The sequence below is a fragment of the Methylomonas defluvii genome (assembly GCF_033949435.1).
Lineage (GTDB): Bacteria > Pseudomonadota > Gammaproteobacteria > Methylococcales > Methylomonadaceae > Methylomonas > Methylomonas defluvii.
On record NZ_JAXARY010000009.1, the window covers coordinates 1 to 57,215 of the forward strand.

At 52.1% G+C, this 57,215-nt stretch carries 54 protein-coding genes (1 of these 54 running past the window's edge); 31 read left to right on the plus strand and 23 right to left on the minus strand.

Annotation, left to right across the window (positions count from 1 at the left end):
• Nucleotides 1–737 precede the first annotated feature (737 nt).
• Nucleotides 738–1,532, plus strand: a complete 795-nt coding sequence (locus QLH52_RS10895; protein ID WP_319961556.1) for a chemotaxis protein CheW — start codon at nt 738–740, stop codon at nt 1,530–1,532.
• 153 nt (nt 1,533–1,685) lie between these two features.
• On the plus strand, nt 1,686–3,206 hold the full coding sequence (locus QLH52_RS10900) for a fumarate hydratase (protein WP_319961558.1): 1,521 nt from the start codon (nt 1,686–1,688) through the stop codon (nt 3,204–3,206).
• 26 nt (nt 3,207–3,232) lie between these two features.
• On the opposite strand, the gene QLH52_RS10905 is transcribed toward QLH52_RS10900, so the two are convergent.
• Nucleotides 3,233–3,802: a Uma2 family endonuclease gene (locus QLH52_RS10905; protein ID WP_319961560.1), complete on the minus strand. Its 570-nt coding sequence runs from the start codon at nt 3,800–3,802 to the stop codon at nt 3,233–3,235.
• 129 nt (nt 3,803–3,931) lie between these two features.
• On the opposite strand from QLH52_RS10905, the gene QLH52_RS10910 reads away from it, so the two are divergent.
• From QLH52_RS10910 to QLH52_RS10925, 4 genes are all read left to right on the plus strand, one after another.
• The gene (locus QLH52_RS10910) at nt 3,932–4,936 is read left to right on the plus strand and encodes a helix-turn-helix domain-containing protein (RefSeq protein ID WP_319961561.1); all 1,005 of its coding nucleotides are present in this window, start codon (nt 3,932–3,934) and stop codon (nt 4,934–4,936) included.
• Between the two features lie 162 nt (nt 4,937–5,098).
• Nucleotides 5,099–6,388, plus strand: a complete 1,290-nt coding sequence (locus tag QLH52_RS10915) for an NAD(P)H-binding protein (RefSeq protein WP_319961562.1) — start codon at nt 5,099–5,101, stop codon at nt 6,386–6,388.
• Nucleotides 6,385–6,858, plus strand: a complete 474-nt coding sequence (locus QLH52_RS10920; RefSeq protein WP_319961563.1) for a DUF2269 family protein — start codon at nt 6,385–6,387, stop codon at nt 6,856–6,858. The genes QLH52_RS10915 and QLH52_RS10920 overlap by 4 nt, the downstream gene beginning before the upstream one ends.
• Nucleotides 6,859–6,861: 3 nt before the next feature.
• Nucleotides 6,862–7,443, plus strand: a complete 582-nt coding sequence (locus QLH52_RS10925) for a DUF4166 domain-containing protein (protein ID WP_319961564.1) — start codon at nt 6,862–6,864, stop codon at nt 7,441–7,443.
• 443 nt (nt 7,444–7,886) lie between these two features.
• On the opposite strand, the gene QLH52_RS10930 is transcribed toward QLH52_RS10925, so the two are convergent.
• From QLH52_RS10930 to QLH52_RS10955, 6 genes are all read right to left on the minus strand, one after another.
• A complete protein-coding gene (locus QLH52_RS10930) occupies nt 7,887–8,963 on the minus strand; it encodes an alkene reductase (protein ID WP_205452514.1) in 1,077 nt (358 codons plus the stop codon).
• 951 nt (nt 8,964–9,914) lie between these two features.
• The gene (locus tag QLH52_RS10935) at nt 9,915–10,133 is read right to left on the minus strand and encodes a DUF3820 family protein (RefSeq protein WP_205452518.1); all 219 of its coding nucleotides are present in this window, start codon (nt 10,131–10,133) and stop codon (nt 9,915–9,917) included.
• Between the two features lie 58 nt (nt 10,134–10,191).
• A complete protein-coding gene (locus tag QLH52_RS10940; RefSeq protein WP_205452519.1) occupies nt 10,192–11,238 on the minus strand; it encodes an NUDIX domain-containing protein in 1,047 nt (348 codons plus the stop codon).
• Between the two features lie 10 nt (nt 11,239–11,248).
• Nucleotides 11,249–12,946, minus strand: a complete 1,698-nt coding sequence (locus QLH52_RS10945) for an NAD+ synthase (RefSeq protein ID WP_205452520.1) — start codon at nt 12,944–12,946, stop codon at nt 11,249–11,251.
• Between the two features lie 19 nt (nt 12,947–12,965).
• Nucleotides 12,966–14,156, minus strand: coding sequence for a nicotinate phosphoribosyltransferase (gene pncB, locus QLH52_RS10950; RefSeq protein WP_205452521.1), 1,191 nt, complete (start codon nt 14,154–14,156; stop codon nt 12,966–12,968).
• A gap of 9 nt (nt 14,157–14,165) precedes the next feature.
• Nucleotides 14,166–15,014 (minus strand): cysteine hydrolase family protein, encoded by an 849-nt coding sequence (locus QLH52_RS10955; RefSeq protein ID WP_205452522.1) that lies wholly within the window; start codon nt 15,012–15,014, stop codon nt 14,166–14,168.
• Nucleotides 15,015–15,172: 158 nt separating this feature from the next.
• On the opposite strand from QLH52_RS10955, the gene QLH52_RS10960 reads away from it, so the two are divergent.
• Complete coding sequence (locus tag QLH52_RS10960; RefSeq protein WP_240348156.1) at nt 15,173–15,841, plus strand: NUDIX hydrolase; 669 nt, start codon at nt 15,173–15,175, stop codon at nt 15,839–15,841.
• Here the strand turns inward: QLH52_RS10960 and yfbR are convergent.
• The 4 genes from yfbR to QLH52_RS10980 all read right to left on the minus strand — a co-directional run bounded on the left by yfbR (nt 15,836) and on the right by QLH52_RS10980 (nt 18,722).
• Nucleotides 15,836–16,459, minus strand: a complete 624-nt coding sequence (gene yfbR / locus QLH52_RS10965) for a 5'-deoxynucleotidase (RefSeq protein ID WP_205452524.1) — start codon at nt 16,457–16,459, stop codon at nt 15,836–15,838. The genes QLH52_RS10960 and yfbR overlap by 6 nt on opposite strands.
• Nucleotides 16,459–17,244 carry a retropepsin-like aspartic protease family protein gene (locus QLH52_RS10970; protein ID WP_319961565.1) on the minus strand — a complete coding sequence of 262 codons (786 nt, stop codon included), beginning with the start codon at nt 17,242–17,244 and terminating at the stop codon, nt 16,459–16,461. The genes yfbR and QLH52_RS10970 overlap by 1 nt, the downstream gene beginning before the upstream one ends.
• Before the next feature lie 194 nt (nt 17,245–17,438).
• A complete protein-coding gene (locus tag QLH52_RS10975) occupies nt 17,439–17,894 on the minus strand; it encodes a hypothetical protein (protein ID WP_319961566.1) in 456 nt (151 codons plus the stop codon).
• Between the two features lie 420 nt (nt 17,895–18,314).
• Nucleotides 18,315–18,722, minus strand: coding sequence for a hypothetical protein (locus tag QLH52_RS10980; protein ID WP_319961567.1), 408 nt, complete (start codon nt 18,720–18,722; stop codon nt 18,315–18,317).
• Nucleotides 18,723–18,937: 215 nt separating this feature from the next.
• On the opposite strand from QLH52_RS10980, the gene QLH52_RS10985 reads away from it, so the two are divergent.
• On the plus strand, nt 18,938–19,750 hold the full coding sequence (locus QLH52_RS10985) for a sulfite exporter TauE/SafE family protein (protein WP_319961568.1): 813 nt from the start codon (nt 18,938–18,940) through the stop codon (nt 19,748–19,750).
• Nucleotides 19,751–19,819: 69 nt separating this feature from the next.
• Here the strand turns inward: QLH52_RS10985 and typA are convergent, their stop codons facing one another.
• The 4 genes from typA to QLH52_RS11005 form a co-directional block, all read right to left on the minus strand.
• On the minus strand, nt 19,820–21,628 hold the full coding sequence (gene typA / locus QLH52_RS10990) for a translational GTPase TypA (RefSeq protein ID WP_171697184.1): 1,809 nt from the start codon (nt 21,626–21,628) through the stop codon (nt 19,820–19,822).
• Nucleotides 21,629–21,737: 109 nt separating this feature from the next.
• Entirely contained in the window at nt 21,738–22,130 is a 393-nt protein-coding gene (locus tag QLH52_RS10995) for a rhodanese-like domain-containing protein (protein WP_319961570.1), read from the minus strand.
• Between the two features lie 12 nt (nt 22,131–22,142).
• The gene (locus tag QLH52_RS11000; protein ID WP_205452534.1) at nt 22,143–22,712 is read right to left on the minus strand and encodes a class I SAM-dependent methyltransferase; all 570 of its coding nucleotides are present in this window, start codon (nt 22,710–22,712) and stop codon (nt 22,143–22,145) included.
• Nucleotides 22,709–23,611 (minus strand): LysR family transcriptional regulator, encoded by a 903-nt coding sequence (locus QLH52_RS11005; protein WP_020484211.1) that lies wholly within the window; start codon nt 23,609–23,611, stop codon nt 22,709–22,711. Before QLH52_RS11005 ends, QLH52_RS11000 begins: the two co-directional genes overlap by 4 nt.
• Nucleotides 23,612–23,753: 142 nt before the next feature.
• Here QLH52_RS11005 and QLH52_RS11010 point away from each other — a divergent pair, with 142 nt between their 5' ends.
• The 9 genes from QLH52_RS11010 (at nt 23,754) to QLH52_RS11050 (ending at nt 29,597) form a co-directional block, all read left to right on the plus strand.
• Nucleotides 23,754–23,954, plus strand: coding sequence for a hypothetical protein (locus tag QLH52_RS11010; RefSeq protein WP_319961571.1), 201 nt, complete (start codon nt 23,754–23,756; stop codon nt 23,952–23,954).
• Between the two features lie 183 nt (nt 23,955–24,137).
• Nucleotides 24,138–24,458 carry a phosphoribosyl-ATP diphosphatase gene (locus tag QLH52_RS11015; protein ID WP_171697187.1) on the plus strand — a complete coding sequence of 107 codons (321 nt, stop codon included), beginning with the start codon at nt 24,138–24,140 and terminating at the stop codon, nt 24,456–24,458.
• Nucleotides 24,459–24,481: 23 nt separating this feature from the next.
• Entirely contained in the window at nt 24,482–24,697 is a 216-nt protein-coding gene (gene tatA, locus QLH52_RS11020) for a Sec-independent protein translocase subunit TatA (RefSeq protein WP_033156884.1), read from the plus strand.
• 8 nt (nt 24,698–24,705) lie between these two features.
• A complete protein-coding gene (gene tatB, locus QLH52_RS11025; RefSeq protein ID WP_020484215.1) occupies nt 24,706–25,029 on the plus strand; it encodes a Sec-independent protein translocase protein TatB in 324 nt (107 codons plus the stop codon).
• Complete coding sequence (gene tatC / locus QLH52_RS11030) at nt 25,004–25,759, plus strand: twin-arginine translocase subunit TatC (protein ID WP_319961572.1); 756 nt, start codon at nt 25,004–25,006, stop codon at nt 25,757–25,759. The genes tatB and tatC overlap by 26 nt, the downstream gene beginning before the upstream one ends.
• Nucleotides 25,752–26,435 (plus strand): YggS family pyridoxal phosphate-dependent enzyme, encoded by a 684-nt coding sequence (locus tag QLH52_RS11035; RefSeq protein ID WP_319961573.1) that lies wholly within the window; start codon nt 25,752–25,754, stop codon nt 26,433–26,435. Before tatC ends, QLH52_RS11035 begins: the two co-directional genes overlap by 8 nt.
• A gap of 57 nt (nt 26,436–26,492) precedes the next feature.
• Entirely contained in the window at nt 26,493–28,250 is a 1,758-nt protein-coding gene (gene argS / locus QLH52_RS11040; RefSeq protein WP_319961574.1) for an arginine--tRNA ligase, read from the plus strand.
• Nucleotides 28,250–28,891, plus strand: a complete 642-nt coding sequence (locus QLH52_RS11045) for an SPOR domain-containing protein (protein ID WP_319961575.1) — start codon at nt 28,250–28,252, stop codon at nt 28,889–28,891. The genes argS and QLH52_RS11045 overlap by 1 nt, the downstream gene beginning before the upstream one ends.
• Before the next feature lie 145 nt (nt 28,892–29,036).
• Nucleotides 29,037–29,597: a FlgO family outer membrane protein gene (locus QLH52_RS11050; RefSeq protein ID WP_319961576.1), complete on the plus strand. Its 561-nt coding sequence runs from the start codon at nt 29,037–29,039 to the stop codon at nt 29,595–29,597.
• An 85-nt stretch (nt 29,598–29,682) separates the two neighbouring features.
• Here the strand turns inward: QLH52_RS11050 and QLH52_RS11055 are convergent, their stop codons facing one another.
• On the minus strand, nt 29,683–30,705 hold the full coding sequence (locus QLH52_RS11055) for an asparaginase (RefSeq protein ID WP_319961577.1): 1,023 nt from the start codon (nt 30,703–30,705) through the stop codon (nt 29,683–29,685).
• Between the two features lie 56 nt (nt 30,706–30,761).
• Between QLH52_RS11055 and QLH52_RS11060 the strand changes: the two genes are divergently transcribed.
• The 6 genes from QLH52_RS11060 to phoU all read left to right on the plus strand — a co-directional run bounded on the left by QLH52_RS11060 (nt 30,762) and on the right by phoU (nt 38,125).
• Nucleotides 30,762–31,307, plus strand: coding sequence for a dihydrofolate reductase (locus tag QLH52_RS11060; RefSeq protein WP_319961578.1), 546 nt, complete (start codon nt 30,762–30,764; stop codon nt 31,305–31,307).
• 80 nt (nt 31,308–31,387) lie between these two features.
• A complete protein-coding gene (locus tag QLH52_RS11065) occupies nt 31,388–32,377 on the plus strand; it encodes a PstS family phosphate ABC transporter substrate-binding protein (RefSeq protein WP_319961579.1) in 990 nt (329 codons plus the stop codon).
• A 216-nt stretch (nt 32,378–32,593) separates the two neighbouring features.
• A complete protein-coding gene (locus tag QLH52_RS11070; RefSeq protein ID WP_319961580.1) occupies nt 32,594–34,873 on the plus strand; it encodes an ABC transporter permease subunit in 2,280 nt (759 codons plus the stop codon).
• Nucleotides 34,870–36,525, plus strand: a complete 1,656-nt coding sequence (pstA, locus tag QLH52_RS11075; protein WP_319961581.1) for a phosphate ABC transporter permease PstA — start codon at nt 34,870–34,872, stop codon at nt 36,523–36,525. The genes QLH52_RS11070 and pstA overlap by 4 nt, the downstream gene beginning before the upstream one ends.
• Before the next feature lie 36 nt (nt 36,526–36,561).
• Nucleotides 36,562–37,395 carry a phosphate ABC transporter ATP-binding protein PstB gene (pstB, locus tag QLH52_RS11080; protein WP_033156874.1) on the plus strand — a complete coding sequence of 278 codons (834 nt, stop codon included), beginning with the start codon at nt 36,562–36,564 and terminating at the stop codon, nt 37,393–37,395.
• A gap of 10 nt (nt 37,396–37,405) precedes the next feature.
• The gene (phoU, locus tag QLH52_RS11085) at nt 37,406–38,125 is read left to right on the plus strand and encodes a phosphate signaling complex protein PhoU (RefSeq protein ID WP_319961583.1); all 720 of its coding nucleotides are present in this window, start codon (nt 37,406–37,408) and stop codon (nt 38,123–38,125) included.
• A gap of 186 nt (nt 38,126–38,311) precedes the next feature.
• On the opposite strand, the gene QLH52_RS11090 is transcribed toward phoU, so the two are convergent.
• The 4 genes from QLH52_RS11090 to QLH52_RS11105 all read right to left on the minus strand — a co-directional run bounded on the left by QLH52_RS11090 (nt 38,312) and on the right by QLH52_RS11105 (nt 42,565).
• Nucleotides 38,312–38,854, minus strand: coding sequence for a YfiR family protein (locus tag QLH52_RS11090; protein ID WP_319961584.1), 543 nt, complete (start codon nt 38,852–38,854; stop codon nt 38,312–38,314).
• Between the two features lie 27 nt (nt 38,855–38,881).
• On the minus strand, nt 38,882–40,870 hold the full coding sequence (locus QLH52_RS11095) for a TOL_0244 family TonB-dependent receptor (RefSeq protein WP_319961585.1): 1,989 nt from the start codon (nt 40,868–40,870) through the stop codon (nt 38,882–38,884).
• Nucleotides 40,871–40,969: 99 nt separating this feature from the next.
• Entirely contained in the window at nt 40,970–41,587 is a 618-nt protein-coding gene (locus QLH52_RS11100; protein WP_319961586.1) for a class I SAM-dependent methyltransferase, read from the minus strand.
• Nucleotides 41,588–41,593: 6 nt separating this feature from the next.
• Nucleotides 41,594–42,565 (minus strand): Tim44 domain-containing protein, encoded by a 972-nt coding sequence (locus QLH52_RS11105; protein ID WP_319961587.1) that lies wholly within the window; start codon nt 42,563–42,565, stop codon nt 41,594–41,596.
• Nucleotides 42,566–42,705: 140 nt separating this feature from the next.
• On the opposite strand from QLH52_RS11105, the gene QLH52_RS11110 reads away from it, so the two are divergent.
• From QLH52_RS11110 to QLH52_RS11145, 8 genes are all read left to right on the plus strand, one after another.
• Nucleotides 42,706–43,101, plus strand: coding sequence for a hypothetical protein (locus QLH52_RS11110; protein WP_319961588.1), 396 nt, complete (start codon nt 42,706–42,708; stop codon nt 43,099–43,101).
• 127 nt (nt 43,102–43,228) lie between these two features.
• On the plus strand, nt 43,229–44,539 hold the full coding sequence (locus tag QLH52_RS11115) for a TolC family protein (protein WP_319961589.1): 1,311 nt from the start codon (nt 43,229–43,231) through the stop codon (nt 44,537–44,539).
• Entirely contained in the window at nt 44,536–45,627 is a 1,092-nt protein-coding gene (locus QLH52_RS11120; RefSeq protein WP_319961590.1) for an efflux RND transporter periplasmic adaptor subunit, read from the plus strand. Before QLH52_RS11115 ends, QLH52_RS11120 begins: the two co-directional genes overlap by 4 nt.
• Nucleotides 45,627–48,686, plus strand: a complete 3,060-nt coding sequence (locus QLH52_RS11125) for an efflux RND transporter permease subunit (protein ID WP_319961591.1) — start codon at nt 45,627–45,629, stop codon at nt 48,684–48,686. The genes QLH52_RS11120 and QLH52_RS11125 overlap by 1 nt, the downstream gene beginning before the upstream one ends.
• Nucleotides 48,686–48,991, plus strand: a complete 306-nt coding sequence (locus QLH52_RS11130) for a DUF3240 family protein (protein ID WP_101052728.1) — start codon at nt 48,686–48,688, stop codon at nt 48,989–48,991. The genes QLH52_RS11125 and QLH52_RS11130 overlap by 1 nt, the downstream gene beginning before the upstream one ends.
• A gap of 98 nt (nt 48,992–49,089) precedes the next feature.
• Complete coding sequence (locus QLH52_RS11135) at nt 49,090–49,803, plus strand: DUF3240 family protein (RefSeq protein WP_319961592.1); 714 nt, start codon at nt 49,090–49,092, stop codon at nt 49,801–49,803.
• A 71-nt stretch (nt 49,804–49,874) separates the two neighbouring features.
• Nucleotides 49,875–50,228, plus strand: coding sequence for a Rho-binding antiterminator (locus QLH52_RS11140; protein WP_319961593.1), 354 nt, complete (start codon nt 49,875–49,877; stop codon nt 50,226–50,228).
• Between the two features lie 232 nt (nt 50,229–50,460).
• Nucleotides 50,461–50,595: a PIN domain-containing protein gene (locus tag QLH52_RS11145; protein WP_319961594.1), complete on the plus strand. Its 135-nt coding sequence runs from the start codon at nt 50,461–50,463 to the stop codon at nt 50,593–50,595.
• Nucleotides 50,596–50,915: 320 nt separating this feature from the next.
• Here the strand turns inward: QLH52_RS11145 and QLH52_RS11150 are convergent, their stop codons facing one another.
• The 3 genes from QLH52_RS11150 to QLH52_RS11160 form a co-directional block, all read right to left on the minus strand.
• A complete protein-coding gene (locus QLH52_RS11150; RefSeq protein WP_319961595.1) occupies nt 50,916–51,368 on the minus strand; it encodes a hypothetical protein in 453 nt (150 codons plus the stop codon).
• A 165-nt stretch (nt 51,369–51,533) separates the two neighbouring features.
• Nucleotides 51,534–56,690, minus strand: coding sequence for an MG2 domain-containing protein (locus QLH52_RS11155; RefSeq protein ID WP_319961596.1), 5,157 nt, complete (start codon nt 56,688–56,690; stop codon nt 51,534–51,536).
• Between the two features lie 241 nt (nt 56,691–56,931).
• Nucleotides 56,932–57,215 carry the 3' portion of a hypothetical protein gene (locus tag QLH52_RS11160; RefSeq protein WP_319961597.1) on the minus strand. Its footprint extends 154 nt past the window's final position, so 284 of the gene's 438 nt are visible here — the last part of the coding sequence; the start codon falls outside the window, past its right edge — the gene reads right to left on this strand; it ends in the stop codon at nt 56,932–56,934.

The window sequence follows — 57,215 nt, forward strand, 5'->3', positions numbered from 1 at the left end:
CTTCCAAATCAGCGGTTTGTACTTCTTCTTCGGCCCAATTGCTCATCGCTGTTCTCCATCATCTATATGCCTCATGCCTCCTGGTAGTTTAGTCGTTGGGAGACTTGTGTATAACGATGAGCGCGCCGCGTGGGAATGCAAACCAACCGCGCTGCGGTGAGCTAAAACCAATCCCGATGGCCCGGCAATAGTCCATCCTGCTCGGCATAATTCCAGGCACTTGAATAACTCCAATGCTCCGGTAAATCAACATAACCGCATTTAACCGGATTCTGGTGGATATAATCCAAGGCCGAGGCGCAATTGGTAGGGCGTCAATAGGCGTAGCCGTGTTGGGCCGTATGTTGGCCTTAAATCATTCGGCGCATGAATGTTGGAGCTATTGCCTTGCAGCAGCCATGCTTTATCCTGCATGCGTAGCGGTCTAAACATTGCTCTCCGCTACGCAATGATCGCCACAAAATATTAGAGCGTGCTAATCTATACTTGCTTTGGATGTTAGACTATGGCGAATTAGGTTAGACTCTGGTTGCATTTGCTTATGCTGACGGTTAAGCAACGCCAAAAAGACGCATCCGCTATCTAGCTGTGCCAAGGCGATGGGTCGGCCCGTCTCACCGACAGGGAGACTCAGCATCTATATAGGCCTTCGCCGCAACGTCGTTCGAAAGCAGAGGATCTGCAAATTATTGGGAAATTAACGAAGCCCACCGGTTCATCGGGTGGGAGGAGCAAGCATGGAACTGTTACTGTTTCTAATTGGCGAAAAATATTTTTGCCTACCGCTATCCAGCGTCAAAAGGATTGTGCCCATTTCCCCGGTTTATCCCTACAGCGGGCAGAACTCCGATCCCTTCTACGGTATCGATGGCGAGGTTTTTCCTTATGTGTCGCTTTGGGATTTATTGGATATCAAGTCGAAATACTTTGAATATGAGGAATTAAAGTCCTTTTTGGAAATTCGCAGAAAAGATCACCTGGAATGGATTGCCGAACTGGAATATTCGGTCCGCAACCACGGCACCTTCAGCAAGGCCAGAAACCCGAGGGAATGCGCGTTCGGTAAGTGGTATTACGCTTACACGCCCCGACACAAAAGACTGCATTTGCTATTGTCTTGTTTCGAAAGGCCGCACGCCGCCATACATGAACTAGCCGATAAATTGCTGAATATGGCGGAAACCGGCCGTGTCGATGAAGCGTTGTCGGCTTTGAATCAGGCTAAACACTCCACGTTAATGGAGCTTTTGAATATTTTCGACTCAACGATTGAATTGGTTGTCGACCTGCAAAGACGCCTAGTCCTGCTTGCCAAACATGATGCCAATTACCTGGCTATCGGCATTGATGAGGTGTCTGACATCGTTAAAGTGAAGGCGTCGATGCGCCGTGACAACCCTATTGCAAGGTCCGAGCATTTTTCCGAGTTCGTATCCTTTGAGAATGGCCAGGCTGTGCCGATTATTAATCTTGCATCCTTAGCCAACAATGCGCCGGGGTTGACGGGTAAATCAGATAATCCGGTAATTTAGCGCCCGCGGTGCGGGGTGGATGATGAAATCATCCTGACTTCCAAGTTGTGGTTCTATATTTCAATACCGATGGCTTGGGCGACCAGTTTTTGATTCAGGACGGCAGCGGTTCGTGATAAATTTCCAATTCTCCTTCATAGCCCGACGACCACCATGACCACCATTCGCCAAGCCGATTTCATCCAAAGCATCGCCGATGCCTTGCAGTTCATTTCCTATTACCATCCCAAGGATTTCATCGATGCCTTGTATGTGGCTTACCAAAAGGAGGAAAGCCCGGCGGCGAAGGATGCGATGGCGCAGATTTTGATAAATTCGCGGATGTGCGCCGAGGGCCGCCGGCCGATTTGCCAGGACACCGGCATTGTTACGGTTTTTTTAAAAATTGGTATGGACGTGCGCTGGGATGCGGCATTGAGCGTGACCGAGATGGTTAACGAAGGTGTGCGCCAGGCTTATCTGCATCCGGACAACGTCTTGCGCGCCTCGATTCTGTCTGATCCGGCCGGCAAGCGTATCAATACCAAAGACAACACACCGGCGGTGGTGCATATGGAACTGGTGCCGGGTGACAAGGTGGACGTGGAAGTAGCGGCCAAGGGCGGCGGCTCGGAAGCCAAATCCAAATTCGTTATGCTTAATCCGGCCGACAGCATTGTCGATTGGGTGATGAAAACCGTGCCGACCATGGGCGCCGGCTGGTGCCCGCCCGGTATTTTGGGTATCGGCATCGGCGGCACTGCCGAAAAAGCGATGTTGTTGGCCAAACAGGCGTGTATGGGTTCTATCGACATTCAGGAGTTGATCGCTCGCGGGCCATCGAATGCTATTGAAGAGTTGCGCCTGGAGCTATACGACAAGGTCAACGCGCTGGGCATAGGCGCGCAAGGCTTGGGCGGCCTGACCACGGTGCTGGATGTGAAAATCCTGGATTACCCGACTCACGCCGCCAATAAACCGGTGGCGATGATTCCCAACTGCGCTGCCACGCGCCATGCACATTTTGTATTAGACGGTTCCGGTCCAGCGCTGCTGACGCCGCCCAAACTAAGCGACTGGCCGGCAATCACCCAATCGGCCAGCAGTGCTCGCCGGATCAATATCGATGGTTTGACCAAGCAAGACGTTGCCGACTGGAAGCCCGGCGAAACCTTGCTGCTGAGCGGCACCTTATTGACCGGCCGCGACGCCGCGCACAAGCGTATCGTCGATCTGTTGAACAAGGGCGAGCCGTTGCCCGAAGGTGTCGATTTAACAGACAAATTCATTTATTACGTCGGCCCGGTCGATGCGGTGCGCGACGAAGTGGTCGGCCCGGCCGGTCCGACTACCGCCACCCGCATGGACAGTTTCACCGACACGGTACTGGAAAAAACCGGCTTGCTAGGCATGATAGGCAAATCCGAACGCGGCCCAAAAGCGATAGCAGCCATCGCCAAGCATAAAGCCGTGTATTTAATCGCGGTCGGCGGCGCGGCTTATTTGGTATCCAAGGCCATCAAACAGGCACGGGTCGTGGCTTTTCCCGAGCTGGGAATGGAAGCGATTCACGAGTTTGTCGTCGAAGATATGCCGGTAACGGTAGCGGTGGATAGTCGCGGCGAGTCGATTCACAACACCGCGCCGAAAGAGTGGCAATCAAAAATTGGGAAGATTCCGGTGGTGCTGGCTTAGGCTTCAGGGCGAGAGGGAGTTTACGCTTAAGCCGCGCCTTCAAACACGATGCCTTCATAAATCTCGGCGACCGGCATTTCCAGGCCGATGGATTGCAACAACGCCCGCTCGCCGGCTTGATATAGCCGTAAATCCCATTGCTCGGCGCGGCGGTAACACTCCACGCGCTGCGTGTCCTGAGCGATCAGCACATACTCTTCCAAACTGGGCAACTTCCGGTAGTGATGAAACTTTTCGGCTCGGTCATAGCGCTCAGTAGCGTCCGATAACACTTCAATAATCAGTTTCGGCTGGCTGTTGTAGTGCTCGGCGGTGTCGGCTGCCGAGCAGGTGACGTGTAAATCCGGGTAGAAGAAACAGTCGTCGTGGGCGGTTTGCACGCGAACTTTCATTTCTCCGGAATGAACCCGGCAAGGTGTTCCGCGCAGGTAAGTATGCAAAAAAGCGATTAAATTGGTTGTGACGGTGTCGTGTGCCCGTTTCACGCCGACCATCGCATACACCTCGCCATTAATATATTCATGCTTGATGTCGCTGACTAATTCGCCTTGCAGATAATCCGCGACGCTGATCGATAATTTTTCCGCTAAAGCCATGTGCATGTCCTCGTGTTTACCCGCCAGCGATTTTAACGGCTAGAGTCGTCAATAGATAGTGTCGGCCCAAACCTTGGCCGGCCTAAAAACACGGGCTAAACTCAAAACTCTTTTTTTGCTTGGTCGTCCATGTCTATCGTTGCGTTGTTATTTATCGGTTTCTCGTTCGGTGCGGCCTTGTTGTTGCTGGCCGGCAATATCTTGCAAGCCAGGGAACCCGTACGCTTTACGTCGAAATTGGCCGGGTTTCTATTGATAGCCGGATTGGCCGGTATCCAGAGCCTGCATTTAGGCTACTTGCTGAATCGATACGAGCAGGTGCATTCCGCGCTGTACCTATTTCTGCTGTACGGGATTGCTCCCAGCTTCTATTTTTACAGCCGGCAACTTTTACGTAATGACGCCGGTTATAGCCGGCACGATGTATTGCATGTCTTGCCGTTTGCACTGTGCATGATTTTGCCTTATCGATTGGCACTGCCCGGCGCTTTTTTGGTTGGCGGCGGCTATTTGCTGTGGCTGGCGAAAACAGTCTATGCGCTACGCGGACAAAGACAGCGCTTTCATTGGGAGTTATCGGCGCTGGGGATTTTGTTTGCGATTGCCGTTGGGGTGTTGCTACTGGGCTTTATCTGGCCGTTATTGAACCAGACCGACTTCATCGGCAGCTACAGCATACTGATCGGGCTGGCGTTTTTTGCGGTGACATTAACCTTGTTGCGCTTCCCGAACATTACGGCCGACGTTTCCGAGGCGGTACGGGCGGCCTATGCCGAGTCCACGCTTAATAATGTCGACAGACAGGCGGTGCTGTCCAAGCTCGACGCCTTGATGACACAGGACAAGCTTTATACTTTGGAAACCTTGAGTTTGGCGGTGTTGGCCGAGCAACTGAATTTGAGCCAGCACCAATTATCCGAACTGATCAATACCGAATTTCAACAAGGTTTTTCCCGCTACATTCGCGAACAACGCATCGCCGCTGCTAAAAAACTGCTATTGGCGGAACCCAATGCGTCGGTGTTGTCGATAGGCTTGACGGTGGGCTTTAGCACCCAGTCCAATTTCTACGCGGCGTTTCGCGACATCGTCGGCGTCGCGCCCGGACAGTATCGAAAAACACACGCCGGCTAAACAAAAAACTCCAGTTTTATCATTTTGTAAATCCGTAACACTTTGAAGTTTATCGGGTTATATCCCGCGTAAATTATTTCTATTCCTGTCCTATCAATTCGGAAGTTTGGCCGTTTCGTGGTCGTTAATTTGCTCCTGCCTCTCAACATTTGGAGCAAAACCATGAACATTCTATTAACCGGCGCGACCGGTTTTATCGGCAGCGCCGTATTACACGAGTTGCTGCGACAGGGTCACCAGGTCACGGCCTGTTGCCGCCACCCCGAACGTCTACTAATCGATCATCCAAACCTGATCCGATTAAACTTGGATTTTGCCCAGGCCGGCACGATCAATTCCTGGCTACCGCATCTGCAAGCTATCGACGCAATCGTCAATTGCGTGGGCATCATTGCCGAGAACAACAACCAAAGCTTTGCCCAGTTGCATAGCCAAGCACCGATAGCCTTGTTTCAAGCCGGTGCACGTGCTGGGGTAAAAAAGATCGTGCAAGTTTCCGCTTTGGGTGCCGACGCGGGCGCCGAATCAAATTACCACCTCAGCAAAAAAGCTGCCGACGATGCCTTGCGTGAATTGGCCCTGGACTGGTTTGTATTGCAGCCCTCGCTGGTTTATGGCCCCGGCGGGCAAAGCAGTGGCTTGTTTCATGCGTTGGCCGCTTTACCCGTGCATTTGCTGCCGGATGGTGGTCGCCAGCTTTTGCAACCCATTCATATTGCCGATGTGGCCGCCACCGTCTGTCGTTGTCTCGAGCCGGCTGTCTCCGGTCGTAAGACCTTGGCTCTGGTCGGCCCCAGTCCGATAAGTTATGCGGACTGGCTGCAAGGGCTTAGGCGACGATTAGGCAAACCAACGGCCAGAACTTGCTCCGTATCTTACCAATTTGCTCTGAGCATGGCGGGTATGGGCAAATGGCTGAACCAGCCGATTGTCAGCAAAGACAACTTGGCGATGCTGAATCGCGGCAATAGCGCAGATCCAACACCACTCACCCAGTTCTTGGGCCGAGCGCCCATCAACGTGAACGAGCAATGGTTCGAACAAGCGGCCAGCCAAGCCGAGCGTTGGCATGCGGGTTTGTATTTTTTCAAGCCTTTGTTGCGGTATACGATTGCCTTCGTCTGGTTATGGAGCGGTATCACCTCGCTGTTTTTCTACCCGCATCAACTGAGTTATCAGCTATTGGCACCCCTCGGCATCACCGGTGCGAGCGCACCAATAACTTTATACAGCTTGGCAGCGATGGATATTGGCTTGGGATTGGCGACCTTGGCGCGGTTTAGGATTAGTCAGCTCATGCTTTGGCAGTTCTGGATCGTCCTCGGCTATAGCCTGACAGTGGCCGCATATTTACCGGAATTTGTATTCCACCCGTTCGGCCCACTATTGAAAAACCTGCCTTTTTTAATGTGCTTGTTAGTTGTCAGAGAATTGGAAGGAGAGCCGTCATGATGTATTTATCTTTAAAATTGATCCATATCCTCAGCGCCATCGTACTGTTTGGCTTGGGTTCCGGCACGGTGTTTTACAAAGTGATGGCCGATAAAAGCGGCGATCACGCGGCAATCGCCTCGACCAGCAAACATGTAGTGCTGGCCGATTGGTGGTTCACCACGCCGACTGTGATTATCCAGCCGTTAACCGGCGTGTTATTGGCCGATCAATTGTCGGCTTCGTTCGGCGACGGCTGGCTGTGGTGGACAGTGGTGCTGTATTTAATCACCGGACTGTGCTGGTTGCCGGTGGTAATTTTGCAGATCCGCATGCGCGACATTGCCACCGAGTCACTGGACCAAGGCCGAGCCTTACCTTATCTGTACCACTACTACGTCAAGATCTGGCTATGGTTAGGCGTGCCGGCTTTCTTCGGCATGATAGGCATCACCACCTTGATGGTGTTTCATAATTCACTCTGGAGCTGAGCCATGTCTGTGTCATTAATGCAAAAAGTGTTGGGCGACGACTGGCAACAATTACCGGCCGTTATTCAAAGACATTACCGAATTAGCAATGGCCAACAAAGCCGGCTAGTCGGAACGATGGAAATTGGCTATCCAACTTACCTGTTTCCGTTGATTTGGCTGATTCATTTGTTCGGCGGTTTGTTACTGTGGCGCGGGCAGGCGGCACAAGCGGAAGTGGACAAGACCGCCGTCGGCGAACTGTTGCATTGGCAGCGGACGATGACCTATGCGGACGGTAAAACCGATTACTTCAGTTCTCAGATGATTTATGCGGCCGACCACGAGTTAGTCGAACTAATAGGCTTTGGTTTTGGTTTGCGCTTGAAGGTCAGCGTCGAAAACGGCGAGTTGCTATATCGCAGTAACGGCCATTTCTGGCAATGCGGGTCGCTACGCCTGAATATTCCGGATTACTTATTGCTAGGTTCGGCCAGCATCAGCGAAAGTGCTGTTTCAGAAGACGAGTTCTATCTGGATTTTGGCATCCGCCATCCCTGGTGGGGTGTGAGTTATTACTACCGGGGTAACTTTCGCTATGGCTGATAGGGTTTATCGATAGGAAGGGCGGCTACAGAGCGGGATACAAACGCGGCTCTTCCCAAGCATGCATGCCCGCTATACCTCTGTGTTCCGGTTTTCAAGGCGACCCGGAATAATCGCGGATAAGTTCGAATATTGTGGGGTGAGCTCTTGCATGGCGGTGCAACCGGAGTGGGTTTGAGCCTGGTTAGTCCAGGCACCATTCCGGCTGAGCGCGAACAGCTGCGACGTGTTGACTGAAGAAACCCAGTATGGCGGGTTGGCGCGTCTTGACCAACTGTTTTTACCAAGCCGGATGTCCAAAATATCGCCAGATTTGGCTGGAATTATTGCAGGATATGGCGTTGTCTGAAGTTCCGCGTGGCGATTAAGCTTTCTCTGTGGGCCTCGCAAAACTCTGGCGTGTAGCATGTGTGGTTCCCGCTTGCGCGGGAACCACAAGATTTTTAGCCCACTTCCGCTACCAAACTCGGGTAATCGGTATAGCCAACTCTCGGATCCTGCCCCGCGGCCACATAAAAGGTTTCAGCATGATAGGGGTTAAGGGCCACATTTAGTTGCAGACGCCGGACTAAATCGGGATTGGCAATATAGTCCTTGCCAAACGAAACGGCATCCGCTTCGCCGGCTGCAATGACTTGCTGCGCGGTTTCTCTATTAAAGCCTTCGTTGGCAATCAACACGCCGCCGAAACGCTTTTTCAACGCCGGGCTGATGCGGTTTTCTCCGAGCGATTCTCGGGTAAAAATGAAAGCAATGCCGCGTTTGCCCAATTGCTCGGCCAGATAGCCAAAGGTATTTAAGGGATCGGAATCACCCATCGTATGCGAGTCGCCTCTGGGCGCAAGATGCACACCCACGCGACCCGGTCCCCATACCGAAATAGCGGCATCGGTCACTTCCAACATTAAGCGGGCGCGGTTTTCAATCGAGCCGCCGTAGGCATCGGTCCTTTTATTGGTGCTGTCCTGCAAAAATTGGTCTAACAGATAACCATTGGCGCCGTGAATCTCCACGCCGTCAAAACCGGCAAGTTTGGCGTTTTCCGCGCCTTTGCGGTAAGTCTCGACAATGCCGGGGATTTCGCTGATGTCCAAGGCTCTGGGCGTCACGTAATCCCGCATCGGCCGCAGCAAGCTGACATGCCCCAAGGGCGCAATCGCACTGGGCGCGACGGGCAACTCGCCGTTTAGGTAGTCCGGATGCGACACCCGGCCGACGTGCCAGAGTTGCAGGAAAATTCGTCCGCCCGCTGCATGTACTGCTTGGGTTACCTTGGTCCAGCCCGCCACTTGCTCATCCGACCAAATGCCGGGCGTGTCCGGATAGCCCACACCTTGCGCGGACACGCTGGTGGCTTCGCTTAAAATCAGCCCGGCATCCGCTCGCTGTGCGTAGTATTCGGCCATCAATTCGTTAGGCACCCGGCCGGCGCTGGCTCGGCAGCGTGTCAAAGGTGCCAGCACGATGCGGTTAGGTAAATTGATGTCCCCCACTTTGATCGGCTCAAACAGGTTGCTCATATCGTCTCCATGTTAAATGCAATTGTTAGCTGTTTTACCTGACACCATACCATCCAGCCAGGTATTTTATGGAAATATGCAATCAGGCGGCACCGTTCATGCCGTGCGCGGAAAAGTCTTATTAAGAATTATCGTCAGTTAAGAGATGTTTAAGCCTGCGGGTGAACAATGAGCCGCAACTGAAGATCCCGGATAAGGAGGATTTATGTTCAGGCTTACCACACCATTGGCAACCATCTTGCTATTTTCGAGCGCAACATTTGCGCATGACGGCAACTGGGGCGGTAGACATCATCATAGTTACCAACGCGAGCACTACGGGTATCACTATAACAATCCGTATTACCGCGCATACGTGCCGCCGCCCGCAGTCGGCTATTACCAGGCGCCGGCAGATTATTACGGGTTGCCGCCAGTGAGAGGGTTTGTCTATCAACAACCCATCCCCGCACCGCGGTGTGATCGGAATATACGGCAAGGTTGGTAGTCGTGAACACGCGAATACGCCTCGCCCTGATGTTTTTGAGTCTGACTATGTTGAGCGGTTGTGTGGCTTACGCACCCTATGCCGAGTCTTATCCCGCGACGTATACGCCGTATGGTTACGGTAGCTATAGTTACGGCTATTCGGCGCCTGTTGTGCCGGTCCCTGTGCCAATGTTTCGCGGCGGGTGGGGATACGGAGGCCATAGGGGCTATGGCGGGCATCACGGTCACGGACATTTTGGTCACCACGGGCATCATTAAACTGCGTTTCAGCCAGGTGGCGCGTGACATTATGTCGCATTCCAGGCATTAGGAAACACTGATACTATGCTCACCATTGCAGAGATGTTCAGCGCAATAACTTCCTCCCTTAATCCGGCCTCGTGTCGGAATTTTTTTGCCTAAAAAACAGCCGTCCGATACTGGGCAAATAAAGACCAGTCATATTAAGGACCAGCTTAATAGTCAGGACTTTATTTGTCTGAGCGGCTCGAGCAAAGGTTTTAGGCCGTTGTGATCCATTTCCTGCATCAATGCCAATAGTCTGCCTAATTCACCGGCAGGAAACCCTTCGCGCGCGAACCAATTGAGGTAGTGGCCGGGCAAATCGGCGATAACGCGGCCCTTGTATTTGCCGTAAGGCATAGTAACGCTGACCAGTTTTGGTAAATCTTCGGGTTTCATGGATAAGTTTCCCTGGCTATTCCCTCTGCCCTGTTAAGCTTAAATAACGTGCATCGTCCTACTTAGTTTGAAATGACAGGAAGTTGCACAAGATAGCGAAATGGTCTTCAAACAGCGCTTCTTCCAGTGCCGGCAGCTGCGTGATCGGTATCCAGGCCACGCTTTCAAGATCGTCCGCTGCTTTTATCTCCGGCCGAGACCCATCAAGCCAAGGAGTTGCCAAAGCAAAGTGATGCGCATGCGTGATGACGCGGCCACGGCACGATCTTCTGGGGTGGGAAAACACTTTAACCTGTTGCAGGCAGTCTCGCAAAGCGGCATCCGGCAGGTTCAGGCTGGTTTCTTCCTTCAATTCGCGGATCGCGCCTTGCAGCAAGGATTCGCGTTTCTCCAGAAAGCCGCCGGGGATAGCCCACAAGCCTTTGCCGGGATAATGTTTGCGCTTACCCAGCAATACATGATCGTTGACAGTGACTACCGCATCGACGGTGGTGGCAATAATATCCCAAGGAATACCAGCATAGACTTGATTCTCTGCATCGATTTTGGCGTATTCCGCTTTTAATACCGCGTACTCGGGATTCTTTGCCCAATCATTTAAAAAATCCCGCACCGGCACAGAAATCCGCCTGGCGATGTTTGTCAACGCGGTCTCCGCGCTTTCCGCCGCAAACAGCTGGTGGCGCAGCGCCGTAGCATCAATATCCAGCTCGGACTCTATCGCTTCCATCGCCCAATCCGGAAAATTATCCAGGTAGTACGTGGACTCGTCCTTGTTAAAGCCGACCAACGCAACCCGTTCGCCGTCCGCCACACATGCTCCAACTTGCCGCCTGACATCGGCATTCCACAGCGTATCGTCGTAATAATCCCGCACCGGTAAAAATGTCAGGCGGGTTTGCTCGCTCTCCTGCAGCGTGGCGGTGATCATGGCCGCCCGCTCGGTCCATTTAAACGGATTGCGGATATTTCTGGACTGAAAGGACGAACCGACAATCACCAGCACCTCGTCAGCAATCTCCAAGGCCCGGCGGGTTAGTTGCTCGTGCCCCTTGTGATAAATTTGGTAACGGCCAATCACAATGGCTTTTTGGTATTTAGTCATCGCTCTAGCCTTAATGCTTGGCCGCTATCGGCATTTGCCGGCCGGCGCCGAACGCTTTGGGTCGCACCCGAATGATGGGCGGTGCTTGTCGGCGTTTGTATTCGTTGCGGGCTATCATGCCGACGATGCGTTGGTACACCGCTTCGCCGGCGGCGCTGGCTCGATAGCCAGTCACAAACTCCTGGGCTTGTTGATATTCCCGCTCAGCCAACTGCTTGCCTTCGATCAGCAGTTTCAAGATTTCATCCAACACCTCGTAAGGCGGCAAGCTATCGGTGTCTTTTTGATCGGGCGCCAATTCGGCGGAAGGCGGTTTGGTTAAAATCGCCGCGGGAATAATCTCGCGATTGGCGCGTTGGTTAATGTAAGCGGATAGCCGGTACACCTCAGTTTTGTACAAGTCACCAATCAGGCCCAAGCCGCCGTTGGTGTCGCCGTACAAGGTGCAATAACCCACCGATATTTCGCTTTTGTTACCGGTAGTGAGGACCATCGCGCCGGAGTGGTTGGAGTACGCCATCAGGATGGTACCGCGTAGGCGGGCTTGCAGATTTTCCAGGCTCAAGCCGCGCAATTCATCGTTAAAGCTGCTTTGAAATTGCCCCCCAAAATCATTGACCAGCGCCTTGATCGGATAGCTGTAAAGCGTTACCCCCAAAGCCTCGCACAGTAACTGCGAGTCGCTTACCGACCCGCTACTGGAAAATGCCGACGGCATCGTGATGGCGATGACATTTTCCGGTCCCAAGGCCTCGGCGGCAATCGCAATCGTCAACGCCGAATCAATACCGCCCGACGAACCCACCACGACTCGCTTAAAGCCGCAGCGCCGCACATAATCGCGTAAGCCCAGCAGGATATGTTGAAGAATGAATTCCTGATCATTATCAATTTGGGGCTGGGCCGATTGCGCAATGGTTTGAAATCCGCCTTCTGTAAAACGCAGCGTATCTATCACCGTTTGGAAAGCCGGCCATTCGCGCGCAATCTCACCATCGGCATTCACGGCAAAGGAAGCCCCGTCAAACACAATGCTGTCTTGTCCGCCGACTTGATTGACATACAGTATCGGCAAGCCATGCCGGCGGGCGGCGCCGCAAATCACTTGTTGGCGTTGCGCGCGTTTGCCGATATTGGACGGGCTGGCATTGATGCTGACCACCAAGTCCGGGCGCATCCGGGCAAGTGCTTCGTAAGGATTAACCGGATAATCGTCGGCGTCATCATTCCAACCGTCCTCGCAAATCATCAGCCCTACTTTATAACCGCCGACATCTATACTCACCGCGCCCTGTTGACCCGGCTCGAAATGACGGCGCTCATCGAAAATATTGTAGGTGGGCAACAGTTGCTTGTGATATTCCGCAATAGTCTCGCCGTTACGGATGGCGATCAGCGCGTTATACAGCGGCTTACCGGGGCCGTTTGCTCTTATCGGCGTGCCGACAATCGCAACGAGGTCCGGAAACTGCGTTGAAAAAGCAGTCAGCTCTGCCAACGCTTCGTAGGCTTTGCGAATAAAGGTCGATTCGTTTAACAGGTCGCCGGGGTAATACCCGCACAAGGACAACTCCGGGAACACTAACAATTGCGCCTGCTGCGCGCCGGCTTGGCGATAAGCATCTTTGGCAATCGCCAAGTTGCCGGCAAAATCGCCGACCATAGGATTGATTTGGGCGATGGCGACGGTTAAGGGACAAGTAGACATAACAATTCCTATGCAGAATTTAGGCGTAGTGATTAAAAATCTGCCGCAAGTAGGCGATAAAGGTTTGGTCATTGCATAAAGTTTTGCCGGGGGCGTCGGACAATTTCGCCACCGGGTCGCCGTTGCAGCGCACCAGCTTCATCACAATATTCAAAGGCTTGGGGCCGCCAAGATCGTTGGTTAAATTTGTGCCGATCCCAAAGCCCAACTGAATGCGATCACCAAAGTGCTGATAAAGACTGATTGCCTTGGGAATATCCAGTCCATCCGAGAACACCAAGCGTTTGCCATGCGGATTGATGCGTAGTTTTTGATAATGGCCGATGGCTTTTTCGCCCCAAATCACCGGATCGCCGGAGTCATGCCGCAGGCCGTCAAACAACTTGGCAAAATACAAATCAAAATCGCGCAAAAATGCATCCATCCCAATGGTGTCGGTCAACGCCACACCCAAATCGCCGCGAAACTCCTGCGCCCAATCTTCCAAGGCCATACGTTGAAACTCGCGCAGCCGCACCACGTGGGCTTGGTAGGATTGCAGATATTCATGCGCCATGGTGCCGATCGGCGTTAAACCAAATTTTTTGGCCAAATAGACGTTGGATGTGCCTTTAAACAAGCCGGGCACTTCGGTTTGAAAGGTCCGCACCACTTCTTCTTGCCAGCTACTCCAGGCGCGCCGCCGTAAACCAAAATCGAAAATCTCGAAGGCATGGGTTTTTGCGGGTTGCTCGGCAAAGGCTTTAAGGGTAGCTAATTTTGCCTGCAAGCGGCGTCTGCCTTCCGCCAGCAGCGCCGCTTGATCGAAGCGGCGAAAATACAGTTCCGAGACGATGTACAAACAAAATATCTCGAAATTCATCACATGCACTTGCGGACCCTGGGCTTGAATTCTCAGGGTGTCGCCTTCCGCAAATGCCTTGATGTATTTGCTTCTAAACCGAAACAAGGACAGGAACTCGATGAAATCGGGTTTTAAGTAACGTAGTTTGGCTAAATAGACCAACTCGTCGTCGGCAAATTGCAGCGAACAAAGGTGGTCCAGCTCTTGTTTGACATCAGCCAGCAAGTCGGCCAGCGGGTATTCCGGCGTACTCCGGCAGATAAAGTCGTATTCGGCGCTGGCTTCCGGGCGCTTATGCAGCATGGTTTGCCACATCGGAAATTTGTACAAATCGTTTTCGAGCAGGCTTTTGACGATGGGAGTCATGTGCATTCCTTAGTATGGGTTATTTTCGGGGACCAGTTCCAAAGCCATTTCGGCGCTGGTTGCCAAACGAATGCCTTGTGCGCGCAGTTCGGTAAAAAATTGTTCGACCGCCGCTTCGAATCCACTGATAGGACTCATGCAGTCCGTCAGGATCACTAGCTTGCGTTTTAGCTCGGCGGCGCCGAACTGCAAGATGTCGCTGATCGTCTCCTTGACGCAATGGCTGCTGGCTTGGCCGGCGATTAATAAACGATCCGACTCAGCGAGTATTTCCAGTAGTGCTCGATTCAACTGCGTGGCCTGATCGGCAGGGTCCGGGATGACGGCTTTTAGTGCGGAAAAGCTTTCCGTCCAAATGTTTTCGCCTTTTTGCGCCAGCGTAACGGGTTTGCAGGTTCGCGTTTCCCAATGGCTTAAGGCTTGCGCCAACTCGGGGTTAAGCTTGTGTCCCGGTGTCCCGATTAAACAATGCGGCGGCCAAAGGATAAAAGGCCGCTGCATCTGCTCCAGTTGTTGCAGGTAGTTTAGAACATAATCGTTTTGCTCCGGTGACACCGGTGTGACGGCCAGGCGATAACGGCCTGCTAAAAAGTCAGCGGCAGTCACCCGGGAAAATGGGGGTGGGGCTACACCCTCTGCAGTTAGCCAAGAGCTGTTGTGTGCCAGATCGATCATGTGATGGGTATCGAGCGTGGCGATAACGCCGGCAATGGCAAGTCCGGCTTGTTCAATCAACTGCGCCAGTCTCAGGCAATCCTGATAGGCGCCCGGCACGGGCAGGGCCGGAGCATAGCCTTCGGGGGTGTTATCGCAAAAGTCGTTTTGCGCATCAATGATCAGTAATTGAGTATTTGCCATGAGCTTTAACCTGCGACGATAGTTGAGATGGGCTTAGCTTAACCCTGTTAGTTACATAATGCAACTAACAAAAATTTATCGTGCGCTATTTTTTATGCAGGTATAGTTATAATTCTTTACTAACTAAGATGCCTCAAGTAGCCCAACTCAATATTGCTATGCTCGAACCCATTATTTCAACTGTTGATATTGTCTTGCTGATCATCCAAGAAGATCGCTTGTGCGTTACGCTGTCCAAACGCGACAAAGAACCTTACGCAAACCAGGAAGCCTTGCCCGGCGGGTATATTCACGCGCAAGACGATAGGGATTGCCTGGACGCCGCGGTACGCATCCTGCAACAAAAAACCGGTTTGCTGCCGCCCTATTTAGAGCAACTGAAAACCTTTGCCGGCGCAGCGCGGGACCCACGCGGCTGGTCAATCTCGGTGGTGTATTTTGCTTTGGTCGATGCCGATTTGATCTTGTCCGCAAACCATCCCGGCCTGACTATTTGTGCAGTGGATGCCTTGCGGCGCCTACCGTTTGACCATAACGACATCATTGCCGCGGCGGTGGAGCGGATTCGTAACAAGTCGCAGTATTCCTCCTTGCCTTGTTACTTGGCCGGTGAAACCTTTAGCTTGCCGAGATTGCAGAAAATGTACGAGGCTTGCTTAGGCGAGACCCTGAACAAAGTCAGTTTTCGACGAAAAATGGAGGAACTGGGGGTGCTGGAAACAGTAGAAGGGCAAACCGAAACAGCCGGCGCGCATAGGCCCGCGCAGCTTTATCGGTTGAAAAGCGAATTTAAAAATCAGTTAAAACTATTGGTGCGCGGATTATAGAGTCCGGCCTTTTTCGGCATCGCTTTTTTGCATTAAGCCATCCAGCGTCAAGCCGCAACTCGGCGCAAACGCCTGCATAAAAAACACTACTTCCGGCTGTTGCAATTCATGAATATTCTGAGCCAACTGCGCGGCGGCCATTTCAAACTCGGTGTTGCCGGCTTTGAGTTCGGCCTGGCATTTTAGATAAGCGGAAATCTTGTCGGCTGCTTTGATGATGTGCTGATGAACATCCGGCAGGTTTTCGTGTTGAATAAACGAGCGAAAATCCTCGCGCAATGCGCCCGGCAACAAGTTCAACAGCTCGGTTTCGGCCTGTTGTTCGATTTGCTTGTAAGCACCCAGAATCGCTGGCGAGTGGTATTTGATCGGCGTCGGCAAATCGCCGGTAATCACTTCGGTTACATCATGATACAACGCGGCGGTGGCGACCGCATTGGCATCGAGTTGGCCGTCAAAATAGCGATTTTTGATTAAGGCCAGCGTGTGGGCAATCACCGCCACTTCCCAGCTATGCTCCATGACATTTTCTTCATGGGCGTTGCGCTTCAAACCCCAACGCTTGATCCAACGCAAGCGCGATAGGTAAGCATAAAAACTGCTGCTAATGGCCGGCATTAATGATCGCTATAGGTTGTTGTGCAAACCTGGCGTTCATCGCAATGCACGGTTTTTTTGATGGTCGTGGGCTTTTTGGCAGATTGATTGGCGGCCAAGTTCTCCAGGCTGTCCACGTATTGGCTGGCCGGTCTGATGCCGGCTTGGTTATTGGCTAACAAAGTCAGCGTATTGCCGGTTTGCGTGATCTGGAAATATTTTAAAGTATTCATGCCAATCAACACTTCATCCAGGTGGTCGTTGATGTGCGCATCAAGATTTTTAATGACAGCACTACCCAGAACCAAGCTTGTGATTTGAGTCGCGCGATCCGCTACTTTGCCGCCAGCAGTATTGGATTGCACCACGCCGCCGAAGGGCAAACTGGCTTGGATTGCCATACTGCTCGGAATCACGGTTTTGGTCGCTCCGGTGTCGATTAGAAAAGGCATAGGCACATTATTGACTAACACCGTACCGCGAAAATGGCCTTGCGGGTCGGTTTTTAAAACCACGCCGCCGGCTTTGGGAGTAATCAGATTAGATTGTGGTTGGGCTTGCGGAGCCATAGCCGCCGGAAGCGGTATCTCCGTCTGCCTTTTGGACTGTTGGAACCTCAAAAAGGCATCGGCGCCGTACCACAGGGCGGCAATGGTTAAGACCGGAAACAAAAGATAGCGAATGCCGCTGTGACCGGATTTTCCGCGATCCCGCTGCGTCGTCCGATGAGCGACCACATCAGGGCCGGCAATATTAGACCCTGGTTGATATTTTTCCCGGTAGTAGTCGCGATCCTGTATGCCCATGTTCCGTTCCGACAATCTGCGTTCAGCGAAAAAACTCGTAGCATTCTCAGCTAGCGCCGATTATTACCTAAAACTTAGCATACCGGTGAGCGGGAGTGAGAAAACGGGGCTCCCGCTTAAGCGGGAGCAACGATGTTTGAGGGCCGGGTTAATAAAACCGGGTTAACCGGGTCCAGTGCCGATCAATCCACCGCTTATGCGAAATACAACGCGCGCAGCTCACTTTGCGATGCAGCGCTCAACTCTTTGCCATCGCTTTTGCGGGTGACTGTGTACACGCCTTTACCGAGAACGATTTCCTCGCCATCACTGGCAAAGCCAACGACGTTATGATTGGCGTCGAAAGGAATACGATGCAAACCGCCGTTGTGGCTGTTGAAGTCGGCGATAATACCCATATGCGGCGGGTTTTTTACCGAATCCCACCAAGGCAGCTTGCCGGCATCCTGCTCCCAAGTTTCACTCAAGGCTTCCGGCGGCAGGCAACGCTCGACCAGGCGCTGGCCGATCACAGCAAATTGCATACGCGCGATTTTCTCGGGTTCGGTGCCGACCATATCCCGCGTTTCCAGAATATCACCACTCAGATACGCATCGTTTGTTGAAACAACGCGGTTCCATGTGCCGTCAAGATTTTTGTGTTCAAACATTTTATTCCCCTTAGTCGATTTGATTTGGACAGGCATTAACCGCCAAGCAAAATCATGACCAATTTCCGCCGGTGCCAAAATTCGGCAATAACTGTTTGTTTTTAAAACTTAAGGCCGCTTCGAGTAAGTCTTCCGGCAGGCTCAAGGAGAAGCATATGTTATTGATTCCGTTCGTGGTAAGTTTGTCGGGCCGCCAGTGCAATCAATGTGTTAAGAGTTTCCTTGTAAATGCAAACCCAGCCCTTTCATCGCTATCTCAAAACCCGCAAAAAGCTCTATCTTCGGGAACGCTTGCCAACTGTCCGACAATTTATCGAATTCCCGACAAAAACGCTCAGTATCGTAAGGTCAATCTGAGTGAAGAGATGTCGAAAGCCTGATGCCCTTTTTCATGCTAAAGATCAATAGTTAGTTTTACAGTTACCAGCGTCCGCGTTGGTGATTCTCGAATCCCGGCATTTGCTGAGGTTGCGGTGGGTAGACAAAACCCCTTACTGGCGGTAACCCATAATAGTCGGCGGGAGCCTGATAGCCGGTCGGAGGCTGAGGAACGTAGCCGCGATAGCCGCCTCGATAGCCCTGAAAACCTTGATTGCCTTGATTTCTTTGATAGTCTTGAAAATCACGATCACGATCACGATCACGATCCTGGTCATCATAGTCATTGCTGGAATAGTCTCGGCGATTGTATTGCCGCTGCTCGGGTTGCTGCCGGTATTGTCTTTGCTGCGGTTGCTGACGTGGCGTGTAGACCCAGTCATCTTGATCGCCGAAGGCCGTGCCTGACAAAAGCCAGCCAAATACCAAAACTATCGCCTGCCTAACCATAAATCCTCCTAAAGTTGGATTTTAGTGAATACTCGTCAGTTTACTAAAAGATGGCGTCGGGCTCAGTCATTTAGGTGTTGAGCAATTGTGCGCTCAGACCAATAAATATCTAAAAATTAAATATACATATGCAATTTAATCATTAATAAGCTGAGTGACTGCGCTGGCATAATGAAGTCACTTATCGAATATTATGAAGTTTAAGGTGATTGTCTATGAATTTAATGTATACGGCATCCGGATTTTTCGTGGGTATGCTGGTGGGTGTTACCGGTGTTGGCGGCGGTTCGTTGATGACGCCGCTTCTGGTGTTTTTGTTTGGCTTTAAACCCGCCGTCGCGGTAGGCACGGATTTACTGTATGCGTCGATTACGAAAACCGCCGGAGTGTTTGTTCATCACGGTAAGCACGGTTCGGTAGATTGGAAAATCGTCGGCTGGTTGGCGTTGGGTAGCTTGCCTTTTGCAGGCGTAACACTTTATGTGTTGAAAAATTTGATGGAGGTTGGCAAGGAAGTGACCGGTGCAATTACCTTTACCTTGGGTGTGGCCTTGTTGCTGACCGCTCTGGCCTTGCTGGTTCGCAGTATTCTGTTGCGCAAAGCGTCCAAGAGTGCGGAGATTGATGACGAACACAGCAACCAGGGAAATAGTGGCCGATTTTCACCGCGCTGGGAAAAAGTTGCAACGGTTTTTACTGGTGCGGTGCTGGGGGTGTTGGTGACATTGTCGTCGGTTGGTGCCGGAGCTTTGGGAACCGTTGCTTTGCTATTTCTTTATCCAAGAATGACGACCTTGAAAATTGTCGGCACCGATTTGGCACATGCGATACCTTTGACCGCCGTGGCCGGTTTGGGACATTTGAGCCTGGGGAATTTCGATCTGGATTTACTGATCAGCTTGCTGCTGGGGTCGGTGCCGGGTATTTGGGTCGGCAGTCATCTAAGTGCGAAGATTCCCGAATATTTTTTGCGTCCGGTGTTAGCGACTTTACTGCTGGTGATAGGCTTAAAATTCGTATTGCAATAAGCCCAATCTGGTTTTCTGAAAAAAAAAGCCGTGCTCGTCTTTGCGACGAGTACGGCTTTTTTTGTTTGCCTATTTCGGCGCGCGTTTGCGTTCGTTTTCAGTCAATAAGATTTTACGTAGACGAATTGATTTAGGTGTCACTTCGACCAACTCGTCATCACTGATAAATTCCAAAGCTTGTTCCAGCGTCATTTTTTGAATTTTGGCGCAGGTCAAGCTGTCGTCAGAGCCCGCCGCGCGGATGTTGGTTAAAGGTTTGGGCTTGGTCGGGTTAACCACTAAATCGTTACCGCGAGAATGGATACCGACCAATTGACCTTCGTAGATTTCATCGCCATTAACCACCAGCAACTCACCGCGAGCTTGCAGCGGATACAGTGAATAATCGACCGCTTTACCTTTGGCCATGGAGATCAACACGCCACGCACGCGATTGCCCACCGCGCCTTCTTTCACCGGACCATAATGATCGAATACGTGATAGAACAAACCCGAACCGGAGGTTGCGGTCAGGAATTCCGTTTGAAAGCCCAACAAACCGCGGGAAGGCACGACATATTCCAAGCGGATGCGGCCTTTACCGTCCGGCACCATGTCTTTCAGGTCGCCTTTACGGTCACCCAATTTTTCCATGATGGTGCCTTGATGCTGCTCTTCCACTTCAATCGTGACATTTTCAAACGGTTCTTGTTTGATGCCGTCAATTTCTTTGATGATCACTTGCGGGCGCGAAACGCCCAGCTCGAAACCTTCGCGGCGCATGTTCTCGATCAATACCGACAAGTGCAACTCGCCACGACCGGACACTTTAAATTTATCCGGATCGTCGGTGGTTTCAACACGCAGGGCCACGTTGTGCTGCAACTCTTTTTGTAAGCGGTCGTAAATTTGGCGAGTGGTAATGAATTTACCTTCTCTACCGGCAAACGGCGAATTGTTGACCTGGAAGGTCATGCTCACGGTCGGTTCGTCGACCGATAGCGGCGGCAAGGCAACTACATTGTTAGGGTCGCACAAGGTTTCCGAGATTTTTAAATTCTCGATACCGCAGAAGGCAATGATGTCGCCCGCTTGCGCGGTTTCCACTTCGACGCGCTCCAAGCCATGGAAACCATACAGTTTCAGCATGCGGCCACTACGGGTTTTGCCTTCGTTATCGATAATGGTCAATGGCATGTTGCGCGAGACTTTGCCTTGCTTGATACGGCCGATGCCGATTACGCCGACGTAGGAGTTGTAATCCAGACTGATGACTTGCATTTGGAACGGTGCGTCCACATCAACCGGCGGCGGCGCTACTTTATCGACAATAGTTTGGAACAGCGGTGTCATATCGCCGCCGGATACGTCGGCTTCCAGGCCGGCGAAACCATTTAACGCCGAGGCATACACAATCGGGAAATCCAATTGCTCATCGGTGGCGCCGAGGTTATCGAACAAGTCAAAAGTTTGGTCGACGACCCAATCAGGGCGCGCGCCGGGGCGATCCACTTTATTGATGACGACGATGGGTTTTAAACCCAAGGCAAAGGCTTTTTTGGTAACAAAGCGGGTTTGCGGCATCGGGCCGTCGACCGCGTCAACTAACAATAAAACCGAATCCACCATCGATAAAACCCGTTCGACTTCGCCGCCGAAGTCGGCGTGTCCTGGGGTGTCGACGATGTTGATGTGATAGCCGTTCCAGTCGATCGCGGTGTTTTTCGCCAGAATGGTAATGCCGCGTTCTTTTTCCAGCGCGTTGGAGTCCATCACCCGTTCGTCGACTTTAGTGTGCGCGTCGAAGGTGCCGGATTGCTGTAAAAGTTGGTCGACTAAGGTGGTTTTGCCGTGGTCGACGTGGGCGATGATCGCGATGTTTCTGAGTTTTTCTATCACAATAATTTACTAGATGATTTTTAAGGAACAGATAGGCCGAACGGACAAGCCGCACAGCGGGATTTAGTTTTGGTTTTCGCGCTGGCGCGGACCGAAATTGGCTGAGGGATTAACTTTGTTGCCAAGGCAAGCCATGAAAACGCCAGCCGCCGGTATTGCCGCGGTGTTTGTTTTCATCCAGCGGGCCTTCGAAGCCTTCCAGAATGTTGATCAGATGCTGATACCCTGCCGCTTCCAGGGCTTTGGCGGCGTCTACAGAGCGTTGTCCGCTGCGGCATAAGAGCAGTATCGGCGCGGCTTTATCCGGGGCGTGCTGTTGTACTTGCTCCACAAAACCCGTATTTAACTGCATGCCGGGAAATTCTTTCCAGGCCACATGAATGGCTTGCGGCGGGTGGCCGACAAAGCTGTGCTCAATGGCTGTCCTGACATCGATCAGTACCGCTGCCGGATTGCTTTGTAATACCGCCCAGGATTGTTTGGGGTCGAGATTTTCTATCATTAATTTACCGCTTTATTTTTGCCCGATAAAACAGGCTTCGTTTCTATTGCCGAATCGCACATCGCCGAGTTTTGCGTATTCTTGGTAAAAAACTATGCTTAAGGGGCTGAATAGCCGCAATAACTCGTTGTTTGCCAGTAAATACTCGGGATTGCTGGGGCCTTGTTGGTCAAGTTTGTTACGGGTAAATGTTTGATAAAACAGCAGGCCGCCCGGTTTCAAGGCTGCCATTATCGCATTACACAGGGCTCGGTCAAGAAAACGACAGATGACAATCACATCGTAAGTCTGCTGCACCAGCGTTTCGGCGCTGATATGGCATTGCCGAGTGGCGATGGAAAGGCCTTTTTCGGCAGCCTGTTGTTGCAATATTTGTAAAGCGACCGAGGAAATATCCCAAGCATCCACATCAAGGCCGGACTCAGCCAAGAGGATGGCATTGCCGCCCAGGCCGCAGGCCAACTCCAGCGCTTTACCTTGCTTGGGTAGCAAATATCGATGCTGCGCCAACACCTCGGCTGGCGCAGGTGAGGCGGCAGAATCTCGATAAATGGCGTCCCACTTACTCTGCAGATCGGTCATGGGTTCATGCCGATTCGATGCGGTAGCCAGGCTTGAATAAACTCTAAAAACGAACGGACTTTGGCCGACAAGTATTTGCGATGCGGGTAAACCGCATAAATTTCCAGCGGCGCGATACCGTATTGCTCCATCACTACTTGCAGCCGGCCTTGCTCAATGTCTCGGCCGACGATGTAGCGGGGCAACATGATCAGGCCCAAGCCATTCACTGCGGCGTTGCGGATCGGATCGGCCATGTTGGCCTGCATCCGGCCTGTGACAGTAACGGTGCGTTCGCCGAGTATGCCCTTGAAACGCCATTTGTTACGGGGTGGGATCGCCCAGTTGATCAAGCAACTATGGTCTTCCAGATCTTCCGGGTCTTGCGGAGTGCCATGTGCTTTGAGATATTCCGGAGAGGCGCATACGACCAGCGACGAGCTGGCCAGTTTTCGGGCCACCAGGCTGGTATCGTTGAGTTGTCCCAAATAAATAGCCAAATCGACGCCCTCATCGATTAAATCGACTTGTCCGCCTTTCAGCACCATTTCCACCGATAGGTCAGGGTAGTTTTTTAGATATTCGGTCAAGCCCGGCGAAATATGGCTGGCACCGATGACTGGCGGCGCCAGAATTTTCAGGGTGCCGCGCGGCTCTGTTTGCAGGTGAGTGATCGCCGATTCCATCTCGGCCACGTCGAGTAAAACTTGCTGGCAACGCTCCAGATAAGCCTCACCGGCTTCCGTCAGGCTTAAACTGCGGGTTGTGCGATTGAATAAACGTGTGTTCAGTTCGCTTTCCAATTGCATGATATGTTTGGTAGCCATTGCTCTGGAAATATCGAGATCTTTGGCGGCTCCGGCAAAGCTGCCGGCTTTGGCGACGCGGACAAAGACATTCATGCTGGTTAGTTTGTCCATGGTATCTCCTGGAAAGTAAAAAATTCACCAAAAAGCGTTGACATTTTTATTGTTTCTAAATTGTATACAATTTATTTAGTAAAAGCCTAATTGTAAACTTTTTTCTATCCTGTATAGTGCGCTGCAACTGAAGAGCAAGCACATGAAGTCTTGTCAAGCGCAAGATTTAAAAATAGAGAATTTGAGCACAATGAACGACTTTAAAAAAGACATCTTAATCGGCGCTCTTTTTATTGTCGGTGTTTGGAGCTTTATTTCCGGCTTGTTCGTCATCTCTACTGTGCTGTTCGCTGTCACCTCCATATTTAGCAATATGTCGACTAAGGCGCTGCTGAATAGCTGATCCAAGAATTTGTAACTACCTCCTGGTGTTGTAATAACGAGCGGAACCTCCTTCTAAGCACTCCGCTGGTTTTTTTGCCTTCCTCTGCGCAAGCATAGGGAGGCTTTTTTTTGCCGATAGATTTTTTTTGGCTGCTTCGGCAACGTGCTATGATTTTGCAATTTTCAATCCAAACAAAAGCTAATGAGCGAAGTTTTACAGCAATTGGCCGAGGTTCTTGAGCAGCGCAAGCTGCAAACCGCCGATCAGTCCTACGTAGCCAGTTTATACGCCAAGGGCTTGGATCATATTTTGAAAAAAATTGGCGAAGAGGCTACCGAGACGGTGATTGCCGCCAAAGACGGCGATAAGGATAAAATAGTGTATGAAACCGCCGATCTTTGGTTTCATTGCATGGTGATGTTGGCGCATCAGGAACTCGGGCCGGAACATGTGATCAGTGAGTTGCAAAGGCGCTTCGGATTGTCCGGTTTACAGGAAAAAGCGCAGCGCGATATTTCCTGATAGTAAAAATTAAGGAGTGAACAATGGGTTTAAGCATCCCTCATTTATTAGTAGTGTTAGTTATCGTGATCTTGGTGTTTGGCACCAAGCGCCTGAAAAATATCGGCGCCGATCTTGGCGAAGCGATTAAGGGCTTTCGTTCTGCCGTTAAGGAAGGCAGCGAAGATAAGGCGATTGCAAGCAAGGAAGAGGAGCCTTTGGAAGGCGAAGTCACTAATAAAGAAAAAGACCGAGCTTAGTCTGCGATATGTTCGACGTCGGTTTTTCAGAATTGTTGATGGTGGGGTTGGTAGCGCTATTGGTGCTCGGCCCGGAAAAATTGCCGAAAGCGGCCCGCTTGGCTGGGTTTTGGGTAGGAAAAGCCCGTACTGTGTTGGCCACTGCTAAGGCGGAAATTAAACAGGAATTGCACGCCGAGGAAATGCGCCAGTTAATCCAGCAACAGTCCATAGCAGGCGAATTGCAGAAAGTGGTGCAGGATACTCAGTCGGCTCTCGACGATATTAACTTCAATGCTCAGGCAGCGACAGAAATCAATCAGGACGATGACAAGCCAAGCACCGCTGGATAGCGAGCAGTCATTTTTCAGCCATTTAGTCGAACTGCGCGACCGCCTGTTAAAGGTTGTGTTATGCGTGCTGCTGGTATTTGTTGGTACCGCAAGCTACGCCAACGAGATTTACGCCTATCTGGCCGAGCCGCTGTTAGTGCACATGCCGAAAAACAGCACGATGATTGCCATTGATGTGGCCTCGCCGTTTTTCACGCCGTTCAAGCTTGCGTTTGTGGTGGCGGTGTTCGTTTCCATTCCCTTCATTCTTTACCAGTTCTGGGGTTTTGTGGCGCCCGGCTTATATCGCCATGAAAAACTGATGGTGGCGCCACTGTTATTGGCTAGTACGCTGTTGTTTTATAGTGGTGCGGCGTTCGCCTATTTTTTGGTATTTCCTCTGGTATTCGGCTATCTCACGTCGGCGGCGCCGGCCGGCGTGGCGGTGATGACAGATATAGCCACTTATCTGGATTTTGTATTGGCGATGTTTTTTGCCTTCGGCTTATCGTTCGAAATTCCGATTTTCACTATTGTATTGGTCTGGACCGGCATCATCACCCCGGAAACGCTGTCTGAAAAAAGGCCGTATGTCATCGTTGGGGTGTTTGTCATCGCGATGTTTTTGACGCCGCCCGACGCTTTGTCGCAAACTCTGTTAGCGGTGCCGATGTGGTTGTTGTTTGAATCCGGATTGCTGTTTTCGCGATTGTTCGCCAAAAAAGAGTCGGCGGCTGAGGATCGTGAATAGTATCGCTCAGCGTTTCGCCACGGTACGCAAGCAGCTCCGTCAGGCCGAAATCAATTCGCAGCGTTCACTAGGGAGTGTGCAGTTATTGGCGGTCAGCAAGACCAAGCCCGCCGCCGATATTGCTGCAGCCTACCGTTTCGGTCAGCGCCATTTTGGCGAAAATTATTTACAGGAAGCGCTGAAAAAACAGCAGGAATTGGCGGCATTCAATATTAGCTGGCATTTCATCGGGCCGATTCAATCCAATAAAACCAAGCCTATTGCCCAGCACTTTGCCTGGGTGCACAGTGTTGATCGCCTAAAAATAGCCGAACGCCTCAGCGAGCAGCGTCCGGACTATTTGCCGCCTTTGAATATCTGCTTGCAGGTCAATATCAGCGATGAAGCTAGCAAATCCGGCATTGAATTGGCGGATTTGCCGGTACTGATCGAACAAGTCGGTAAGCTGCCCAATTTGCGTTTACGTGGGGTGATGGCGATTCCGGAGCCGCAGCAGGATTATCAGGCGCAATGCCTGCCGTATCGGCGGCTCTATCAGGCAGTGCGGCAACTTGATCGTCACGATCTCGATACTTTTTCGTTTGGCATGAGTGGCGATTTACAGGCAGCGGTTGCCGAAGGCTCAACGCTGGTGCGGATCGGCACGGCGCTGTTCGGCGAGCGTCCTAGCCAATAATTTGTTTTTCATGGATAATGCAGGGTATTTTCCGATAAATCCCCATTTTTCAACGCGATGAAACAAAAGCTGGAATCCCTGTTACAACAAGCCGTTACAGCCCTTAAAACTCAAGGTATTCTCGAAAACGATTTTATTGCGCAAATCAATTTGGAGCGCACCCGCGATGCGCAACACGGCGATTTCGCCACCAATTTGGCGATGTTGCTGGCCAAGCCGGCCAAACTTAATCCTAGACAGCTGGCCGAAAAAATCGTCGCGGCGCTGCCGAGCGATGCGCTGATCACCAAGGTTGATATCGCCGGCCCCGGATTTATCAATTTCTTCATCAATCCCGATAGCCAATTTCAGGTCGTCAAACAGATACTCGATACTGGGTCGGAATACGGTTTGAGCAAGATCGGCGTTGGCAAGCGAGTGCAAGTCGAATTCGTTTCCGCCAACCCTACCGGTCCCTTACATGTCGGCCACGGCCGCGGTGCAGCTTATGGTTCTGCGGTGGCGGATTTGCTGGCGGCAGCCGGTTTTGAAGTCGAACGAGAATACTATGTGAACGATGCCGGCCGGCAGATGGATATTCTCGCCACCAGCGTCTGGTTGCGGTACCTGGAAGCCTGTGGCGAAGTTCTGCCTTTCCCTAGCAATGGCTATCGCGGCGAGTATGTCCGAGATATTTCCGCGAATTTGCATAAGAAAGCCGGCGACGCTTACCGCAGAGCTGCCGCGCTAGTGATGGCGGATTTGCCCGCCGACGAACCGCAAGGCGGCGATAAGGAAAAACACATTGATGCGTTGATCGACCGAGCCAAAGCCTTGCTCGGCGACGCTTATAAAGAGGTGTTTCAAGCCGGTCTGGACGAAATTCTGGACGACATTAAAGACGACTTGGCTGAATTCGGCGTGAGTTATCAACAGTGGTTTTCCGAGCGTTCGCTGATGGACGATCATTCTGTTGAACAGGCTTTGCAGCGTCTGGATGCGGCCGGCTATCTTTATCAGCAGGAAGGTGCTAGTTGGTTTGCTTCCAGTCGCCTGGGCGACGAAAAAGATAGAGTCGTGGTGCGCGATAACGGCCAGACCACCTATTTTGCTTCTGATATTGCCTATCACATGCACAAATTGGATCGGGGCTTCGATCAAATCGTCAACATCTGGGGTGCGGATCACCACGGTTATATTCCGCGCGTGAAAGCGGCGATACAAGCCTTGGGCGCCGACGAATCCAAACTGAAAGTATTGCTGGTGCAATTTGCGATCTTGTATCGCGGCGACGAAAAAGTACAAATGTCTACCCGCTCCGGCGAGTTTGTCACCCTAAGACAACTGCGCAGCGAAGTGGGTAGAGATGCGTGCCGCTTTTTTTATGTGATGCGTAAATCCGAACAACATATGGATTTCGACTTGAAATTGGCTACTTCCAGAAGCAACGAAAATCCGGTTTATTATGTGCAGTATGCGCATGCCAGGGTGTGCAGCGTGTTGCGCCAGCTCGACGAAAAAGGCCGGCAACGCAATCCGCAGTTAGGTATGGAACATCTGAATCTGTTGACCGAAGAGCAGGAAGCCGCGTTACTGACTACACTTTCCAAGTACCCGGAAACTTTGGAACGTGCTGCTGTGAATTACGAACCTCATCAATTGATTCATTACTTGCGTGAACTGGCCAATCAGTTCCACAGTTATTACAACGCACATCAGTTCCTGGTAGACGACGACAAGCTTTGCAATGCGCGTATCAATTTGATTTGCGCCGTGAAGCAGGTATTGGTCAACGCCCTATCCCTATTGAAAATCAATGCACCTGAAGCGATGTAATGGCCAGAGACTATAAGCACCGCGTTCAAAGCCCCAGTTACACCAACAGTCGCAGAAAGCCGAAAAAGTCCTCGGTGGCACCTTGGCGTTGGTTGCTGGTCATCGCGCTGATTGTAGCTTTTGGGGTGTTTTTGAACATGATCCGCAAAATGGTACCGGAGTTGGTGGCGGGCAAGTCGGAGGCGGAGATCCCGCAAGTAGTGGAGAAGTTAAAGCAAGAGTTACCGGTCAAACCGCAAACTCAAGCGGCCGTTGAGCCGGAAAAACCGGCGGAGCCGCCGCAACCAGCGGAGCCTGAAGAACCGCGTTACGATTTTTATACCATACTGCCACAAGCGGAAGTGGTGGTGCCCGATTACGAAATCAAAACCAGGGTGCGCGAGCAACTAGTCGGTAAAACCAAAGCCGCCAAATACATTATGCAGGCCGGTTCCTTCCGGGAAGCGTCAGAAGCCGAGCGCCACAAGGCTAAGCTGGCATCGCTCGGCATAGAATCCCGGGTTGAGAAAGCTAAGGTCGGCAATGTTATCTGGCATCGGGTTAAGGTCGGTCCTTACGATAATCCCGCCAGTGTTTCCACGATTAAGGAATTGCTGCAGAAAAACGGCATCGGTGTGATTGTTACCGAAAGCGGTCAATAAGCGTTCAAAAAAATCCAGGGATTTGCCTGGCATTGTTCAAGCAATTCTCCAGCGCAATGCTGTGTATACTGCGGTAGTAAATTAGATTGACTGGCTTGCTGTTTTAAGCTCTGATAACTTCAACAATTACGAGAGGAGAAGTCTTATGGTTAACAAAAAGACGATGGCGCTGATGGCTTTGGCGCTGATCATGCTGAGCGGTTGTAGCCGGGGTTTTCGGGCTAGCGAAGTCAAAGATGACGATTTGGTCGAGGTAAGCTACGAGGCTGTCGATCAGCTCCTTCTCGATTTGCGCGAACCTTTGCCCAGAGGTAGTCTGGTGGTCATCAATTCGCTGGTTAATGTCGGCGAACTGGAGCAAACACTGGCGTTTGGCCGAATTGTCTCCGATCAAATTTCCTCGGCCTTTCATCGTTCCGGTTACCGGGTGATGGGTATGGAACTGCCTACCGAAATTTTTGCTAAAAACGAAGCCGGTATCCTGCAACTGCCTGATAAAACCAAGGAAGCTTTAAATAACGTTGGGGCTAAAGCGGTCGTCGTAGGATCGTTTGCTCCTGGCTACAACAATGTCTATGTGTCGCTGAGGGTTGTGGACATCGCCAGTCAGAACGTGATTTCCTCCACCGACTATTCTGTGTCGATGGGACCGGATGCCAAGGTTTTGGTTAAAAAGCCGCCAGTACCCGCGCCAGCTAAGCCATAGCTCCCAGCTATTAAGCGGATTGCCTTTAGGTAATCCGCTCCTCGCTATAGTTTAGCCATCAGGCTCGACGCACTAAAGTCCCCCTCTAATTACCCAGTTGCTCGTGGGCCAAGTTCTGTGCCAAATACCCAGAAATTGCCTGCGGCGTATCGAAATTGCCGTAAGCCAATAACAATTTAGCGTAAGCCGCTTCCAACGACGTATTCCAGATCATTTCCGCGCCCACATCCAAAAGCTCGCGAGTCGAGGCGTATGCGCTTTCCGAATATAACGCCGGTGCCAGATAAATTTTGATGCCTCGCCTCGTGCAGCGTTTGACGAATTCCACCAAGCTGTATTGCTCTCCTGCTGCGGCAGAGGCGCAAGCCGTCCCGGAGTGGTAGAGGTCGTGTAGTACTGCATCGACCTTATCGAGATTGTAAGCAGCGTAATCCAGGCCTGGGTAAGGTCTGATCAACAATATTCGTTTGGAAAAATCGGGTTTAAGCGCAATCGGCGAGCGCGTGTCGGGTGCTAGATTTTGCAGAGAGTGGAAGCATCCGTTCTCGAAGCGCATCCAGGCCTGCGACTGCACGCTGATAAAATCGCTACTTAGGGGCAGGCAGGACGATAGTCGACTGCCGAGATGAATCAGCGTCGTTTGGCCTGGATTGCGGTAAGGCACAAACACGCCGGCCAGACCAATTTGGCGGATAAATTCCACCGCACATAGAAAGTTCGCCACGCCGTTGGCTTGCGGGTTGTTCAGCGGCAAATCGCTGGAAACCAGCAGCAGCGGAATCGACAATCCATTGAAATACAGGCTTAGTGCGGCAGCACTAAAGGCCAGGCTGTCGGTACCGTGGGTGACGATGATGCCGGCGAATTGGCTTAAGTCCTCGGCTTCAATCGCAGTGATGATCTGGGGCCAGTGGCTGGGATGCAGGTTTTCGCTGAGAATCTGCAAGGGCTGCAAGGTTTTGAAGTTTACCGAATCCGGCTTCGCGTCTTGTTCGGTAAAGCATTGCAATAACTTAAAACCGGCGCTGCCGTCGGTATTGATGGTGTCGCCGCTGAGCTGCGAACCGATGGTGCCGCCGGTAAATACCAGCAGGATGTTTTTCTTCATAAACGATGGTTTCTAGTATGATGTTTTGCTCACAAAGCCCATCTTAAACACTCCGCATGAAAATATCACTGATCGTGGCGATGGCCAGTAATCGCGCCATTGGCCTGAACGGCCAAATGCCCTGGCATCTCTCGGCCGACTTGAAACGCTTCAAACAAATCACCATGGGCGCGCCGATATTGATGGGGCGTAAGACGTATGAAGCCATCGGTCGGCCCTTACCGGGACGGGAGAATATCATTATCAGCCGCGACCCGAGTTATCAACAGCCCGGTTGCCGGGTGTTTGGCGACATCGATAGCGTGTTGCAATGCTATGCCGATAGCCCGGAGCTATTCGTGATTGGCGGCGCCACCTTATATGAAGCCATGCTGGCGTATGCCGATTATTTGTATCTGACCGAAATCCATAAAACCTTCGAGGGTGACACCTTTTTCCCGGAGATTGATGCCAGGCAATGGCGGGAGCTTGTCAGAGAGGATGTTGAAAATGATCAAGCCGTTGATTTCAGTTACAGTTTTTTAAAGTTGGAAAACGTCCGGGCTGGCTTTAGTGGCGTGCTGGATTTGCGCGGCCGCTCAGGATTAGGTGCGTTGTCATAAAACTGTCACATTTGCTTCATACTATTGTCACGCTAGGTTGGCAATATGAATCTTAAGTTTTAAACATTTCGAGAAAATATATGAAAAATACATTCAAGCTGAAATCGCTGGTTTTAGGATTTGGTTTTGCATCGGCCGCTTTAGTCGGCGGCGAAGCTGTGGCGGCTCCCGCGACTTTGGACCCCGCTTTGCCCGAATACGCGGCAGCTAGCGGCGTGTCCGGCAATATCTCCAGCGTTGGCTCGGATACTTTAGCTAACTTGATGACCTTGTGGGCCGAAGAATTCGGCAAGATTTACCCCAACGTCAACATTCAGATTCAAGCAGCCGGTTCTTCAACCGCGCCGCCGGCTTTGACCGAAGGTACCGCTAACTTGGGTCCGATGAGTCGGAAAATGAAAGACAATGAAATCGACGATTTCGAAAGCAAATACGGATACAAACCCACTGCGGTTCCGGTTGCTATCGATGCGCTGGCGGTTTTCGTCAACAAGGACAATCCGGTTAAAGGCTTGAGCCTTCCGCAAGTGGATGCGATTTTGTCTTCAACCCGTAAATGCGGTTATGCCACTGACATCACCACCTGGGGTCAAGCCGGCCTGACGGGCGGATGGGCAAACAAACCTATTCAGCTGTATGGCCGTAACTCGGTTTCCGGTACATACGGTTTCTTCAAAGACGAAGCACTGTGCAAAGGTGACTTCAAAAGTAACGTCAACGAACAGCCCGGTTCCGCGTCGGTCGTGCAATCGGTTACGACGTCGGCAAACGGCATCGGTTATTCCGGTATCGGTTATTCCACCTCGGGCGTAAAAGCCGTGCCTCTTGCCTTGAAAGACGGCCAGCCATTTGTTGAGGCTAGCCCGGAAAATGCCACTTCTGGTGCTTATCCCTTATCGCGTTTCTTGTATGTTTACGTGAACAAAAAACCTAACGAGCCGCTGGCCCCCATGGAAAAAGAGTTCATCAAAATGGTGTTGTCCAAAACCGGCCAACAAGTTGTGATCAAAGACGGCTACATTCCGCTGCCAGCCAAGGCAGTCGAAAAAGCTCTGACTCTGATTCAGTAATTACATCAGCCAAGGATGCCTGATAAAGGGACAATTCTGCATGGATGCAGCAAGGGATTGGCTAATACCAACAATGTCATTGCCCCTCTCGCCAAGTAATGGTGGATGATCTTGTATACTATCAAGCCGATAATTCTGTAGTTTTATCGGCTTTTTTGTCTCTGAAGGCGTTGCGATTGTTCGGCGCCGCTTTTTGTTAACTCACGATACCTAGTTATGACTGAAGTCCATTCCACTCAAGCGAAAGCCACGCTGTTTCAGACGGCGACCAGTGAGCGCTATCAGCGTTGGCGGCTAGTAAAGGACAAAATGGTGGCTCGTGGCGTCGTAGCCGGCGGGTTGAGTATTATCCTGGCGGTGGTGTTAATCTTTTTCTATTTGCTGTATGTGGTTTTCCCGATACTGATGCCCTCCCACGCGGAAGTGGTCGGCCGTTACGACGTGCCCGAGCAGGTGCTGGGCAATACCGTTTTCCTGTCGATGGAAGAACAGAACGAAGTGGCGGTGCGGTTTACCGACACCGGCAAAGCGATATTTTTTAGCGTTGCCACGGGTCAACTGATTCGCGTGGATGCCCTACCTATCCCCGAGCAAGTACAAATCACCAGTTACGCGCATGGCGGTGTCGATAAAGGGGTAATCGCCTTTGGTTTATCCGATGGCCGTGCCGTGGTCGTCAAGCATGATTACAAATTGTCTTATCCCGGAGGCAAGCGGGTCATTACCCCTGCTATTCAATATCCCTTAGGGGCCGAACCGCTGGTGGTGGATAAGCAAGGCCAGGCGCTAACCAAGTTGGCGGTGAAGTTGGGCGATAAAAACAGCACTTTGCTGGCTAAAACCGCTGATAACCGCATGGTGCTGAGCAGTCTCAGTAAGAAAGAATCGCTGTTCGACGATGAAGGCACTTGGGAAGCCACCGACTCCGTGGTCGAGATGGCCGCGGATGACGTGGATTTCATCCTGTTGGATAAAGAGTTGCGTAACCTTTACCTGGCCAGCCGTGCCGGGGATTTGACTGTCGTCGATATTCTCGACAAGAGCAAACCCGAGATCAAACATAAACTTAATGTGCTAAACCAAGGCGTGCAAATCAGCAGCATGGAGTTTTTGAACGGCGATATTTCTCTACTGATCGGCGACACCAGCGGCGTGATGGCCCAATGGTCAATGGTCCGCGACCAGCAAAACCATTTCAGCATCGAAAAGCTGCGGGCGTTTAAAGTATCCGACGCGCCGATTATTACCATCAATCCGGAACAGCGCCGCAAAGGTATGTTGGCGGCTGACGCCAACGGCGAGATCGGCATTTACAGTTCCACCGCCGAGCGGGAATTGATCAAGGAAAAAATCGCTGGCGGAAAACCTGTTTCCGTCACCTTATCGCCGCGCGCCAATGCCATGTTACTGCAAACCGAAGACGGCAAAATCAATCATTGGACTATCGAAAACGAACATCCGGAAGTATCGTGGAGCTCGTTATGGAACAAAGTCTGGTACGAAAGTTATCCAAAACCCGATTACATCTGGCAATCCTCGGCGGCCAGTAACGATTTCGAACCGAAAATGAGCTTGACGCCGCTGGTGTTCGGCACCTTAAAAGCCTCGTTTTACGCGATGCTGATGGGTGTGCCGCTGGCGCTGTTTGGGGCGATTTATACCGGTTACTTTATGGCGCCCAGCGTGCGCCAGTACGTGAAACCGGGCGTGGAAATCATGGGCGCCTTGCCGACCGTGATTTTGGGCTTTTTAGCCGGCTTGTGGCTGGCACCTTTCGTGGAAGCTAATCTCACCGGGATTTTTGCCTTATTGATGGTTGTGCCGCTGTCCGTGATGATTTTTGCCTATTTCTGGCAATTCGTACCGGAACAAACCCGCCACAAAATCCCCGACGGTTGGGATGCGGTGGTGTTGATTCCGGTGGTGATATTCGGCGCCTGGCTGGCTTTTCAGTTAAGTCCGACTATCGAAGCCTTATGTTTTAAAGGCGATCTGCGCACCTGGATGCGCGAGGAATTTGGTATTGGTTACGACCAGCGCAACACCTTGGTCGTTGGTTTGGCTATGGGTTTTGCGGTCATTCCGATGATTTTCTCCATCGCCGAAGACGCGATTTTTAGTGTGCCCAAGCATTTGACTACCGGCTCTTTGGCGCTGGGGGCCACGCCTTGGCAAACCATGACCAAGGTGGTGTTGCTGACTGCCAGCCCCGGTATTTTCTCAGCGATCATGATCGGTTTCGGTCGTGCGGTGGGTGAGACGATGATCGTGCTGATGGCCACCGGCAATACCGCGGTAATGGATTTGAGTATATTCCAGGGTCTGCGCACACTGTCGGCGAATATCGCGGTGGAAATGCCGGAATCGGAAGTCAACAGCACCCACTATCGCGTGCTGTTTCTGGCGGCTTTGGTACTGTTCATGTTCACGTTTGTAGTCAACACACTGGCTGAAGTCATTCGGCAGAATTTAAGACAAAAATACAGCTCATTATGATTAATGCATGGTTTAAGAGCGGTTCGCCCTGGATATGGATGACCGCCGGCGCGGTCAGTTTGAATCTGATATTGGTGGTTGGCTTGCTGCTGCTGATTGCGGTGCGGGGCTTGGGGCATTTTTGGCCGGCCGACATTATCGAATATCGCTATCAAGATCGCGATGGCCCGGAGAGTTCCATTATCGGTGAAGCGGTGGCCAACTCGCTATTACCGGCCGCGCAAGCCAGAGCAGCCGGACATGAGTTGCTGGATAATGGCGAATACCTAGTGCAGCATCTGGTAAAAACCGGTAACCGCGATATTCTCGGTAGCGATTTTCGCTGGATCCAACAACAATATATTCACAGCCAATCCACGCCGGACGATTTGATCATGGTCGAACGCCGCGAGTGGGGTAATTTCTACGGCCGCTTGCTGGCGGTTAAGGAAGACGGCGCGGTAATCGCTCAAGGCGAGCAGGCCTGGCAAGTGGCGCAACAAAAACTGGCGACAGTGTTGGAGCAGCACGACGAAATCGATAGCTTACAAGACCATGAAGTCGGGGCGATCAACTATGAATTGGAGCGCTTGCGCTTGAAGCAACGCGCGCTGGAACTGAAAAATGCCTGGAACGATGCGGCCAAACAGGAATTTGCCGCGCAAAAGCAGACATACGAAAAACAATACCAAGCCATCCAGCAACAAATCGGCAAGTTGAGCAAGGAAAGCAAACGCTATAGTTTGGTGGTTGCGGAAGCCGGGCAAAAAGAAATTAGTTTGCCCTTGCATCGGGTGGTGAAAATGACCCGCCCCAACACGATGAGTGTGTTGGACAAATGTGTCGAATATGTCGGAAATTTCGCGACTTTTGTGAGCGACGAACCGCGTGAAGCCAATACCGAAGGCGGTATTTTCCCGGCTATTTTCGGTACTGTGTTGATGGTGATGCTGATGGCGGTCGTCGTCACGCCGTTCGGGGTAATTGCTGCGGTTTACCTACGTGAGTACGCCAAGCAGGGCTTTATCACCCGGGTGATCCGCATTGCCGTGAATAATCTGGCCGGCGTACCGTCCATCGTTTACGGTGTGTTCGGTTTGGGCTTTTTCGTGTACATCATCGGCGGCAATATCGACCGCTTGTTTTTCCCGGAAGCCGCGCCCGCCCCGGTCTTCGGTACGCCCGGTTTGCTGTGGGCCTCGTTGACGCTGGCCTTGATGACCTTACCGGTGGTGATTGTCGCTACCGAGGAAGGTTTGTCGCGGATTCCCAAATCGATTCGAGAAGGCAGTTTGGCGCTGGGCGCCACTAAAGCAGAGACCTTGTGGCGCACGGTATTGCCGATGGCCAGCCCGGCGATAATGACCGGCTTGATTCTAGCGGTAGCGCGTGCAGCTGGCGAAGTAGCGCCTTTGATGTTGGTCGGTGTGGTGAAACTGGCACCGACTTTACCTTTGGACGGCAATTTTCCTTATTTGCATCTGGATAGAAAGTTTATGCATTTAGGGTTTCATATTTACGACGTCGGCTTCCAGAGCCCGAATGTCGAAGCGGCCAGACCTTTGGTTTACGCGACGTCGCTGTTACTGGTGATGGTTATTATCGGTCTGAATATGTTCGCTATCTCGATACGTAACAATTTGCGGGAAAAATACCGCGCCCTGGAAAATTAAATTCGCATATCCATCCGGAAGACTGGACCCTATATCATGACAACAGCCCAAAAGAATACCCACGCCATTGACATTAGCGCGTTGAAAAGGGAAGACAGAAAGAGCGTTGAGCAATTGGAAACCTGCATCAAAGTTGAAAATCTGGATTTGTTTTACGGCCAGAAGCAGGCCTTGCATGGCGTGAACATGGAAATGCCGCGTAAGAAAGTGACGGCCTATATCGGTCCCAGCGGCTGCGGTAAATCCACCTTATTACGCTGCATCAACCGGATGAATGATCTGGTCGACGGCGTCAGCATCAAAGGCAAGATTCTGCTGGATGGCGAGGATATTTACGATAAATCGGTGAACGTTGCGGCTCTGCGCCGGCGAGTCGGTATGGTGTTTCAAAAGCCCAATCCATTCCCGAAAACCATCTACGAAAACGTCGCCTATGGCCTAAGGATTCAAGGGATCAATGATCGGCGTATACTCGACGAAGTAGTCGAAAAATCATTGCGAGGCGCCGCATTGTGGGACGAGATGAAAGACCGTCTAAACGACAATGCCTTGGGGATGTCCGGCGGTCAGCAGCAAAGACTGGTGATTGCTCGGGCGATTGCCATAGAGCCGGAAGTGATCCTGTTGGACGAGCCGGCCTCGGCGCTGGATCCAATTTCCACCTTGAAAATCGAAGAATTGATTAACGAATTGAAAGAAAAATACACAATAGTGATCGTCACCCACAACATGCAGCAGGCGGCACGGGTATCCGATTTCACCGCTTTTATGTATATGGGCGAATTAATCGAATTTGGTGAAACCAGCGAGTTGTTTACCAATCCGGCGAAAAAACAAACAGAAGATTACATTACCGGCAGGTACGGCTAGGAGGTAGACAATGGATAACAGCAAAATCAAGCAGCACATTTCCCGCCAATTCAACGAGGAGATGGAAGATATTCGCAACAAGGTGCTGACCATGGGCGGTCTGGTGGAACAGCAAGTCGATCTGGCGACCAAGGCTTTCATGGGTAACGACATGGAAAATGCCGAAAAAGTGGTGCTGCAGGATCAGTATGTCAACGAGATGGAAAAAGACATCGACCACGAATGCACCGAAATCATGGCCAAACGTCAGCCGGCGGCTTTTGATTTACGCATGTTGATCGCCACCATCAAAATCATCACCGACCTGGAGCGGATTGGCGACGAAGCCGCGCGTATCGCCAAAATGACCATGCGTCTGGAAGGTGCCGATTATTATCAAGACAAGTACTACGAAATCGAACATCTGCTGAATCTGGTCAAGGACATGCTGAACGGTGCTTTGGATGCTTATGCCCGCAACGATGTCGAGGAAGTGATTGCCATCACCGAGCAGGACGCCAAGGTTGATCGCGAATACACCAGCATCACCCGGCAGTTGATCACGCAGATGATGGAAAACCCGCGTAACATCACCCGAGCTCTGGATATGTTATGGGCTGCGCGCGCGCTGGAACGGATTGGCGACCACTCCTGCAATGTCTGCGAGCAGGTGATATACATGGTGAAAGGCAAGGATGTGCGTCATCTTAGCCGCGAAGAATTGGAGCGTACTGTTAATTCGGCTCGCTAGCGATAAGGTCAATTTGATTCAGGGTAACGGTTAATCCTTTACCCTGCTTTACTGATTTAGATACTTGGGGGTGCTGCTCACCAGTTTCAAAATCATTCGACGGCGCCGATGCAGATCCTTGTGCAGTGGCGAGTTCAGTAACTCATCAAGCCATGTTCAAAATTGCCCGGAAATTGCTGCCGGCAGCTACTCAATTAGCCGCGAACTGCGCAATAGCTTGGAACTAATCGTCAAACCTATTCGCGTTACATTTTTCAGTTGTATGACCGGTTGAACACGGAGGCCGTCGTTAGCCAGTCGGATCATGCCGCCCCGGTGTTCGAAATCGGTAATATCGCTGACCGTCAACACCGGAAAGGGCCTGACAAACTCCAGGGTCGCCGCGAGAATTCTTTCCTGTTGTGCCGGAATATAAATCACCTGGCATTCGTGCAATTGTTCGGGTATTGGGTCGATAACCATCTGCATCGGTAGATCGTTTACCCGCTCACCTTCGATCAGCTTGGCCAGTACGCCGGTGACCGGCGAATTGGCGTAACTGCAAAACAAAAATTCCTTGTGGGTGGTCGGCCAAGTAACGAAATAGGCAAAGTTATATAAGTACGCCGCTTTAAGTTCCGTCTCGTTAAAGCGCGGTTCACCCGCTGTGCCCGATGATTGCAGCGGCGGTAAACAGGCCAACAACAGCATTAACAGGCACCGCCGCGCAACCGCGCCGGTGCGTGTCACAACTTTGCGTAGGCTTGGACGCCGCATCTAGTAGCGTACCGTGGCTTTAAGGTAATAATTGCGTTCAACTTCGCTACTGATCACCGCGTTATCTATATTGGGGCTGAATTCCAGGTGCCGGTTGTCCAGCAAATTCTGCGCGCCGACAGCCAATTCAAAATGCAGATTCGGCTGCCAGCCCAAGCGCAGATCCAGCCGATGATAGGCCGGCACCTGATTGATTAGGTGGTCGGTGTAATACCAATGCGCATCAAATTCCAATTGATACGGCAGATTGAAGTAGGAACTGAGGTTGAAACGGTTGCGGGCGCTATTGCCTTCAGCAACTGTTGCTGCGCTATCCAGGCTGCCGTCGCGCTGGTGCAAGGCAATTGCAAACAGACTGTAACTACCTTGCACGCGCCAGCGTTCGGACATCCGCCAATTCAATGCGGTTTCCCAGCCGTAGGCTTCACCGTTTGCCTTGTTGGCAATCAGAAACGGGATAGTGATGTTATCGCCGTTTACCAGCGGTGTTTGCGGTTCGGTGGTGCTTAGTCGGCCGTAATCGCTATAAAACAGCGTTGTATCCAGGTTAAAGATGTCGTTCGGAAAAAAGCGGTAGCCCAATTCGTAAGTGACTGCGCTCTCCGAGTCAAAATTATCGTCGCCCATGATGTTGGCTGTGGTTCCGGGGCCTACGTTGAATAAGACATTGACGTCGTGGTCGGCCCTGGCCGGTACGCGAACTGCTCTGGACACCGCGCCCCACAGGCTGTGTTGCTGATTGGGTACCCACAATAGTCGGGCGGAAGGCTGGATCTCAAAACCGGTAAAATCGTTATGCTCGACTTTACTGCCGTATATCAAACGCAGTTCGTCTGCCAGAAACCGCCATTCGTCCTGAGCAAAGACGTTGAACAAGTGCACATCGCGCTCGGATGGATCGAAGTGTAACAACGCCTGTTTTTGCTGAAGTTGATCGCTATTGAAGCGATAACCGGCCCCCCACGTTACGTGATGAGCCTGCCAACGGAAATCATGCTGCAGATCCAGGTCGAAGGTGCTGCGCCGATAATCCAGTCGGCTTTGGTTGCGGACGGCATGATCGAAATAACTGCGGATTTGTAGGCGGCTATCGTTTTCCAGGGTTTGTTGCCAACGTAACAGCAGGTTACCGCCATATTTTTTGGTGCTGTCGGGGCTAATGGGCGATGCCGGGTCGAGACTATTCAGCGATTGCTGCATGCCGCCATTGAAATAATCGCCCTGCACGATCAGGTTTTTGCGGGCGTCCGGGGTCCAGTCGTTGCGAAAACCGGCGCGGCCCATGTCCAGGCTGTCGTTGGCTTTTTCGCCGTTACCGAAATGAAAATCCTCGCGATGATTGTATTTGCCGTAGACGCGATAATTAAAATCCGGACTGAGTCGGCCGCCATAACGAAAGGTGCCGAATCCGGGCTCTTCCTTGCTGGTGCCGCCTGACAGCAATACGCCTTGTGATTCCTGCGCGGAACGAGTAACGATGTTGATGACGCCATTGACGGCGTTGGAGCCCCACAACGTTGCACCGGGGCCGCGAATCACCTCGATCCGATCGATGTCTTCCAGCGGGTAGTCTTGCTCGTTCCAGTAAACGCCGGAGTTCAGTGGGTCGTAAACGGTGCGGCCGTCCATCATCACCAACAGCTTGTTGGCATTTATCCCGTTAAAGCCACGGCTACTGATCGCCCACTGATTGCCATCCACCCGCGCGACTTCCAGGCCGGGCACTTTGCGAAGCAGTTCCGGAATGGACTGCATCCCGGAGCGCCTGATTTCTTCGTGGCTGATGACGAATACCGCCGATGGGGTTTCGCTGATAGGTTGTTGATTTTTCGAGGCGATGGAAACGGTGGTCGCACTCAGCTCTTGGAGAGATAAGGCCTTTAAATGGGATAGGGTGTCGTCCGCCCCGGCTGGGGCAGCTGCTTGCAGGGCAATACAGAAAAGCGTCAAGCGCTGAGTGTTGCCCGTCAATTTTAACTTGTTTGCCATAACTTCCGTCTTTTACGCCCGATTAAGCACGCGCGCATTGTAGACGCCGGCGATTGAATAGTAAAAACAACCCCAATTAACGGCGCTGCGACGAAGGGTTTATTTGATGGCGCGGATCAGTTTGATCATGTCGCTGCTGGCGGGATCGACGAATATTTTTTGGAACGGGCAAGCTTGTACGCTTTTTAACGTCTGTCGGTTAATATTGGCGCCAAAAGTATTCAAAATCAGCGGATTGAATAAATTCATCATCATCGCCAAAGCTTTGTTGGAGCTTAAAACGTGTTCCAACAGCAGCACTTGACCGCCGGGTTTGCAAACGCGATAGAGCTCTTTCAGGCCTTTTCTGGGTTTCGGTACCGAACAAAACACAAAACTGGCGATGACCGTGTCGAAACTGTTATCGGCATAATCCAGCGCTTGCACGTCCATCAAAGCCAGATCGACCGCAATCTGTTTACGCTGTTGTTTGCGGCGGGCCATTTCCAGCATGTTCGGGCTGAAATCGATAGCGGTAATTCGGGCGTCATCAGGATAGAACGGGAAGTTTTTCCCCGTTCCTACCCCAACTTCCAAAATGTGGGCGCCGCTAGCCTGCGACCAGAGTTTTTTACGTAAACGGCGGAACAGCAAGCCTTCCAGAAAGCCTTCCAGACCATCGAAATAAGGTGCAAGCCTATCGTAGCGCTGCCTGACTTGAGTGCTGTCCGCCGACATGCCGGATTATTCTGCAAATTGCTGAATGCCGTCTAGGAACCAGCGGGTTTGATTGCTGTTGATGGGTTTGACGAAATGCCATACTTCTTTAATGGCTTCTGCCTTGCCACCGTCTTCGCTGATTAGCGCGTCGAACAAGACCACCGCTTCGAGTTCGGTGCCGGCTTCGCGGACATCCATTAATTCGGCGCTCAGTTTCAGGACATCGGTTTTATTAATATCATTGGATGCACGTAGCTGCTCTTGAATTTCTACAAACACCTTGTCGGTAGTTAAGCCGCGGATTTCCGCCAAGTCGCGTCTATCCCAAGCTGCTTGCAGGTAGCGGTAGGCACTTTCCGCACCGCTTAAAAACGCGCGCTGATCGAACCCGGCCGGCAAGTTGGTTGCATCGAAACTAGCGGCTTGTTGATAGTCATTGCTGCCTGATCCTGCTGTTCTGCCTTTTTTGAACAGCACATCGGTATCGAAACCGGAACCGCCGGCTGCCGGTTGCTGGTTCTCGCGATAATAGTTTTGCGATTCCGCTGGTTGCGAGTGCGCGGGCCCATAACCGGCCGGCGCGGCGGGTTGCTGACGTGATCTGGCCGCAAACAAGCGATACAGCAGATAAGCGACGCCGGCAAACAGCAGCATGTCCATCAGATTGATGTTTTCGAAGGCGCCGCCGAAGAACAATGAGCCCAATAACCCGCCTAAAGCCAAGCCGCCCAGCATGCCCATCAGGCCGCCGCGACCAGCCCAGTTTTGTCTGGCTGTTTGATTTTGTGCAGCCGCTTGTTGCTGGCTGGCCGAGCGGGTCGGCTGGCTGCTGGCTCCAGTGGGAGAGGTAGAGCGTTGAAACGGTGTGCTGTAGCTCGGCTTGCTACCGAAAGACTTGCCGCCGCCCATGCGTTTAGCCTGCGCTTCCTGGACACTGCCTAGCAGTAAGGCCAGTGCAATGAATAATGTTGCCAAGGTACCGATCTTTCTGTTCATAGGTGTTTGCCTAAAGTGAATAAATGTATGCCGATATTCGGGGTAAAATCGCGTAATTCAAGTAGAATAGCCTTTCGCATGGTCCTATACAACCGCCGTCTACCGATTAACGACACCCCACAGACATTCTGAAAACATAAATGGTTGCATATTTGCGTCAATTTCTAGTTATGTTTTTGCTGCTTTTGCAAGTGGCAGCGCCGCTGGTGCATGCCCATATCGGTAGAGATGCCATGCAGGGCGGCCTGCATCTGCACGAATTCGAAGTGCTGCATATCGATCATGATGGCGAAACCGCCTTGATGGCTGTCGATCACGATCTGCAAATTCAAAATAGTATTGTCAATCTGGGCTCTGCGATTAAACAGCAGCAATGGCTGGACAGGCTGGCGCCGGTTTTCTATCTGCTGGTCAGCGTGGTTGCCTATTTGGCGGTTACGCGGCAAATCCAACTCGTTAAGTTTTCTCCGCACATACCGCTGTTCGCGCCCGACCCCGTACTTAGTCACAATCCATCCCGCGCGCCGCCGCTCTGAAAGGGGCTGGCTTCGCTGTCGAAGCAGGCTGGGTCAACACCTGGCAGCCCCTCGTCCCCAAAATTGGCCAAAAGCCCGTTAGGCGTTTGGCTGCTAGTTCTATTCAATTACTGCTTTGGAGTGCTCCATGAATGGATACCGTTATCTAAAATGCGGTTTACCTGTATTACTGCTGGTTACGGCGCCTTGCCTTGCCGAAATGAATCCTGTCGGAGAGAGTTTGGCGGCGACTCGCGGCGAAATGTTTTCGGAGAATTTGATTGTCGAACACATGGATCCTATCGAAACCGATCCGTCGCTAAGTTTGTCGCAATTAGTCGAAATAACCGTGGAAAAATACCCGGATCGTCTGGTCGGCGAAGCCTTGGCCCAGGAAGCCAATGCCTTGGCCGAACGCAGTGACGCTTGGGTGGCCGGTTCTACGGCTGTTGGATTGAATTACATGGATGACCGAATTGCCGACGACCTGGGTTCGCGTGAGGCCTCTGCTCAAGTCGAAATCACGACTTGGAAATGGGGGCAACGCGATGCCGGTCAGGCGGTAGCGGAACGGGCCGGCGTTGCCGCGCAAAAGCAATCGGCGGCGGTTAAGCTGGAAGTCACGCGCTTGATCAGAGACGCTTTGTGGAATATGGAAATCGCCAATATCGGTTTGCAACAAGCGCAAAATGCCTTGTCGATTTCCGAGCAATTGATGAAGAAAGTCGGGCGCCGGGTGGAATTGGGCGATTTGCCACGTGCGGATTTGTTGCTGGCCAAGGGTGAATATCTGCAAAACCGAGGGTTGGTCACCCAAGCCGAAGCGGAAGTGATGCATAGCCGTAAAGCCTATGCCAGCTTGACTACCTTGTCGCGGGTGCCGGGCAATTATCAGGAAAAACTAAGCGACATTACCTCGGTGAGCGGCAACCATCCGATGCTGGAAGCTATCAACGCCATCATCGACCGGAAACAGGCGGAAATTGAATGGACCAAAACCACTGATCCTATCAATCAACCCAAACTCAGTGTAGGTGCGAAAAGCCAGCGGGATGGCCGCAGCGGGCAAGACATTGAGAGCGTCGGCGTCGGTGTGGTGATGCTATTCGGCGGCGAGGCCTATAACGCGCCGGAAATCGCCAAAGTTAATCTGGAACTGAACAATGCCAAAGCCCAACGTGAGCATCTTTACCGGCAATTGGAGAAAAATCTGCACGAAGCCGAGCATGCTCTGGAAGTGACGCGGGCGGAGCTGGCAATTGCCAACGAGCTGAAACAAATCGCCGAAACCCATCTGAAAATGACTGAAATCAGCTTCTCGGCCGGCGAAATCAACCTGTTGGACCTCTTAAAAATTCAGGCTCGTAGTCTGGAAGCGATTCGCAACGCCAAATTGCAGGAGGTTAAATTACAGCGCAACATCGCTTTCTACAACCAAGCAGTCGGCGTACAGCCATGAGGCGGTTAATCTTCGGTCTGTTTTTGACGCAGGCGTTAAGCGCGTTTGCTCAAGATACCCAGATCAAAATTACCCAGCAGCAGATCGACAATTTGGATATAAAATTCGCGCCGCTTACCGCCAGCCAACAGATTCCGCTGTTTTACGCGCCCGGCAAAGTGGTGGTGCCGGCTGACCGGGAAGTGTTGATCAGTAGCAGCCAGCCCGGTCTGGTTACCCAATTGCCGGTCAATATCGGCGACAAGATCCATAAAGGCCAACTATTGGCGCAGTTGCACAGCCCGGAACTGGTCGGATTACAGCAAGCATTTTTAACCGCTACCAGCGAACTGAATTTATCCGGCCAAGAGCGCAATCGCGATCAAAAATTATTGCAGGAAGGTGTAATTGCGCAGCGGCGCTGGCAGGAAACCCAAATGCTGCACAGCAGCAAATCGGCCAAGGCCGACGAGGCGCGGCAGTTGTTATTGTTGGCCGGCATGTCGGCCGCCGAGATTAAAAGTTTGGGGCAAAGCCATAAGCTGGACAACCGTTTGACTATTCGCGCGCCCATCGATGGGGTGGTATTGGAGCGTCTGACCAATTTGGGCGCCCGCTTGGATATGCAGGCACCGCTGTATCGGATTGCCGATTTGTCTGAACTGTGGCTGGAAATCAATATTCCGCAGGAGCGCTTGAGCGGCATCAGGTTAGGCGATTCGGTGCGGCTGAAAGGCAGCGAGATCACCGCCAAAATTAGTCTGCTGGGCCAAAGCGTCAACCACGACAATCAGACGGTATTGGCCAGGGCGGTGATTGACGGCAAAGCCGAGGGCTTGCGCGTGGGACAGAACGTCAATGTACAGATCATGCAAAATAGCGCAGAGACCGGCTTCGTCGTACCCAATACCGCCATTGCCCAGAACGAAGGGCGCGCCTATGTGTTTGTGCGCAATCAAGACGGTTTTGTGGTGACCGAAGTGACTATTACCGGTAAACAAGAAGCCAATTCCTTGATTAGCGGACCGTTGTCCGGCAACGAGCAAATCGCCATAAAAGGCGCGGTGGCCTTGAAAGCCAATTGGTTAGGTTTGGGAGGCGACGAGTAATGGCGGGGTTAATTCGCTTTGCGTTGACTCAACGGCTGTTGATTTTACTCGGCGTATTGTTGCTTGTAGGCGGCGGCTATTATGCGGTTAAACACATCCCCATCGACGCCTTTCCCGAGGTATCGCCGACCCAGGTCAAGATCATCGTCAAGGCCAACGGCATGACGCCGGAAGAAGTGGAAGCCAGAATTACCGCGCCGATTGAAGTTGAGTTACTGGGCATTCCGCATCAAACCATGCTGCGCTCGCTGGCTAAATATGCCATTACCGATATTACGCTGGACTTTGAAGAAGGCACCGATATTTATTGGGCCAGGCAACAAGTCGCGGAACGGTTGAACGCCTTGTGGAGTAATTTGCCGGAGGGTGTGCAGGGCGGTATCGCGCCGATGACCACGCCGCTGGGGGAGATGTTCATGTTCGCCATTGAGGGTGGCGATTTGTCACTGATGCAACGGCGAGAATTACTGGATTGGACCATCCGCCCTGCTCTGCGTACCGTCAGCGGCGTGGCGGATGTGAATGCGCTGGGTGGGCTGGTGCGCAGCTTTGAAGTGGTGCCCGACAATATCCGCATGGCGTCTCGCAATATCGATACCGAGCAATTAAAAGCGGCTTTGCAAAATAATAACCGCAACGACGGTGCCGGTCGGTTGAGCGAAGGCGAGGAAGCGTTGATTGTGCGCGCCGAAGGCCGTATCAAGAACGAGCAGGATGTGAAAGCCATTGTAGTGGCGCAGCACGAGGGCCTGCCAACGCGAGTGGACGATATAGCCGAGGTCAGAATTGGTGCATTGACACGTTATGGCGCGGTCAGCAAGGACGGTGACGGCGAAGCCGTGACAGCGGTCGTGCTCAGTTTGCGCGGCGCCAATGCTCGGCAAACTATCGAGCAACTGGAAAGTAAGATGGCGGAATTGCAACCAAGCTTGCCGGAAGGCGTGCGCCTGAATGTGTTCTACAACCGGGGGGTGTTGGTGGGCAAGGCGGTGAACACCGTTTCTAAAGCCCTGCTGGAAGCCATTGTTTTGGTAGTGGTGCTGCTGATTCTATTTTTAGGTGATTTGCGCGCGGCTTTGACCGTCGCATTGGCCTTGCCGTTGGCGGCGCTGGTGACCTTCATTCTGATGCACGCTTTCGGTATGTCCGCCAACTTGATGAGTCTGGGCGGTCTGGCTATCGCTATCGGGATGTTGGTGGATGGTGCGGTGGTGGTCGTGGAAAACGTGATTACGCAACTCGCCGATCATCAAAAGGCCGAAAGATTGCCGCGGTTGCATCTGATTTATCGCGCTACCCGCGAAGTAGCGGTGCCGGTGACGTCGGGCATCTTGATCATTGTCATCGTGTTCTTACCGCTGCTGACCTTGCAGGGACTGGAAGGCAAACTGTTCGGGCCGGTGGCGATGACTATCGTGTTTGCCTTAACGGGCTCCTTGATTTTGTCATTGACGGTGATTCCGGTACTGGCATCGCTGTTGCTGAAACAGGTGTCGCATGAGGAGCCCTGGTTGCCGCGCAAACTGTTGCAGTGGTATCAGCCTATTCTGGCCTGGTGTCTGACTAACAGCAAAAAAGTCTTTATCGGCGCTGCTGCGATGTTGGCGGCAAGCGTATTGGTCTTCACCCAGATCGGCAGTACTTTCATGCCGACGATGGACGAAGGCGACATTATCGTGCAGCTGGAAAAATTGCCGTCTATTACCTTGCTGGATTCGGTGGCCTTGGACGGCCGGGTGCAGAAAAACATCCTCGAGCATATCCCGGAAGTACAGACCGTGGTGTCCAGGGTGGGTACCGACGAGTTGGGTTTGGACCCGATGAGCTTGAACGATACCGACACGTTTTTGATCCTGAAACCCAAAGCGGAATGGCGCATGGACAGCAAGGAAGAGTTGATCGAAGAAATCCGCAAGATTATGGATCACACCCCGGGCATAGCCTTTGGTTTTACTCAGCCCATCGAGATGCGGGTTTCGGAGATGTTAACGGGAACGCGCGGTGACGTGGCGATCAAATTATTCGGCGCCGAGCTGGATACGTTGAATCATAAAGCCGAACAAATCGAAGCGGTGCTGAAGACCATCCCCGGCGCCAGTGATGTGTTTACCCGTAAAAATGAAGGCATGCAGTTTCTGCAGTTGAGCATTGATCGAGAAGCTGCTGGCCGGTTCGGGTTGGATAGTAATAGCATCGAAGATATGTTGCGCGCGCAGATTGAAGGCGTGCAACTGGGTATTGTCCAAGAGGGAGTGAAACGTACGCCTCTGCTGCTGCGCGGCGACAGTAACACCGCCAACTTCGAGAATTTACAAATCAGTTTGCCGAATGGCGAGCATGTACCGATTACCGCAGTGGCGAAAATTCAAGCGGTGGAAGGTGTGGTGTCGATAGACCGGGAAAAAGGCCAGCGCTTCGTGGTAATCCGCTGTAATGTTGAGGGCCGCGATTTGGTTGGTTTTGTCGAAGAAGCGCGCAAGGCGGTGGCCGAGCGTGTTCAATTGCCCAGCGGTTTTCATGTGGCGTTCGGCGGTCAGTTTGAAAATCAACAACGCGCTTCAGCGCGTCTTTCTCTAGTGATTCCATTATCTTTAGGTTTGATATTTTTGTTGCTGTTTTCCACCTTCGGCTCGGTGCGGCAGGCGGTGCTGGTGCTGTCCAATATCCCGCTGGCCATGATAGGTGGGGTGTTCGCGCTGTGGTTGTCCGGTGAATATCTGTCGGTGCCGGCTTCGGTGGGTTTTATCGCCCTGCTCGGTATTGCGGTATTGAATGGGGTGGTAATGGTCAGCTATTTCAATCAGCTGTGCGCGACCGGTATGGAATTGTCGCGGGTGGTGATTATCGGTTCCGGGCGGCGGTTGCGGCCGGTACTGATGACGGCCAGCATCGCCGCCTTCGGCTTGATTCCGTTATTGTTTGCGTCGGGCCCCGGCTCGGAAATTCAGCGGCCATTGGCTATTGTGGTTACCGGCGGTCTGTTGTCTTCGACATTATTAACCCTAATTCTGTTGCCGATACTTTATCAATTATTCGGTCGCCATCCGGAGCGTTGCTGATGAGTCACGAAGCGTTTTTATTGACGGTGAATGTGCCGCCCAGCCTGGAGGAAGCGCTGGTCGATTGTTTGCTGTCATTGGAATGGTCGCAGGGTTTCACCAGTTTTCCGGCCAATGTTCACGATCACAATCAGCAGGGTTTGTCGCTGGCAGAACAGGTTGCCGGACATCAACGCAAAATTCGTTTTCAAATGTATGTCGAAAGACAAAACATTTCTGCATTATTGACTAAGCTAAAGGCGGATTTTACCGGTTCCGGCCTGCATTATTGGCTGGTACCGGCTATCGAACAAGGCATCATCTAAGCATAAAGTATGCAGAAAGCGATTGGGGATGCTACAGTTCGGACGAACAGCGGTTAATCATTTTTGAATGAGCTATTTTCCTTGCCACACATAGCCCTATGAATATCTTTTTGCGTCGCATTCCTGCTAATACCAGGCATACTGAAATTTCCGAATTTGTGGCCCCTGCTTTGAAACGCGGCTTGTTCAGAAAATCCGGCCGTATAGTCGATGTGCAGATTCTGGCCTTACAGGATACCCGCATAGGCACTATCGAATATCACGGCGTGGTAACGCTGGATTCTGAGCTTTCCGTGCAAAGAGTTGTTAAAGGTTTAAAAAATCGCCGGTTTAACGGCAGAATGGTGGTGGTTAGGCCTTATTACCACCGTAGTTGGTACAACGACCCTCGCCAAAATCAGACGCCTGTGTCTGCCGATATTATCGAAAAGCGCAAGGGTGATCGCAGGCGCGGTAAGTATCTGCAAGTGATCAAAAATGCGTCTGATCGTTTTAACAGTGAAGATGATTTTTTTCGAACCGTGCATCATCAACAGTTCTCCATTTCATTTATCGTGCCGCCAGTCATGGAGGGGCCGATGATGGAGTGCCTGACCAGTTTTGAGGAAGAACTGCTTAATAGTGATACCGGCGAACACAAAATCACCAAATTTCTCACCGAAGCCGACGATGCCGATCAGCAAACCGCGCGCTTTCAGATTTACGCCGAGAAAATGGCTATTTCCGCCTTGCTGGAAAAATTGAAGTCCGAATTTGCCGGGTCCGGTATCCATTACTGGATCATGCCGGTGGTCGAGAAGGGTGAAATTTAGCGATTCGGCGCCGTCTTATTTTGTAAAGCCTCAGCGTAACGCGGATCACTTCGTTGCCTAGTCTATCCGCCATGACTCAACATCCCATATCCTGCGAACTTCACGATTACCTGGAAATAGCCTGTCTGTATGGCTATCAAGTCAGGCTTACCCTAAAAGACCAGCAAATCTTGGAAGGCCAAGCTATCGATACGATGACCAGCCCCGAAAAGCGTGAATATCGGCGTATTGAAGATAAGCAAATCGAGCTCAATCAGATCAAAAAGCTCCAAGTATTGACGCCCAAAGCCAAATTTCAGGAGATCGTATTTTGTGGGTGGCGGTCGGCGGAATGTAGCTCTTACCATTCTCGGCCTTGCTTTCGATCAATCTCGCGCCCCATCGGTATTAAGCCGCGGCAAAGATGTGCCAAATCAGCGGCATAAATCCTCCCTGCCCTAATCGGAACGCTTAACCGGGCCGTGTTTTAACGGTGTTGGATTCCACCTATGGTTAGCCAAACCCGATGCCGGTGCTAGGAATCCGGACACAATCAAATGACGATCGCCAGCTCAAATTGCTGGATTGGCTGGAAGTGGAACTGCCTCGATTCTTTTCCGGCCGAATTTGACCATCGATGCGGAAGTTGCTGATCGTTGGGGCAGGTTGACCGCCCAAATGAGCCGCCCCATCCCGGCCATCGACAGTTTGATTGCAGCCACCGCGCTCACGCATGGATTGAAACTGGTAACCCGCAACGTGCGTGACTTCAATTACCCTGAGCTTGACGTGATCAATCCCTGGCGCGATTGAGTTGCTGGACTATCCGATTTGCCGGTTAACCATCGCTCCGATGCTCCGCGTGGAAACGCAGCTTCGGACGCTCTAGCGTCCTCCTGAACTCGGCAAACTTGGGTAGAAGCCGCTACGTCATCACCGAACCCACCCAACTTCATTTCATGACCTACAAGGTAAAAGTTTCCATATATGAACTATACATTCGTCCGATTACTCTGCACTAATCGGCCCTGAGCCCGATGTGATGGTTAAAAATATATAAACTTATACGCTCCAACATTAACATCATTGCTGGTAAAGCCAACATCCTGACGCATGGCCAACACAATTTCACTTTATGCACATTCAAGGACAAAACCATCGTTAGACGTTGGTTGTTTTGCATGTTTAATCTGGAGATCGACGAACACATTAAGCAAAGTTAGTACTCGATCAGATGACCATAGCCAAGCAGATGAATAGGCCGCTAGAAAGCGATCTTTTGCTTCATCACTTGCCCCATTCCCCGCAATAAACACTCTCATGGAATTGCATATTTCCTCATAGATTCGGCGTCGGCGCTCTATCACATGTAACTCGTCTTGCAACTCGGATTTTAGACGCTCAATTTGGGCCGTGTATTCATGTTTAACACTTTCTACTGACTTTGTAAGGTGTTCTATATCCTCTTTAGATGCTGCATTTTTTCCCTTCTCAGCCAAATAAGAACGTAAATATTTACCAAACATCAATATCGATATTAAAAAAACGGCATTAGCAATGATTTGTATGGTTTCGAAAATTTCCACAATAGCTTCCTGAAATTGACAGAATTAGCAAATAGGGTGCAACAGCGGTAGCTGTGTCGTATAAATTCAAAGGCAATAATATGGGGCATTACCGGTAAAGCCTAACGCGCTAGCGGTTCCGCGGTATGACGATGGGAAATTGGCGGAGCGCCTAACGGCTCCGCCCTACTGAACACTCACCCTCCCCGCCAAACTATTCCCCTGCACCGCCTCGTTATACATATCAAAGCCACTTGCCGGCGGAATCGCCGCGTTGCCGGCTCTGGCGACTCGCCAAACTTGATACAAGGTCAATTCGCCGCCGGTTTGGAGCTTGGCGACGCGGACGATGCGGTCCGGGTAGCGTTGGGTTTCCTTGATGTTGGCCCAGTAGTTGTCATCTTTGGGCTGGATTTTGGCGTCGGCTAAATAGGTTTCATCGTTTTCCTGGCCTTCCGCCAAGCTGGGGATGCCGTCTTCGATCACTACAAATTCGCTGCCGGGTGCCGACCGGCCAGCGTCGGCGCTACGTTTGACGCGCACCTCGCTGACCACCACATCACCCGGTTTCAAGGCTTGGCTCATGTCGATCAACTCGCTGCCCTTTGCGGTGATGCGACGAAAGTTGCGCTGTACCTCCAGACCGGCGGTTCGGGCGGCGACGGCTTGATACGGCACTTCGACACTGACGGTGGCGTTGGCGATTTCGTCGGCATTCAACTCGGCGAGATGAATTTCGCTGAGGTCCGGGGTATCACCAAAGCGGTTGAAGTTGCCCAGATAGCCGCCGGGGATGCGCTGCAATGTACCCAGTGCAAAACCGTCCTTGCTGCTGACCGAAATGCTGCGGACGTTCTGCTTGGCCGCTACCGCCGCTTCCTTAGATAACAATTCCCGGCTGTTGAAGATTACCTGCGCGGTATCGTATGTCGATTGCCAGTAGCCGTTTTGCTGGGTTTGCAACAGCCAGCGTTTCAGTTTGGCTTCCAATGCCGGCGGCAAGGCCTGCGCATCGTTTAACGTGCCCAAGCCGGCAGAAATCAGGCTGGGTATGCCAAATCCAAAGCCCAAGCTGTTATACAACTCGCCGCGTTGCTGCTGATAGTTCGCTGGATCAAGCGCATCCAGCGCCACTTGCAAGCGTTTGACCAAATCGTTTTTCAACTGCGGCCGGTCTTTGAACTGCTGATTAAAGCTGTGCCAGTTTTGACTTTCATAAGCTTTGACGATACGCAGCGCGGCTATCAAATCACCCTCGCCGGCATGGATATTGGCAAGCAGTTTTTCGACAAAATCGGCCTGCTGTTGCCACGGCGCGTTGTAAGCATAACCGACCGTCGCAAAGCCGCTCAACACAAAACCATCCGCCGCCGTATTGCCCTCGGCGTGATTGTTCAGCCAATCCATGCCTTTGAAATAGGCGTTATTCACGCCTTCCACTTGCAAGTCATTGGCGTATTTCAAGGCTTGCAGGGCAATCAAGGTCACCGGCACCGTGGCTTCGCTGTCGCTGGGCCACAAGGCAAAGCCGCCATCGGCTTTCTGATTTTGAAGCAGTTTACGCACTCCCAGCGCCGCGTTCTGCTTGGCGCGTTTCAAAGTGTTTTCCAGCGGCCCCAATTGCTCGGGTTTCAGGCCAGCGCGCTCGATTAAATCCATTAATACCAGATTCGGCACGGTGTTGTGCGCCAGCTGCTCGGTGCAACCGTAAGGGTATTGCACCAGCATGGACGCCGCTTGCAGTGCGGCCCCCAGCAGGCCGGAATTGACCCGCACCGTTACTTGCCGAGGCTGGAATTGTGCGGGCAAATCGACGCGCAGCAGATTGTCCTGCTGAACGCTGCTATAAACTTGCGGCAGCGCAGCGGCTTTTAACGGAATTTCGAACTCTTCGGCACCGCCCACCCGCACCCCAGCCGGCGCAGTCAATGCCACCTTCAATGCCGGCGCACCTTGCCGGTCGTTGGCGCTTAAACGTAATGGCCACAGTTGCTCGGCTTTAGCAGCCAGTTCGGCTTGCGGTTCTGTTTCGCCGCTTTGCAAAGGCAAGGCGTCTGGCAAACTGATGCTGCCGGCCAGCTTCACCGGCCGAGCCAAGTGATTGGTCAGTTTCACCGCCACGTCCACTTCGTCGCCTTGCCGCAAGAATTGCGGGCCGACCATGTCCACCGCCACGTCGGTAACGCTGCGGAATTGGCCGGTGGTTTCGCCAATGCGTCCGTCCTTATCGCTGGCGACCGCTGTGACCAGCCATTCGGTGACATTCGCCGGCATATCGACGTCGATAGTGGCATTGCCTTTGGCATCGGTAACAACATGCGGAAACCAGCCGGCGGTATCGCGCATGGATTTTTTCGCCAATTTGCTTTGGCTCTTCAGGGCGCTGAGCGAGAAATTGGGTTTGCGCAGCAAGTCGGCGTAACCGTAGCCTTGCAGATCGTCGGAATAGAAGGTCGCTAAATTACTGCGTTGCAGCGGATAGAAAAAGTCGAAAATGCCGGGGCGGAACTCGGCCTGCACCGCATACACGGCCCGGTCGACGATGGATACCGCGATTTCGGTATTCGCTGCCGGGCTGCCGTCCGCGCGTTTGACTTGTAGCTTGATTTTGGTGGGTTTCAGCGGCTCAGTCTCGGCTTTTTCCGGCTCGATGGCAATCTGCAAACGCTTTTCCCAAGGCACGATTCTAAAGCCCAGGGTTTGTTCCTTGTATTTGCCGCCGGCCACTGGCACCGTGATGGTGTGGTAAAAGCCGGTGCCGTATTCGGGCTTGGCCGTCACTTCAAACCAGCGGCTGCGGCCTTGAGCTGGCGCGCTGCGGCTATCGAACAAACGCGCGCCGGCCACGGTTTCCCAAATCGCGCCGCTCTCATTATTGCCCCAGGCCTTGGGCAACAAGGCAAACACCTTGGCTTGCTCGCCGGGGCTGAGGATGGTGGTGGGCGTGTACAGTTCCAATTCCGGATTGTCGGCTACCGCTTCGCCGCCACTGCCGGCGACGATTAAGGTGCTGGGTTGTGAACTGGCCGGATGGTTCAAGTTACGGCCATCCAGACTTTCCAAGCGCGCCACAGCGGTGAGCCGGCCAAATTCTTTCAAGGCCGGGATGGTGAGCTTTTGCTGACCGCGCTCGTCGGTCGCGAAATCCAGTTTCACCAGGCTACGCTTGCCGCTACCCGGTTGTTCCAGCATCACATCGATCACGCCGCCGGCTTTGGCGGCCGGTTTGCCGTCGGCATAGCTGGATTGCAACAGCAATTGCAAATCCTGATCGCCGACCGCCGCCACGGTTTTATTAAAGCGCACAGCCGGTTGCGCCTCGGACAAGGTGGCGTAGATGCTGTCGGTCAAAATCGCATTGCCGCCCGCCGCGTCCTGGGCACGGACCATTAAAGAATAAATCCATTCCTGATCCGGCTTTTCCTGGTCGGCGGCCGGCACGGTAAACTCGAAACTGCCGTCGCCGCTTTCATCCAACTTGGCGGCGGTTTCCCAAGGGTTGCTGGCATCGACAGCTTGGCGTTCTTCGATAGAGCTATACAACCGTTGCGGTTGCGTCAACGGCGCGGCGGATTTCACCTGGCCGAAATAGTCATTGCCGGTGGCTAAACCCGCGCCAGCTTCGGTGACAAATTGCGGGGCTTCGAACTTTTTCCGGTACAGAAATACTTCGAATTTGACGTTCTGCGGCACGCCGCCGCTGTAGCGTTTGGCGCGGAATTTTAGTTTAAACGGCTGGCCGGCCTGAACCACCGGGCTGCGATCCAGCCATTCCAAGTAAAAGGTGGGTTTGACGTAATCGCGTACTCTAAACTCACCGCCGTAAGCTTTGTGGTCGATCTCCGCCAGCAAACGATACAAGCCAGGCGTTTGACTGGGATCGAGATCGAAACTGCCGGAAAACGAGCCAAATTCAGTAAGCTGAGTTTGGCCTTGCAAGCCAGTGGCATTGCCGTCTGCGCGAATCAGCGACACATCGGTTTGTTTGGATTGAAACGCCGGAATCCGCAACTGGCCGTCCTGCAAATTGCGGACGATGCCTTTGTAATAAAAGGTCTCACCGGGCTTGAAAATCGGCCGGTCGGTCATCACAAATACCGCGTCGTCCTTGGCTTGCGTCGGCAGAAAATCGGTAGCCGTCAGTGCGGTGCGCGCCGTTTCGCCAGGCTTGGCGGCCGGCGCATCCACTCGCACCAACAATTTACCGTCCAACCCCCCATCCGGATTGTTAAAGCTCAGTTCGCCGGCAGCATTAGTGCTGGTAGGCAAGGTTTGCCAACGGCCACGGCCATCGCGGTAACTGACTTTGGCGCCAGCCACCGGCTGTAAATCGCGGTTCATGGCCCGCACCAACAGTTGCTCGCTGGATTGCTTGACCTGCACCGCCAGGCTGCTGACCTGAATCAGACACTGCGCTTCGTTCTTGCCCTGCACCGCTTGCAGCAGATAAATGCCGTCCGGCAACGGATCGAGTGCAATCTGCCGAACTTTATAACGATGTTCGCTCCAGGTATCTTCGTTAAACCACCAACCCAAATCGTGGGTTTGCTGGCCATTGCGCAGCAAATCCAGATAGCTTTCCTTCACCACCGTAAAACCCTTCGGCGGTGCCACCAAAACTTGTTGCGGCACCGACACTAACGGTTTTTCGGTGACTGTCAGCACAGAGCCGCTGAAGTTGGTTTCTTTCAAGGATTTGCGAAACTCTACATCCAACATGCCGCGCAACAACTGCAACGGCGATTGCGCGTTGTTCAAGCCTTTAGCGAAATAATGGCCGGGGTTCAGCTCGCTGACCGGCTGCTCGTAACTGCGGCTGACGTTGAACTGACCATCCAGGAAGGTTTCCAGATTATTGGCTTTCAGCACCCGGATCAGCATGGGCTGGTCGGTGAGGGTGTAATCCAGGCGGATGTTGGGGGCTTCGGTGTTGCTGAAGCTGCGTTCGGCGGTTAAATAGAATGGGCTGCCAGCGTTGGCGGTTATGGGTATCAGTAATGTCGTTAGCAGAATTAGCCGGCTGAGTATTGCTATCAGGCTGTGTGGGTTTGGTGTCGCTGTCGCGACGGGTGTTTTAATGTCGGTTCGCGGACCGACAGCCGCGATACTTTTCTTTGTTTGGCCAAAGAAAAGTATCCAAAAGAAAAGCCACCCGGATGCCGCTTCAATCCTGCGCGCCGAAGCTTTTGCCGAGGGTTTTCGGAAGGGGCTTCCCAGCCCCTCCGAAAACGAGCGGCATCCCTGCCGTTCCCCTATCGGGCTGATCTCGGTAAAAGCTTCGGTGCTCGGCGCGGCATAACGGGACAAACCTCGAGCATAATCATAATCAAGCTGCGTTATCATAGGATTTCCTTAGGCACAGGAAGAAACTTCATGGATTACCATCATCTATCTGTTACGGACTTTATTCGTGGTCCTTTGTTAACCACACCACAAGGATGGGTAGTCGTTGGATTTTCAGTTATTTATCTAGGCATTGGTCTTTTAACGCTATTTGTTGAATTTCCAGCGACATTAGATCTGTCTTCGGATAAAACGAGCGCTGTTTGTATGCTTTGGCCTATTTTGTTGTTTGCTTACTTTATTAGGGACTCTGGCTTATCGAATTTTTCTCCATCTCTGGAAAATACGATTTGGTTGGTTTTCTGGGGCATTGCGCCCATAAGTTTTTGGCTTTACGACCACTGGCATATAGTTTTTTCGTAAGCCCATTCATCGGGGACTGGTGTTCCCCGTATGCCGCGCCGAGCACCGAAGCTTTTGCCGAGAACAGCCCGGTAGGGGAGCGGCAGGGATGCCGCTCGTTTTCGGAGGGGCTGGGAAGCCCCTTCCGAAAACCCTCGGCAAAAGCTTTGGCGCGCAGGATCA

Excerpts from the sequence above, each read along its gene's own strand:
- QLH52_RS10895 (WP_319961556.1), top strand. The coding sequence starts at position 738 with ATGGAACTGTTACTGTTTCTAATTGGCGAAAAATATTTTTGCCTACCG.
- QLH52_RS10900 (WP_319961558.1), top strand. The coding sequence starts at position 1,686 with ATGACCACCATTCGCCAAGCCGATTTCATCCAAAGCATCGCCGATGCC.
- QLH52_RS10905 (WP_319961560.1), bottom strand. The coding sequence starts at position 3,802 with ATGGCTTTAGCGGAAAAATTATCGATCAGCGTCGCGGATTATCTGCAA.
- QLH52_RS10910 (WP_319961561.1), top strand. The coding sequence starts at position 3,932 with ATGTCTATCGTTGCGTTGTTATTTATCGGTTTCTCGTTCGGTGCGGCC.
- QLH52_RS10915 (WP_319961562.1), top strand. The coding sequence starts at position 5,099 with ATGAACATTCTATTAACCGGCGCGACCGGTTTTATCGGCAGCGCCGTA.
- QLH52_RS10920 (WP_319961563.1), top strand. The coding sequence starts at position 6,385 with ATGATGTATTTATCTTTAAAATTGATCCATATCCTCAGCGCCATCGTA.
- QLH52_RS10925 (WP_319961564.1), top strand. The coding sequence starts at position 6,862 with ATGTCTGTGTCATTAATGCAAAAAGTGTTGGGCGACGACTGGCAACAA.
- QLH52_RS10930 (WP_205452514.1), bottom strand. The coding sequence starts at position 8,963 with ATGAGCAACCTGTTTGAGCCGATCAAAGTGGGGGACATCAATTTACCT.
- QLH52_RS10935 (WP_205452518.1), bottom strand. The coding sequence starts at position 10,133 with ATGAAACCCGAAGATTTACCAAAACTGGTCAGCGTTACTATGCCTTAC.
- QLH52_RS10940 (WP_205452519.1), bottom strand. The coding sequence starts at position 11,238 with ATGACTAAATACCAAAAAGCCATTGTGATTGGCCGTTACCAAATTTAT.
- QLH52_RS10945 (WP_205452520.1), bottom strand. The coding sequence starts at position 12,946 with ATGTCTACTTGTCCCTTAACCGTCGCCATCGCCCAAATCAATCCTATG.
- pncB (WP_205452521.1), bottom strand. The coding sequence starts at position 14,156 with ATGACTCCCATCGTCAAAAGCCTGCTCGAAAACGATTTGTACAAATTT.
- QLH52_RS10955 (WP_205452522.1), bottom strand. The coding sequence starts at position 15,014 with ATGGCAAATACTCAATTACTGATCATTGATGCGCAAAACGACTTTTGC.
- QLH52_RS10960 (WP_240348156.1), top strand. The coding sequence starts at position 15,173 with ATGCTCGAACCCATTATTTCAACTGTTGATATTGTCTTGCTGATCATC.
- yfbR (WP_205452524.1), bottom strand. The coding sequence starts at position 16,459 with ATGCCGGCCATTAGCAGCAGTTTTTATGCTTACCTATCGCGCTTGCGT.
- QLH52_RS10970 (WP_319961565.1), bottom strand. The coding sequence starts at position 17,244 with ATGGGCATACAGGATCGCGACTACTACCGGGAAAAATATCAACCAGGG.
- QLH52_RS10975 (WP_319961566.1), bottom strand. The coding sequence starts at position 17,894 with ATGTTTGAACACAAAAATCTTGACGGCACATGGAACCGCGTTGTTTCA.
- QLH52_RS10980 (WP_319961567.1), bottom strand. The coding sequence starts at position 18,722 with ATGGTTAGGCAGGCGATAGTTTTGGTATTTGGCTGGCTTTTGTCAGGC.
- QLH52_RS10985 (WP_319961568.1), top strand. The coding sequence starts at position 18,938 with ATGAATTTAATGTATACGGCATCCGGATTTTTCGTGGGTATGCTGGTG.
- QLH52_RS10995 (WP_319961570.1), bottom strand. The coding sequence starts at position 22,130 with ATGATAGAAAATCTCGACCCCAAACAATCCTGGGCGGTATTACAAAGC.
- QLH52_RS11000 (WP_205452534.1), bottom strand. The coding sequence starts at position 22,712 with ATGACCGATCTGCAGAGTAAGTGGGACGCCATTTATCGAGATTCTGCC.
- QLH52_RS11005 (WP_020484211.1), bottom strand. The coding sequence starts at position 23,611 with ATGGACAAACTAACCAGCATGAATGTCTTTGTCCGCGTCGCCAAAGCC.
- QLH52_RS11010 (WP_319961571.1), top strand. The coding sequence starts at position 23,754 with ATGAAGTCTTGTCAAGCGCAAGATTTAAAAATAGAGAATTTGAGCACA.
- QLH52_RS11015 (WP_171697187.1), top strand. The coding sequence starts at position 24,138 with ATGAGCGAAGTTTTACAGCAATTGGCCGAGGTTCTTGAGCAGCGCAAG.
- tatA (WP_033156884.1), top strand. The coding sequence starts at position 24,482 with ATGGGTTTAAGCATCCCTCATTTATTAGTAGTGTTAGTTATCGTGATC.
- tatB (WP_020484215.1), top strand. The coding sequence starts at position 24,706 with ATGTTCGACGTCGGTTTTTCAGAATTGTTGATGGTGGGGTTGGTAGCG.
- tatC (WP_319961572.1), top strand. The coding sequence starts at position 25,004 with ATGACAAGCCAAGCACCGCTGGATAGCGAGCAGTCATTTTTCAGCCAT.
- argS (WP_319961574.1), top strand. The coding sequence starts at position 26,493 with ATGAAACAAAAGCTGGAATCCCTGTTACAACAAGCCGTTACAGCCCTT.
- QLH52_RS11045 (WP_319961575.1), top strand. The coding sequence starts at position 28,250 with ATGGCCAGAGACTATAAGCACCGCGTTCAAAGCCCCAGTTACACCAAC.
- QLH52_RS11050 (WP_319961576.1), top strand. The coding sequence starts at position 29,037 with ATGGTTAACAAAAAGACGATGGCGCTGATGGCTTTGGCGCTGATCATG.
- QLH52_RS11055 (WP_319961577.1), bottom strand. The coding sequence starts at position 30,705 with ATGAAGAAAAACATCCTGCTGGTATTTACCGGCGGCACCATCGGTTCG.
- QLH52_RS11060 (WP_319961578.1), top strand. The coding sequence starts at position 30,762 with ATGAAAATATCACTGATCGTGGCGATGGCCAGTAATCGCGCCATTGGC.
- QLH52_RS11065 (WP_319961579.1), top strand. The coding sequence starts at position 31,388 with ATGAAAAATACATTCAAGCTGAAATCGCTGGTTTTAGGATTTGGTTTT.
- QLH52_RS11070 (WP_319961580.1), top strand. The coding sequence starts at position 32,594 with ATGACTGAAGTCCATTCCACTCAAGCGAAAGCCACGCTGTTTCAGACG.
- pstA (WP_319961581.1), top strand. The coding sequence starts at position 34,870 with ATGATTAATGCATGGTTTAAGAGCGGTTCGCCCTGGATATGGATGACC.
- pstB (WP_033156874.1), top strand. The coding sequence starts at position 36,562 with ATGACAACAGCCCAAAAGAATACCCACGCCATTGACATTAGCGCGTTG.
- phoU (WP_319961583.1), top strand. The coding sequence starts at position 37,406 with ATGGATAACAGCAAAATCAAGCAGCACATTTCCCGCCAATTCAACGAG.
- QLH52_RS11095 (WP_319961585.1), bottom strand. The coding sequence starts at position 40,870 with ATGGCAAACAAGTTAAAATTGACGGGCAACACTCAGCGCTTGACGCTT.
- QLH52_RS11100 (WP_319961586.1), bottom strand. The coding sequence starts at position 41,587 with ATGTCGGCGGACAGCACTCAAGTCAGGCAGCGCTACGATAGGCTTGCA.
- QLH52_RS11105 (WP_319961587.1), bottom strand. The coding sequence starts at position 42,565 with ATGAACAGAAAGATCGGTACCTTGGCAACATTATTCATTGCACTGGCC.
- QLH52_RS11110 (WP_319961588.1), top strand. The coding sequence starts at position 42,706 with ATGGTTGCATATTTGCGTCAATTTCTAGTTATGTTTTTGCTGCTTTTG.
- QLH52_RS11115 (WP_319961589.1), top strand. The coding sequence starts at position 43,229 with ATGAATGGATACCGTTATCTAAAATGCGGTTTACCTGTATTACTGCTG.
- QLH52_RS11120 (WP_319961590.1), top strand. The coding sequence starts at position 44,536 with ATGAGGCGGTTAATCTTCGGTCTGTTTTTGACGCAGGCGTTAAGCGCG.
- QLH52_RS11125 (WP_319961591.1), top strand. The coding sequence starts at position 45,627 with ATGGCGGGGTTAATTCGCTTTGCGTTGACTCAACGGCTGTTGATTTTA.
- QLH52_RS11130 (WP_101052728.1), top strand. The coding sequence starts at position 48,686 with ATGAGTCACGAAGCGTTTTTATTGACGGTGAATGTGCCGCCCAGCCTG.
- QLH52_RS11135 (WP_319961592.1), top strand. The coding sequence starts at position 49,090 with ATGAATATCTTTTTGCGTCGCATTCCTGCTAATACCAGGCATACTGAA.
- QLH52_RS11140 (WP_319961593.1), top strand. The coding sequence starts at position 49,875 with ATGACTCAACATCCCATATCCTGCGAACTTCACGATTACCTGGAAATA.
- QLH52_RS11145 (WP_319961594.1), top strand. The coding sequence starts at position 50,461 with ATGAGCCGCCCCATCCCGGCCATCGACAGTTTGATTGCAGCCACCGCG.
- QLH52_RS11155 (WP_319961596.1), bottom strand. The coding sequence starts at position 56,690 with ATGATAACGCAGCTTGATTATGATTATGCTCGAGGTTTGTCCCGTTAT.